The organism is Massilia aurea (assembly GCF_040790145.1).
Lineage (GTDB): Bacteria > Pseudomonadota > Gammaproteobacteria > Burkholderiales > Burkholderiaceae_D > Telluria > Telluria aurea_C.
In genome coordinates, this window is the sequence record NZ_JBFMMP010000019.1 from 1 (window position 1) to 56088 (window position 56088).

General features: G+C 64.3%; 56 protein-coding genes and 2 tRNA genes (1 of these 58 only partly in view). 32 read left to right on the forward strand and 26 right to left on the reverse strand.

What is annotated here, in order from left to right:
- Nucleotides 1-408: 408 nt before the first annotated feature.
- On the reverse strand, nt 409-1641 hold the full coding sequence (locus tag AB2N08_RS19920) for a phospholipase D family protein (protein WP_367612645.1): 1233 nt from the start codon (nt 1639-1641) through the stop codon (nt 409-411).
- A 30-nt stretch (nt 1642-1671) separates the two neighbouring features.
- Between AB2N08_RS19920 and AB2N08_RS19925 the strand changes: the two genes are divergently transcribed.
- On the forward strand, nt 1672-1890 hold the full coding sequence (locus AB2N08_RS19925; RefSeq protein WP_367612646.1) for a hypothetical protein: 219 nt from the start codon (nt 1672-1674) through the stop codon (nt 1888-1890).
- Between the two features lie 60 nt (nt 1891-1950).
- On the opposite strand, the gene AB2N08_RS19930 is transcribed toward AB2N08_RS19925, so the two are convergent.
- From AB2N08_RS19930 to apaG, 3 genes are all read right to left on the reverse strand, one after another.
- Nucleotides 1951-2727, reverse strand: coding sequence for an enoyl-CoA hydratase (locus tag AB2N08_RS19930; RefSeq protein ID WP_367612647.1), 777 nt, complete (start codon nt 2725-2727; stop codon nt 1951-1953).
- A 95-nt stretch (nt 2728-2822) separates the two neighbouring features.
- Complete coding sequence (mltA, locus tag AB2N08_RS19935) at nt 2823-4046, reverse strand: murein transglycosylase A (RefSeq protein WP_367612648.1); 1224 nt, start codon at nt 4044-4046, stop codon at nt 2823-2825.
- Between the two features lie 154 nt (nt 4047-4200).
- Entirely contained in the window at nt 4201-4575 is a 375-nt protein-coding gene (apaG, locus tag AB2N08_RS19940; RefSeq protein ID WP_367612649.1) for a Co2+/Mg2+ efflux protein ApaG, read from the reverse strand.
- Nucleotides 4576-4767: 192 nt separating this feature from the next.
- Here apaG and rpe point away from each other — a divergent pair, with 192 nt between their 5' ends.
- From rpe to trpC, 6 genes are all read left to right on the forward strand, one after another.
- Nucleotides 4768-5439, forward strand: coding sequence for a ribulose-phosphate 3-epimerase (gene rpe, locus AB2N08_RS19945; protein WP_367612650.1), 672 nt, complete (start codon nt 4768-4770; stop codon nt 5437-5439).
- Nucleotides 5439-6149, forward strand: a complete 711-nt coding sequence (locus AB2N08_RS19950; RefSeq protein ID WP_367612651.1) for a phosphoglycolate phosphatase — start codon at nt 5439-5441, stop codon at nt 6147-6149. Before rpe ends, AB2N08_RS19950 begins: the two co-directional genes overlap by 1 nt.
- 218 nt (nt 6150-6367) lie before the next feature.
- Nucleotides 6368-7864, forward strand: a complete 1497-nt coding sequence (gene trpE / locus AB2N08_RS19955; RefSeq protein WP_367612652.1) for an anthranilate synthase component I — start codon at nt 6368-6370, stop codon at nt 7862-7864.
- Nucleotide 7865: 1 nt separating this feature from the next.
- A complete protein-coding gene (locus tag AB2N08_RS19960; protein WP_367612653.1) occupies nt 7866-8429 on the forward strand; it encodes an anthranilate synthase component II in 564 nt (187 codons plus the stop codon).
- Nucleotides 8430-8587: 158 nt separating this feature from the next.
- Nucleotides 8588-9625: an anthranilate phosphoribosyltransferase gene (gene trpD / locus AB2N08_RS19965; protein WP_367612654.1), complete on the forward strand. Its 1038-nt coding sequence runs from the start codon at nt 8588-8590 to the stop codon at nt 9623-9625.
- Between the two features lie 16 nt (nt 9626-9641).
- Nucleotides 9642-10442, forward strand: coding sequence for an indole-3-glycerol phosphate synthase TrpC (gene trpC, locus AB2N08_RS19970; protein WP_367612655.1), 801 nt, complete (start codon nt 9642-9644; stop codon nt 10440-10442).
- A gap of 27 nt (nt 10443-10469) precedes the next feature.
- On the opposite strand, the gene AB2N08_RS19975 is transcribed toward trpC, so the two are convergent.
- Nucleotides 10470-10919, reverse strand: a complete 450-nt coding sequence (locus AB2N08_RS19975) for a MerC domain-containing protein (RefSeq protein WP_367612656.1) — start codon at nt 10917-10919, stop codon at nt 10470-10472.
- 346 nt (nt 10920-11265) lie between these two features.
- Complete coding sequence (locus AB2N08_RS19980; RefSeq protein WP_367612657.1) at nt 11266-13359, reverse strand: TonB-dependent receptor domain-containing protein; 2094 nt, start codon at nt 13357-13359, stop codon at nt 11266-11268.
- A 164-nt stretch (nt 13360-13523) separates the two neighbouring features.
- Between AB2N08_RS19980 and AB2N08_RS19985 the strand changes: the two genes are divergently transcribed.
- The gene (locus AB2N08_RS19985; protein ID WP_367612658.1) at nt 13524-13904 is read left to right on the forward strand and encodes a Fur family transcriptional regulator; all 381 of its coding nucleotides are present in this window, start codon (nt 13524-13526) and stop codon (nt 13902-13904) included.
- Between the two features lie 139 nt (nt 13905-14043).
- Here AB2N08_RS19985 and AB2N08_RS19990 read toward each other — a convergent pair whose 3' ends face one another.
- The 5 genes from AB2N08_RS19990 to AB2N08_RS20010 form a co-directional block, all read right to left on the reverse strand.
- Nucleotides 14044-15360 carry an amidohydrolase gene (locus tag AB2N08_RS19990; protein ID WP_367612659.1) on the reverse strand — a complete coding sequence of 439 codons (1317 nt, stop codon included), beginning with the start codon at nt 15358-15360 and terminating at the stop codon, nt 14044-14046.
- Between the two features lie 141 nt (nt 15361-15501).
- Nucleotides 15502-17322 (reverse strand): M61 family metallopeptidase, encoded by a 1821-nt coding sequence (locus AB2N08_RS19995; protein ID WP_367612660.1) that lies wholly within the window; start codon nt 17320-17322, stop codon nt 15502-15504.
- Between the two features lie 84 nt (nt 17323-17406).
- The gene (locus AB2N08_RS20000) at nt 17407-18009 is read right to left on the reverse strand and encodes a nucleotidyltransferase family protein (protein ID WP_367612661.1); all 603 of its coding nucleotides are present in this window, start codon (nt 18007-18009) and stop codon (nt 17407-17409) included.
- A gap of 6 nt (nt 18010-18015) precedes the next feature.
- The gene (locus tag AB2N08_RS20005; RefSeq protein ID WP_367612662.1) at nt 18016-18750 is read right to left on the reverse strand and encodes a DsbC family protein; all 735 of its coding nucleotides are present in this window, start codon (nt 18748-18750) and stop codon (nt 18016-18018) included.
- A 12-nt stretch (nt 18751-18762) separates the two neighbouring features.
- Nucleotides 18763-20010: an FAD-dependent monooxygenase gene (locus AB2N08_RS20010; RefSeq protein WP_367612663.1), complete on the reverse strand. Its 1248-nt coding sequence runs from the start codon at nt 20008-20010 to the stop codon at nt 18763-18765.
- A gap of 129 nt (nt 20011-20139) precedes the next feature.
- On the opposite strand from AB2N08_RS20010, the gene AB2N08_RS20015 reads away from it, so the two are divergent.
- From AB2N08_RS20015 to uvsE, 5 genes are all read left to right on the forward strand, one after another.
- Nucleotides 20140-20215, forward strand: a tRNA-Phe gene (locus AB2N08_RS20015).
- Between the two features lie 96 nt (nt 20216-20311).
- Complete coding sequence (locus tag AB2N08_RS20020) at nt 20312-20656, forward strand: zinc ribbon domain-containing protein YjdM (RefSeq protein ID WP_367612664.1); 345 nt, start codon at nt 20312-20314, stop codon at nt 20654-20656.
- Nucleotides 20657-20756: 100 nt separating this feature from the next.
- Nucleotides 20757-21341, forward strand: coding sequence for a lipocalin family protein (locus AB2N08_RS20025; protein WP_367612665.1), 585 nt, complete (start codon nt 20757-20759; stop codon nt 21339-21341).
- 15 nt (nt 21342-21356) lie between these two features.
- Complete coding sequence (locus AB2N08_RS20030; RefSeq protein ID WP_367612666.1) at nt 21357-22292, forward strand: CAP domain-containing protein; 936 nt, start codon at nt 21357-21359, stop codon at nt 22290-22292.
- A gap of 142 nt (nt 22293-22434) precedes the next feature.
- Nucleotides 22435-23376, forward strand: a complete 942-nt coding sequence (uvsE, locus tag AB2N08_RS20035) for a UV DNA damage repair endonuclease UvsE (protein WP_367612667.1) — start codon at nt 22435-22437, stop codon at nt 23374-23376.
- Between the two features lie 4 nt (nt 23377-23380).
- Here the strand turns inward: uvsE and AB2N08_RS20040 are convergent, their stop codons facing one another.
- The 3 genes from AB2N08_RS20040 to ssuE are packed head-to-tail and all read right to left on the reverse strand — an operon-like array spanning nt 23381 to nt 25854.
- On the reverse strand, nt 23381-24085 hold the full coding sequence (locus AB2N08_RS20040) for an alpha/beta fold hydrolase (protein ID WP_367612668.1): 705 nt from the start codon (nt 24083-24085) through the stop codon (nt 23381-23383).
- A 42-nt stretch (nt 24086-24127) separates the two neighbouring features.
- Nucleotides 24128-25279, reverse strand: a complete 1152-nt coding sequence (gene ssuD, locus AB2N08_RS20045) for an FMNH2-dependent alkanesulfonate monooxygenase (RefSeq protein WP_367612669.1) — start codon at nt 25277-25279, stop codon at nt 24128-24130.
- Nucleotides 25280-25296: 17 nt separating this feature from the next.
- Entirely contained in the window at nt 25297-25854 is a 558-nt protein-coding gene (gene ssuE, locus AB2N08_RS20050) for an NADPH-dependent FMN reductase (protein ID WP_367612670.1), read from the reverse strand.
- Nucleotides 25855-26058: 204 nt separating this feature from the next.
- Here ssuE and AB2N08_RS20055 point away from each other — a divergent pair, with 204 nt between their 5' ends.
- The 8 genes from AB2N08_RS20055 to AB2N08_RS20090 are packed head-to-tail and all read left to right on the forward strand — an operon-like array spanning nt 26059 to nt 33494.
- Complete coding sequence (locus AB2N08_RS20055) at nt 26059-27246, forward strand: acyl-CoA dehydrogenase family protein (protein ID WP_367612671.1); 1188 nt, start codon at nt 26059-26061, stop codon at nt 27244-27246.
- Nucleotide 27247: 1 nt separating this feature from the next.
- Nucleotides 27248-28057, forward strand: coding sequence for a methionine ABC transporter ATP-binding protein (locus AB2N08_RS20060; protein WP_367612672.1), 810 nt, complete (start codon nt 27248-27250; stop codon nt 28055-28057).
- The gene (locus AB2N08_RS20065; RefSeq protein WP_367612673.1) at nt 28050-28712 is read left to right on the forward strand and encodes a methionine ABC transporter permease; all 663 of its coding nucleotides are present in this window, start codon (nt 28050-28052) and stop codon (nt 28710-28712) included. Before AB2N08_RS20060 ends, AB2N08_RS20065 begins: the two co-directional genes overlap by 8 nt.
- Nucleotides 28713-28736: 24 nt before the next feature.
- Nucleotides 28737-29555, forward strand: coding sequence for a MetQ/NlpA family ABC transporter substrate-binding protein (locus AB2N08_RS20070; protein ID WP_367612674.1), 819 nt, complete (start codon nt 28737-28739; stop codon nt 29553-29555).
- Nucleotides 29555-30946, forward strand: coding sequence for an LLM class flavin-dependent oxidoreductase (locus AB2N08_RS20075; RefSeq protein WP_367612675.1), 1392 nt, complete (start codon nt 29555-29557; stop codon nt 30944-30946). The genes AB2N08_RS20070 and AB2N08_RS20075 overlap by 1 nt, the downstream gene beginning before the upstream one ends.
- Nucleotides 30947-30971: 25 nt before the next feature.
- A complete protein-coding gene (locus AB2N08_RS20080; protein WP_367612676.1) occupies nt 30972-31943 on the forward strand; it encodes an aliphatic sulfonate ABC transporter substrate-binding protein in 972 nt (323 codons plus the stop codon).
- 1 nt (nt 31944) lies between these two features.
- On the forward strand, nt 31945-32766 hold the full coding sequence (locus AB2N08_RS20085) for an ABC transporter permease (protein ID WP_367612677.1): 822 nt from the start codon (nt 31945-31947) through the stop codon (nt 32764-32766).
- On the forward strand, nt 32763-33494 hold the full coding sequence (locus AB2N08_RS20090) for an ABC transporter ATP-binding protein (protein WP_367612678.1): 732 nt from the start codon (nt 32763-32765) through the stop codon (nt 33492-33494). The genes AB2N08_RS20085 and AB2N08_RS20090 overlap by 4 nt, the downstream gene beginning before the upstream one ends.
- 9 nt (nt 33495-33503) lie before the next feature.
- On the opposite strand, the gene epsC is transcribed toward AB2N08_RS20090, so the two are convergent.
- Nucleotides 33504-34445: a serine O-acetyltransferase EpsC gene (gene epsC / locus AB2N08_RS20095; protein ID WP_367612679.1), complete on the reverse strand. Its 942-nt coding sequence runs from the start codon at nt 34443-34445 to the stop codon at nt 33504-33506.
- A gap of 167 nt (nt 34446-34612) precedes the next feature.
- Here epsC and AB2N08_RS20100 point away from each other — a divergent pair, with 167 nt between their 5' ends.
- From AB2N08_RS20100 to AB2N08_RS20130, 7 genes are all read left to right on the forward strand, one after another.
- Entirely contained in the window at nt 34613-35092 is a 480-nt protein-coding gene (locus AB2N08_RS20100; protein WP_367612680.1) for an acyl-CoA thioesterase, read from the forward strand.
- 59 nt (nt 35093-35151) lie between these two features.
- Nucleotides 35152-35227 (forward strand) — tRNA-Phe (locus AB2N08_RS20105).
- A gap of 184 nt (nt 35228-35411) precedes the next feature.
- Complete coding sequence (locus AB2N08_RS20110) at nt 35412-35684, forward strand: DUF4242 domain-containing protein (protein WP_281609923.1); 273 nt, start codon at nt 35412-35414, stop codon at nt 35682-35684.
- Between the two features lie 277 nt (nt 35685-35961).
- Nucleotides 35962-36324 carry a DUF3140 domain-containing protein gene (locus AB2N08_RS20115; protein ID WP_367612681.1) on the forward strand — a complete coding sequence of 121 codons (363 nt, stop codon included), beginning with the start codon at nt 35962-35964 and terminating at the stop codon, nt 36322-36324.
- A gap of 210 nt (nt 36325-36534) precedes the next feature.
- On the forward strand, nt 36535-37398 hold the full coding sequence (locus AB2N08_RS20120) for an alpha/beta fold hydrolase (protein WP_367612682.1): 864 nt from the start codon (nt 36535-36537) through the stop codon (nt 37396-37398).
- Between the two features lie 43 nt (nt 37399-37441).
- Nucleotides 37442-37957, forward strand: a complete 516-nt coding sequence (gene msrA, locus AB2N08_RS20125; RefSeq protein WP_367612683.1) for a peptide-methionine (S)-S-oxide reductase MsrA — start codon at nt 37442-37444, stop codon at nt 37955-37957.
- Nucleotides 37958-37975: 18 nt separating this feature from the next.
- Nucleotides 37976-38671, forward strand: a complete 696-nt coding sequence (locus AB2N08_RS20130) for an SDR family NAD(P)-dependent oxidoreductase (protein ID WP_367612707.1) — start codon at nt 37976-37978, stop codon at nt 38669-38671.
- A 33-nt stretch (nt 38672-38704) separates the two neighbouring features.
- Here the strand turns inward: AB2N08_RS20130 and AB2N08_RS20135 are convergent, their stop codons facing one another.
- From AB2N08_RS20135 to AB2N08_RS20150, 4 genes are all read right to left on the reverse strand, one after another.
- Complete coding sequence (locus tag AB2N08_RS20135; protein ID WP_367612684.1) at nt 38705-39277, reverse strand: histidine phosphatase family protein; 573 nt, start codon at nt 39275-39277, stop codon at nt 38705-38707.
- A gap of 54 nt (nt 39278-39331) precedes the next feature.
- On the reverse strand, nt 39332-39874 hold the full coding sequence (locus tag AB2N08_RS20140; protein ID WP_367612685.1) for a hypothetical protein: 543 nt from the start codon (nt 39872-39874) through the stop codon (nt 39332-39334).
- Nucleotides 39875-39942: 68 nt separating this feature from the next.
- Nucleotides 39943-40470 (reverse strand): hypothetical protein, encoded by a 528-nt coding sequence (locus tag AB2N08_RS20145; protein ID WP_367612686.1) that lies wholly within the window; start codon nt 40468-40470, stop codon nt 39943-39945.
- 44 nt (nt 40471-40514) lie between these two features.
- Complete coding sequence (locus tag AB2N08_RS20150) at nt 40515-41597, reverse strand: hypothetical protein (RefSeq protein ID WP_367612687.1); 1083 nt, start codon at nt 41595-41597, stop codon at nt 40515-40517.
- Between the two features lie 166 nt (nt 41598-41763).
- Here AB2N08_RS20150 and AB2N08_RS20155 point away from each other — a divergent pair, with 166 nt between their 5' ends.
- Nucleotides 41764-43545 (forward strand): DUF885 domain-containing protein, encoded by a 1782-nt coding sequence (locus AB2N08_RS20155; protein ID WP_367612688.1) that lies wholly within the window; start codon nt 41764-41766, stop codon nt 43543-43545.
- A gap of 7 nt (nt 43546-43552) precedes the next feature.
- Here the strand turns inward: AB2N08_RS20155 and AB2N08_RS20160 are convergent, their stop codons facing one another.
- Genes AB2N08_RS20160 through AB2N08_RS20170 form a run of 3 tightly spaced genes read right to left on the reverse strand, consistent with a single transcriptional unit; the run spans nt 43553 to nt 46263 of the window.
- Entirely contained in the window at nt 43553-44431 is an 879-nt protein-coding gene (locus AB2N08_RS20160; protein ID WP_367612689.1) for a hypothetical protein, read from the reverse strand.
- A 25-nt stretch (nt 44432-44456) separates the two neighbouring features.
- Nucleotides 44457-45044 carry a TerD family protein gene (locus tag AB2N08_RS20165; protein WP_367612690.1) on the reverse strand — a complete coding sequence of 196 codons (588 nt, stop codon included), beginning with the start codon at nt 45042-45044 and terminating at the stop codon, nt 44457-44459.
- A gap of 37 nt (nt 45045-45081) precedes the next feature.
- Entirely contained in the window at nt 45082-46263 is a 1182-nt protein-coding gene (locus AB2N08_RS20170) for a toxic anion resistance protein (protein WP_367612691.1), read from the reverse strand.
- Between the two features lie 135 nt (nt 46264-46398).
- On the opposite strand from AB2N08_RS20170, the gene AB2N08_RS20175 reads away from it, so the two are divergent.
- A complete protein-coding gene (locus tag AB2N08_RS20175) occupies nt 46399-46563 on the forward strand; it encodes a DUF2256 domain-containing protein (protein ID WP_367612708.1) in 165 nt (54 codons plus the stop codon).
- Here AB2N08_RS20175 and AB2N08_RS20180 read toward each other — a convergent pair.
- Nucleotides 46493-47935 (reverse strand): PKD domain-containing protein, encoded by a 1443-nt coding sequence (locus AB2N08_RS20180; protein WP_367612692.1) that lies wholly within the window; start codon nt 47933-47935, stop codon nt 46493-46495. The genes AB2N08_RS20175 and AB2N08_RS20180 overlap by 71 nt on opposite strands.
- A gap of 264 nt (nt 47936-48199) precedes the next feature.
- Between AB2N08_RS20180 and AB2N08_RS20185 the strand changes: the two genes are divergently transcribed.
- Nucleotides 48200-49348, forward strand: coding sequence for a zinc-binding metallopeptidase family protein (locus AB2N08_RS20185; protein WP_367612693.1), 1149 nt, complete (start codon nt 48200-48202; stop codon nt 49346-49348).
- A gap of 232 nt (nt 49349-49580) precedes the next feature.
- On the opposite strand, the gene AB2N08_RS20190 is transcribed toward AB2N08_RS20185, so the two are convergent.
- From AB2N08_RS20190 to AB2N08_RS20200, 3 genes are all read right to left on the reverse strand, one after another.
- A complete protein-coding gene (locus AB2N08_RS20190; RefSeq protein ID WP_367612694.1) occupies nt 49581-50378 on the reverse strand; it encodes a transglutaminase domain-containing protein in 798 nt (265 codons plus the stop codon).
- Nucleotides 50379-50481: 103 nt separating this feature from the next.
- The gene (locus AB2N08_RS20195) at nt 50482-51516 is read right to left on the reverse strand and encodes an alpha-E domain-containing protein (protein WP_367612695.1); all 1035 of its coding nucleotides are present in this window, start codon (nt 51514-51516) and stop codon (nt 50482-50484) included.
- A gap of 1 nt (nt 51517) precedes the next feature.
- A complete protein-coding gene (locus tag AB2N08_RS20200; protein ID WP_367612696.1) occupies nt 51518-52930 on the reverse strand; it encodes a circularly permuted type 2 ATP-grasp protein in 1413 nt (470 codons plus the stop codon).
- Nucleotides 52931-53119: 189 nt separating this feature from the next.
- Between AB2N08_RS20200 and AB2N08_RS20205 the strand changes: the two genes are divergently transcribed.
- Nucleotides 53120-56088, forward strand: the 5' portion of a protein-coding gene (locus AB2N08_RS20205) for a transglutaminase family protein (RefSeq protein ID WP_367612697.1). It continues 367 nt past the right edge of the window; 2969 of the gene's 3336 nt are visible here — the first part of the coding sequence; its start codon is at nt 53120-53122; the stop codon falls past the right edge of the window.

Below are 56088 nucleotides of genomic sequence, written 5' to 3' on the forward strand. Positions count from 1 at the left end.
TCAAAATACTGACCGTTATCTCATTGCTGAGACAACGTATTTCTTTTTTGTGAACATTTGATAATTTAAGTAATCAAGAACCGAAGTTCTTGGCACCTTCATCAAACGCCCACACTTATCGACTGTTAATTTTTAAAGAACTTTATTCGGTGCTGCATCTGCTGTTGACTACGAAGCGTTGTGTTCGTTAGCAGCAGAGGAGGAAGAGTATGAAGCATTCCTACAATCTCGTCAACCCCTTCATTTCGCTTCGACTCAGATTTCTCTGGAGACCTTGCTCTCATAACCACTTGATTACGTTAACATTTTCGGTCAGCACCGAAGCGGAGGCGAACTATAACAAACCTCGCCAGGGTTCCGCAAGAGGGGACGAAAGAAAGATTCAGTCCTACAACCGCAGAATCTGTCCTACAAAAGCCAGTCGATCGGCAGCCAGGACAATCCATTCACCGCAGCCCGCTTCAGCCAGGTCGTTCCCGGCTCCACGTCGTGTCGGACCAGCTTGCCGTCACGCCCTTCAACCCAATAGACATTCCCCTTTTCATCCAGCAACACCTCGTAGGCGCGCATTGGCAGGGTGCGGTCCAGCGTTTTACTCAGGCGATCGGCCAGTTCAACGCTGTCGATCACCATTCCCATTTCTGTATTCAGATGAATCGAACGCTGGTCGAAATTGAAAGAGCCGACAAAGATGCGGTTGCCATCCACGCCAAACGTCTTCGCATGCAGGCTCGCATCGGAACTGCCAAAGCCGGCGCCGCTGCGTTTCTTTTCGCGCGATGGCTCGTCGGTCGACGCGCGTCGCAATTCATACAGCTCCACGCCCGCCTCCAGCAGCGGCTTGCGCCATTTGGCATAGCCCGCATGGACGGCGGCGACGTCGGTCGCCTCGAGTGAATTGGTCAGGATACGGATTTTGGCGCCCTTCTTCGCTATCTCGAGCACAGCGGCCGCTCCATCCTCGCCCGGCACGAAATACGGCGAGACCAGATCCAGATTGCGTTCCGGCTGGCCGAACAACGCCTTGAGCCTGGTCGCGATATTTGCATCCGGCGTCGATTTGTCCAGCACCTTGGCCGGATCGTCGCTGAGGAAGCGGGCATGCGCCCATTCCAGCTGCAGCGTCCCGCCAAGCATCTGCTGCAAGAATGCCGACTGCTGGATCGCGTCCAGATACGCTTTTGCATCAGGATCGACCGCTGCCGGCGGCGCCGGCTCTGGATCGGTCACCATCAAGGCCAGCGGATACGCCGATGGGCTGTTCCAATACCGGTCAAAATCGTCGGATACCGCCTTGACCACCGGGCCTGCGGCAATCACATCGAGGTCGGCAAACGAGATATCGCCCGCCGCGCCGAAATACTCATCACCCACATTGCGTCCGCCGATGATCGTGACCTTGTTATCGGCAGTGAACGATTTATTGTGCATGCGCCGGTTCAGTCGCCAGAAATCGGCGACCAGGCCAAGCGTGCGCATCGAACGAATCCCGTTCGGATTAAACAGGCGCACTTCGATCTGCGGATGCGCGTCGAGCGTCGCCAGGATCGCGTCCAGACCGCCCGTATTGTTATCGTCCAGCAGCAGACGCACCCGCACACCGCGCTCGGCCGCCTTGCGCAGCGCGTTGAACATCAGCATGCCGGTCGTGTCGTTACGCCAGATATAGTATTGAACGTCCAGGCTGCGATCGGCCGCCTGGGCCAGCACGGCGCGCGCGGCAAACGCATCGCGCCCATCGGCCAGGCCATGAATGCCAACGAGGTCGGGATGCGCGCTCGTCAGCGGCAGGAGCGCCTTGCCAAGCCGGGTATTGTCGGTATCCGTCATCGCCGTACTGGCAACGCGGCCCTCCAGCGGCGGCAGCGACGAGCAGCTCGACAACGTTAATGCGCCCGCAAGCAACGCCGTTGGCAAGACCAGCCATAATTTGGCGCGCTTGTTCATGGTTCAATGTCCTTCGAAATCAGGTTTGCGCTTTTCAAGGAAAGCCGACATGCCTTCTTTCTGAGCAGGGGTGCCGAAACCGGCGTGGAAATAGCGGCGCTCATAGGCAACGCCCTGGCTCAGCGTCATCTCGTAGGCCTGGTTGACGCAATCCTTGATCTGCATGGCAACCGACACGGGCATCTCGGCAATGCCCTGCGCGATCTTGATCGCCTCATCCATCACGTCCGCCGCAGGGTACACGCGAGACACCAGCCCCGTACGCTCAGCCTCGGCGGCATCGATCATACGGGTGGTAAGCAGCATGTCCATCGCCTTCGACTTGGAAATCGCGCGCGGCAAGCGTTGCGTGCCGCCGGCGCCCGGGGTGACGCCGACCTTGATTTCAGGCTGGCCGAACTTGGCGCTATCGGCGGCGATCAGGAAATCGCACATCATCGCCAGCTCGCAGCCGCCACCCAGGCAATAGCCCGAGACCACGCCAATGACTGGCTTGCGGATAGCGAGGATATGTTCCCAGTTGCGGCCAATATAGTTATTGCCGTAGGTTTCCTGGTAATCGTACTGCGCCATGGCGGCAATGTCGGCCCCGGCCGCGAACGCCTTATCACTGCCCGTCAACACGATGACATTGACTGCCGCGTCCCGATCGAAGGCGCGCAGGGCAACGCCCAGCTCGTTCATCATATTGTCGTTCAGCGCGTTCATCGCCTTCGGCCGGTTCAGGCGTACCACGGCGACCTTGCCGTGGGTCTCGATCAACAGGTCAGCATATTCCATGGGACACCCTTATCTGGTTGGACATTACCGTCGCGATTGTAGCGCTTTCCGTGAACGTCAAGTGGGAGCCGGCACGCAACAGTGCCGACAGTCAATTATTTAGGCAACAGCACCCACATCGTCCCGCTTTGCTTCATGAGGCCGGCATTCTCCGTCGCTTCCCGCCCGAAGCCGAAAAAGAAATCAGCCCGCACCGCGCCGCGAATCGCGCCGCCCACATCCTGCCCCATCACCAGGCGCTGCAGAGGCGCGCCATCCTTCGGCAGCGTGGTCGACAGCCATACCGGCGCGCCCAGCGGCAGGATGGTGCGATCGATGGCGATCGAACGCCCGGGCGTGAGCGGCACATTGAGCGCCCCGCGCGGTCCGACGTTCGGATCGGCCACTTTCGACTCGGTGAAGAAGATATAGCTCGGATTCACATTGAATAGTTCCTGGCGCCGCGCCGGATTGGCCGCGATCCAGGCCCGGATCGACTGCGCCGACACCTGGTCTGGCGTCATGATCCCCTGCTCCACGAACCAGCGTCCGATGGCTTTATAGGGATGGCCGTTCTGGTCGGCATAGCCCACGCGCACCGTCTCGCCGGACCCGAGCTGCACCCGGCCCGAACCCTGCACCTCGAGGAAGAACGCATCCACCGGATCGCTCACCCACAGCAACTCTTTGCCGCTCAATGGCGCGCGGTCGATGTCGGCGCGGCTCTGGTACGGAATCACCGTCTTGCCGGACAGGCGGCCGCGCAGGCGCCGATTCTGCAGGTCGGGATAGATGCTGCCAAGGTCGACCGTAATCAGGTCATCCGGCACGCGGTACAGCGGCGTCTGGAACGCCCCGCCCCGCTTGCGCGCGCCATACAGCATCGCTTCGTAATAGCCGGTAATCAGCCCGGTATCGGTGCCATCCGGATTGCGCACCTGGTTCGGCGTGAAATAGGTCTCGAAGAAGCGGCGCACGGCCGCAACATCCCTGGCGTCGACGCTACCCGACGCCGCGCACGGCGCCTTCCATGGCGCCTGGCGCGAGGCCAGCACGCTGCACGATTGCAGGAAGGCCGGCCAGGCCTGGCGCACGTCGTCCTGCTGCCAGCCCGGCAGCGCGGCAAAGGTGGTCGGCGTGAGCGGCGCCACCGGCGCGGGCGGAGTGGCAGGCGCCTCTGGCGGTGGCACAGGCGGGGGCACCACTACCGGCCCGACCGGCGGCGGCATCGTCACCGGCGGCGGCGCGGAGGGGCTTGGTGGCTGCGGCTCGGTCGAACAGGCGCTCAGCAGGCTGACGAGCGCGATCAGGACAGGTACACTGCGGCGTATTGTATACATGGGAACCATGGGGACCGATATGTGGATCTTGCTGGTGGAAGCCGGCGTGGCGCTGTTCCTGCTCGTGTTCATTGTCTGGTGGACCATGTTCGCCGGCCGCAAGGACGACGACGGCGACGACAACCCTGCCCCGTAAATCAGTGCAGCGGGCGCGTCAGTGCAGCGAGCGCGGCGGCGACAACACGAATTCAGGGATGATCGCCTCGAACCGATGGCCATCCTCGGCCACGCAGAAGTATTCGCCGCGCATCGTGCCCTGCGCCGTCCCCAGATGGGTGCCGCTGGTGTACTCGAACTGCTCGCCCGGCGCCAGCAGCGGCTGGTGGCCAACGACGCCCAGGCCCTTGACTTCCTGCATCTGGTTATTGGCGTCGAGGATCACCCAATGACGCGAAATAAGCTGGGCCGGAATGCTGCCGGTGTTCTTGATCGTGATCGTGTAGCTGAACACGAACTGGCTCCGGTCCGGGTCGGACTGCTCCGCCAGGTATTGCGTTCTGACGGTGACAGCGAAATCGTAGGCGGGCATCGAGGTTCCTTGCGTGATCGTGGACTGGGCCGCTGCGCCATTCGCAGGGGCCGGCGCGCCATGTGGCGCAAATAACAATCATACCGCCTGTGGCCGCCAAGCGCCGACGCACCGTGGCGTGGCCGACTCTGGAGGCGGCGGCGCGACCGGCGTAGAATAGCGGATTCCCACCAAAACACGCACCGTCGCCCCATGACCACCTACCGCATCGCCCCCAGCATCCTGTCCGCCGATTTCGCCCGCCTCGGTGAAGAAGTGCGCAATGTCGTCGCCGCCGGCGCCGACATCATCCACTTCGACGTGATGGACAACCATTATGTCCCGAACCTGACCATCGGCCCGCTCGTATGCCAGGCGATCCGCCCGCACGTGGACGTACCGATCGACGTGCACCTGATGGTCAAGCCGGTCGACCGCATCATCCCCGATTTCGCCAAGGCCGGCGCCAACATCATCACCTTCCACCCGGAAGCATCGGAACACATCGACCGCACCCTGCAGCTGATCCGCGACAACGGCTGCAAGGCCGGCCTGGTGTTCAACCCGGGCACGCCGATGCACTACCTCGAGCACGTGATGGACAAGATCGACATGATCCTGATCATGTCGGTCAATCCGGGCTTCGGCGGCCAGTCGTTCATCCCCGAAGCCCTGAAAAAGATCGCCATCGCGCGCCGCCTGATCGATGAATCGGGCCGCGACATCCTGCTCGAAGTCGATGGCGGCATCAAGGCCGAGAACATCGCCGCCGCCGCCGCCGCGGGCGCCGACACCTTCGTCGCCGGCTCGGCCATCTTCGGCAAGCCTGACTACAAGGCCGTGATCGACGCCATGCGCGCCGAACTGGCCACGGTGTCACGCTGATGCGAGCCGGCGCAGCACTCATCCGGGCCGTCATCATCGACCTCGATGGCACCATGCTCGACACGGTGCCCGACTTCGAGGCGGCCCTGAACGGCATGCGCGCCGAGCTTGGCCTGGCGCCCATCAGCCAGGCCATCATCAAGCCGCTGGTCGGCAAGGGTTCAGAAAAACTGGTGCGCGACGCGCTGCTGCTCGACTGGGATGCGGCGCAGGTCGACGCCGCGTACGACCAGGCGATGGCCGGCTACCAGCGGCACTACCTGGCCATCAATGGCAATCGCAGCACGCTGTATGACGGTGTGCTCGATGGTCTGGTGGCGATGCAGGCGCTCGGCCTGCGCCTGGTGTGCGTGACCAACAAGCCGATCGCGTTCGCGCTGCCGCTGCTGGCCCAGAAAGGCCTGGCGCCGTATTTCGAGCACGTGTTCGGCGGCGACTCGTTCGCCAGAAAGAAGCCGGACGCCATGCCGATGCTGGGCGCGTGCGCCGCGCTGGACATCCCGCCATCCCAGGTGGTTGCCATCGGCGACTCGTCCAACGATGCCGAGAGCGCCCGCGCCGCCGGCTGTTTCGTGCTCACGGTCCCCTACGGGTACAACCACGGACGCCCTGTACAAGAAATTCAATCCGATGGTATAGTTGATTCGCTGCTGGCCGCGGCACGCGCAATCAGCGCGCACAATATGACGAACGACGCGACGGCACGCTAAATCAACCAACCATTCTCCACCATGTTTTTCACCAAAAAACACACTGTCAACCAAACCGGCGCCCTTGAGGCCTGGCTTTGGCGACGCTGGCAATCCTGGGCTGACTAAGCCGTACCGATTGCTGCCGGGTGTTCGTGCGATTGCGATTGCGCTGCACCACCGGCAGGTTTTTTGAAGCACACCACCGCCCCCTTCCCCCGTGGCGGTCCGGAGAAAACATGACCGAACTCGAATTCAAGTCGCTGGCCAACCAGGGCTACAACCGCATCCCACTGATCGCGGAAGCCTTCGCCGACCTCGAAACGCCGCTCACGCTGTACCTCAAGCTGGCCCAGTCGCACCACGCCGGCAAGAACACCTTCCTGCTCGAATCGGTGGTCGGCGGCGAACGCTTCGGGCGCTACTCGTTCATCGGCCTGCCCGCCCACACGCTGCTGCGCACGACCGGCAACCTGACCGACATCGTGAAGAACGGCGAAGTGATCGAGTCGCACGAAGGCAATCCGCTCGACTTCATCGAGGAGTATCAGGCGCGTTTCAAGGTTGCGCTGCGCCCTGGCCTGCCGCGCTTCTGTGGCGGCCTGGCCGGCTACTTCGGCTACGACACGGTGCGCCACATCGAGCACAAGCTGGTCAATACCGCGCCGCGCGATGAACTGGGCCTGCCCGACATCCAGCTGATGGTGACCGAAGAACTGGCCGTGATCGACAACCTGTCGGGCAAGTTGTACCTGATCGTGTACGCCGATCCGGGCCAGCCCGAAGCCTATTCGCGCGGCCGCCAGCGCCTGAAAGACCTGCGCATGATGCTGCGCCGGAGCGTCGACGCGCCCGTCACATCAGCTTCGGTGCGGACCGAATCGGTGCGCGACTTCAGCAAGGCCGATTACCTGAAGGCGGTCGCCAAGGCCCACGAATACGTGATGGCCGGTGACCTGATGCAGGTGCAGATCGGCCAGCGTATCCGCAAGCCGTATGTCGATTCGCCGCTGTCGCTGTATCGCTCGCTGCGCTCGCTGAATCCGTCGCCGTATATGTACTACTACAACTTCGGCGACATGCAGATCGTCGGCTCGTCGCCCGAGATCCTGGTGCGCAACGAGTCGCTGCCGGAAGGCGGCCGCAAGGTCACGCTGCGCCCGATCGCCGGCACGCGCGGGCGCGGCGCCACGCCGGAACGCGACGCCGAACTGGCCGCCGAACTGCTGGCTGACCCGAAGGAAGTGGCCGAACATGTGATGCTGATCGACCTGGCGCGCAACGACATCGGCCGCATCGCCGACATCGGCAGCGTCAAGGTCACCGACCGCATGGTCATCGAAAAATACTCGCACGTGCAGCACATCGTCTCGAACGTCGAGGGCAAGCTCAAAGATGGCATGTCGAACCTCGACGTGCTGCGCGCGACCTTCCCGGCCGGTACGCTCACCGGCGCGCCGAAGGTGCGGGCGATGGAAGTGATCGATGAGCTCGAGCCGGTCAAGCGCGGCATCTATGGCGGCGCCTGCGGCTACCTGAGTTTCGGCGGCGAGATGGATGTGGCCATTGCGATCCGCACCGGCGTGATCAAGGACGGCAACCTGTACGTACAGGCCGCCGCCGGCATCGTGGCTGACTCGATCCCCGAGATGGAATGGCAGGAAACCGAACACAAGGCGCGCGCCGTGCTGCGCGCGGCCGAGCAAGTGCAAGATGGCCTGGATGGAGAGTTCTGACATGCTGCTCATGATCGACAACTACGATTCGTTCACCTACAACATCGTCCAGTATTTCGGCGAACTGGGTGAAGACGTGCGCACGGTGCGCAACGACGAAATCACGCTCGAGCAGATCGCGGCCATGCAGCCCGACCGCATCTGCATCTCGCCGGGCCCGAAAGCCCCGAAGGATGCCGGCATTTCGCTGGCCGTGCTGCGCGAATTCGCGGGCAAGCTACCGATCCTGGGCGTGTGCCTCGGTCACCAGGCCATCGGCGAAGCGTTTGGCGGCAAGGTGATTCGGGCCAAGCAGGTCATGCACGGCAAGACGTCGAACATCGCGCACATCGGGCAAGGCGTGTTCAAGGATCTGCCGAGCCCCTTCACCGTGATCCGCTATCACTCGCTGGCGATCGAGCGCTCGTCGCTGCCGACCTGCCTTGAAGTGACCGCATGGACCGACGACGGCGAGATCATGGGCGTGCGCCACAAGGAATACGACATCGAGGGTGTGCAGTTTCACCCTGAGTCGATCCTGTCCGAACATGGGCATGCGCTGCTGAAGAATTTCCTGACGCGCTGATTAGACGCAACCGTCATTCCCACGAAGGTGGGAATCCAAGTCGGTTCCGCAGCTCGTACATCATCAGCACCGCAGGCACGCCAGCAAACTTGGGTTCCCGCCTCCGCGGGAACGACGTGCCAGCGATAGCGAATACTGAAACCATACTGGACCTCTCCATGCCGATCACCCCACAAGAAGCCCTGCTGCGCTGTATTGAACACCGCGAGATCTTCCACGACGAGATGCTGCATCTGTTCCGCCAGATCATGTCGGGCGAGATGTCGCCGACGATGGTCGCGGCCCTGACCGTCGGCCTGCGCGTGAAAAAAGAAACCATCGGCGAAATCACCGCCGCCGCCCAAGTGATGCGCGAGTTCTCGACCAAGGTGCCGATGGCCGACACCACGGGCCTGCTCGACATCGTCGGCACCGGCGGCGACGGCGCCAACACCTTCAATATCTCGAGCGCGGCGATGTTCGTCGCCGCCGCTGCCGGCGCGCGCGTGGCCAAGCACGGCGGGCGCAGCGTGTCGTCGTCATCCGGCAGCGCCGACCTGATCGAAGCCTTCGGCGCGCACATCGACCTGACGCCCGAGCAGATCGCGCAATCGATCGCGCAAACCGGAATCGGCTTCATGTTCGCCCCCAACCACCACACCGCGATGAAGCACGTGGCGCCGGTGCGGCGCGAGCTCGGTGTGCGCAGCATCTTCAACATCCTCGGCCCGCTGACCAATCCGGCCGGCGCCCCGAACATCCTGATGGGCGTGTTCCACCCCGACCTGGTGGGCATCCAGGTGCGCGTGCTACAGCGCCTCGGCGCACAGCACGCGGTGGTGGTGTGGGGCCGCGACAATATGGATGAAGTCTCGCTTGGCGCCGGCACCGTGGTCGGTGAACTGATCGACGGCCAGATCCGCGAATACGAAATCCATCCCGAAGATTTTGGCCTGCAGATGGTCTCGAGCCGCAACCTGAAAGTGGACAACGCCGAAGAATCCAAGACGCGCGTGCTCGAAGCGCTGCGCGGCGAGCCGGGACCGGCGCACGATATCGTCGCACTGAACGCCGGCACCGCGCTGTATGCGGCAGGCGTGGCCGACTCGATCGGCGCCGGCCTGGAGCAAGCGCGCGCCGCGATTGCGTCGGGCGCGGCGATCGCCAAGCTGGAACAGTTCGTCCAGGTCACGCGCCAGCTTGGCGCGGCCAACTAATATCGAAAGAATCTGCATGTCCGACATCCTCGACAAGATCCTGGCCGTGAAGGCCGACGAAGTGGCCAGCGCGCGCAAGCACCGCGATCTGTACAGCCTGCGCAATGAAGTCGAAAGCGATGGCGACGCGCGCCGCAGCCTGCGCGGCTTCGAGCACGGCTTGCGCGCGAAGATCGCCGCGGGCCGGGCCGGCGTGATCGCCGAAGTGAAAAAAGCCTCGCCATCGAAAGGCGTGCTGCGCGCCGATTTCCAGCCGGCTGCGATCGCACAAAGCTACGCCGAGCACGGCGCGGCGTGCCTGTCGGTGCTGACCGACGTGAATTTCTTTCAGGGTTGTGCCGATTATCTGCGCCAGGCGCGCGCCGCCTGCGAGCTACCAATCCTGCGCAAGGACTTCATGGTCGACCCGTACCAGGTGTATGAAGCGCGCGCGATGGGCGCCGATGCGATCCTGTTGATCGTGGCAGCGCTGGATCATGGCCTGATGGCCGAACTGGAAGCATGCGCGCTGGACCTGGGCATGGACGTGCTGGTCGAAGTGCACGACGGTGAAGAACTCGAGGCGGCGCTGAAACTGCGCACGCCCCTGGTGGGCATCAACAACCGCAACCTGCGCACGTTCGATGTCACGCTCGACACCACGCTCGGCCTGCTGCCGGGCATTCCGCCGGACCGCCTGGTGATCACCGAATCGGGCATCCTCGGACCGCAGGATGTGCAGCGCATGCGCGAGGCCAATGTGCACGCGTTCCTGGTGGGCGAAGCGTTCATGCGCGCCGAAAACCCGGGCCAGGAACTGGCGCGCCTGTTCGCCTGAAAATTAAAACCCTGGCCAAGCGCCGGATCAGCGCTGGTTGCAGGGCGCCGCGCCTACCTGGCTGGCGTCACCGTGCTCACGTGCGCTGCAACGCTTGCAGTGACGGCGATTGCGCAGGTGTGCGTACAGCAGCATGAAACCGCTGACCACGGCGACGGCCGCCTCGGCGTGTTCGCCCAGCACCGGGCTGACGATGAACACGGCAGCCAAAAACAGCGCCAGGCCGCCAATGCCGACCAAGAGCGTCGTCTTGTCGCGATGCTTCAGGTAGCCGGGCACCAGCGCCAGCAGCACCGGCAGCGTGATCGCCGCAATCAGCGTGTCGTGGAAGGTGTCGTGCACATGCGCCAGCCCGAGCATCGGAAACGCCAATATCACGAGCGGCATCGCCAGGCAGTGGATCAGGCACAGGATCGATGCCGTCATGCCGGCAACATCGCCGTATTTGATCAGGGCGTTCTTGGTCAGGGATTTCATCGCCCTGGTCCTTTCAGTTAAACCGGCCGGGCGCGCGTCAAGCATGTCCGGGCCAGTGGGTGGTATCGGCATCAGAACAGCACGCGCAGACCGGCCGTCAGGTTACGGCCCGTCAGTGGAATCTGGCCCTCGTGCAAGCGGCATGCGCCTGACAGAATCATTCATGGGAATCCGGGGGAGGGGGTGAAATGCGCTTTCGCTTCATTCGCGCAACGTGCCAACAACGATAGAATCTAATGATAACCCATTATCGTTAAGGCTTCAACGCACACGATGATTTGCCCCCAAATGACCACCGGCGCAGGGCAGGATCTGCCGTGCGCCGGTGCGGATGATGCGGACAGGCTTAGAAAATGACGCGGATCCCCGCCGTCACGTTGCGGCCAGTGAGCGGCGCCGCATTCTTGATGAACGACGTGTGGCTGAACGCCAGTTCGTCGGTGAGGTTGTTCAGGCGCGCATAGAACTGGGTCGGCACGCCGCCGATGCGGGTCGAGTAGTGGGTGCCGATATTGAGCATATTGTAGCCACCCGTTTCGGTCTCGTACTCGGCCACCTTGTCCTGCTTGCCGACGCGGTACAGCTCGACCATGCCATGCCACTGGTTCCAGTCGCCATCGAGCTTCACGCCAATGCGGCTGGCCGGGATGCGCGGCAGGTTGCGGCTGCCGTCACCGTTATCAAAGCGGGCGCGCACATAGTCCCCGAACACGGTCGCGTTCAGGTTGGACGACAGCTTCTGCCGCACTTCGCCTTCCAGGCCCGTAAACACCGCGTCGCGCTGCGTGTACTGCACCAGCTGGAACCCTTCATGGTTGTCCAGCGTGCGCGCATAGATGTAGTTGTCGACCTTGTTGTGGAACGCGCTCACCGAGAACGTGGTGTCGCCCTCGAACTTGCGCAGCGTGAGATCGATATTGTTCGAGGTTTCCTTTTCCAGGTCCTGGTTGCCGATCTCGTAGGTAGCCGTGGCCAGGTGGGCGCCATCCGCATACAGTTCTTCGGCGGTCGGCAGGCGATGGCTGCGCGACAGCGAGGTACCCAGCGAATAGCCTGGCGTGAGTTTCCACACGGCGCCGACCGATGCCGACGTACCGCGCGCATCGGTGTCGCGCAGGCCCGGCGCGTCGACCTCGATGTCTTGCCATTCGTGGCGCAGGCCGGCCTCGAAGCGCCAGTTGGCAAGCTTGTATTCCTCGGTCAGGAACGCAGCGTGCTTCTTGGTGAGGGTCGGCGGCACATACGCCTCTTCGCCCAGCGCCGAGAAATCGCGGCGCGTGGTCTGCAGGCCGAACACACCGCGCAGGCCGGCGATCGGGGCGTGCACGGCTTCGACGCGGGCGTCATGGCCCTTGTTGCGGAACGACGTCGAGACCACGTTCTCTTCCAGCTCGTCGTGCACGTAATCGGTGAACGAGGCGCGCATGCGCACGCGCTCGATGCCGGCCACCGGATTGCGGTACTCGCCGCACACGTCCCAGCGTTCGCTGTCGAGTTTCACGACTGGCACTTCGCTGTGCTCGTGCTCATGGTCGTGATCTTCTTCGCCGTGATCGTGGCCCTCTTCTTCTTCGTGGCTGCCGCAGTGCAGGTGGTCGCCATGCGGATGGCAGCCTTCGAAGTCGTGGTTGTGGCCAGGGATGCCGTACTCGGTGCGCTCTTTGGTATAAGCCGCGCCGAGATAGCCGTTCTGGCCGATCCACGACAGGCCGACCGTGCCGGTCTCGCCTTCCTTGTAGCTGCCCAGCACGCGCCGGCCATCTTCCCAGTCCTTGCCGACGCGGTAGTCGCCGGCATCGCGCTTGACGCCTTCCACGTGCAGCGCGACGTTGCTGCCCGCTGCGGTAGTGAATTCAAAGGCGCCCGTCTTTTCGCGCGCGGCCGAATTGGCGCGCACTTCGGCACTGCCTTCCAGGCCATTCTCGGGCATCGCGGTCGGCACCTTGCGGTCGATGATGTTCACGACACCGCCCACCGCGCCGCCGCCATAGGCCAGCGCCGACGGGCCGCGCAGCACTTCGATGCGCTCGGCCAATACAGGTTCGAATGCAACGGCGTGATCGGGGCTGATGGTCGAGGCATCCTGGATCTCGGCGCCATCCGACAGGATTTTCACGCGCGGGCCGTCCATGCCGCGGATCACCGGGCGGCTGGCGCCGGCGCCGAAGTGGCTCGACGTGATGCCCGGCTGGTGCGCCAGGGTTTCGCCCAGCGTCGATTCGCGGGCGCGCACCAGCTCACTGCCGCCGAGCGAGGTCACCGGCGTGATCATGTCATCGTGCACCACGCCCAGGGCGCTGGCCGACACCACCACGGTCGGCACGCTGTCCGGATCCGACGCGGTACGGCTGGTCGCCGTCTGGGCGTGAACGGCCAGCGGCGCGCCGAAGGCCAGCATCAGCGCCAGTGAAAGCGGCTTGCGCTTGGTGAATTGCGACATGGTGAAATCCTTGAAGTGGAGATGAACGGCAGGCGGCAAGTCACTGCGCGGCACGCACCGCTAGTGATAAGCCATTATCATTAACGTGGAAATGATAAGGCATTATCATTAAGCATTCAAGCCCCTTCTGGTCGAAAGGCGGCGCTTTAAGGTATTCTTCAGCCATGCAACGCAATACACGCCAAAAATCAGCCATCCTGCACGCCATCGAGCATGCGCGCCGCCCACTTTCGCCACAAGAAATCCTGACCGAAGCCAGCCAGGCGGTCAGCCAGCTCGGCATGGCCACGGTCTACCGCAACCTCAAGTCGCTGGTGGACGACGGCGCGCTCAAGGTCGTCACGCTGCCAGGCGACGGCGCCCGCTACGAAGCCACCAGCGTGGCCGAACACCACCATCACCACTTCCAGTGCACCAACTGCCAGCGCGTGTTCGATGTGCACGCGTGTCCGGGCGACATCGACCACATGGCCCCAAAGGGCTTCAGCGTCGAGCGCCATGAGCTGACGTTGTACGGCCGCTGCGCCGACTGCCTCAAGGGCTGACCGAGGCACGTCATTCCCGCGACGGCGGGAATCCAAGTTCGTTCGCGTCTCGATATGCCGGCAAAATGAGATTCCCGCCAAGGTGGCCGACGAGGCCGGGAATGACTTGTCGGGGACAACGAAGCTTTCGTTTCTTGCTTTACTTTCCCAGCACGTTCAGCACCGCCAGCGTCATCGCCTGGGCGCCCGTCTTGATCGACGGTTCCGGCACCGGCGCGTAGAACGGCGAGTGGTTGAACGCGATCGGCTTGCCGTCCGCCTTTTCTGCAGCGGCGACATCCTTCGGGTCATATACGCCGGTGAAGAAGAACATCGACGGCACGCCTTCGTTCGCGTACAGCGAAAAATCTTCGCTGGCGGTCATCGCCGGCATGCGCCTGGCCTTGTCGGCCCCGAACACTTCCCTGAACACCACTTCGGTCTTGTTCACCAGCTCAGTGCTGTTGACGATCGCCTGGCCACCGCCGCCGATCTGCATGTCGGGCTTCGGTGCGCCGGCCATCGCCGCCGATCCTTCCGCCACGCGGCGTACGCCTTCAAGCAACTTGGCCCGTACCTGCGGGCTGTACGAGCGGATGGTGCCACGCACCTGCACGCTGTCCGGGATGATATTGCCGACCGTGCCGCCCTGGATCGAGCCTACCGTGACCACGCCGAATTCCTTGGGATCCTTCTCGCGGCTCACCACCGTCTGCACATCGACCACGAAGCGCGCCGCAATCGCGATCGGATCGATCGTCTTGTCCGGCGCCGAACCATGGCCGCCACGGCCCTTGAAGGTGATCTCGAGCCAGTCCGAGTTCGACGACACCGGGCCGTCGTTGTAGCCGATGGTGCCATGCGCCAGCGGCCACGAATGCAGCGCGAACGCGTAATCGGGTTTCGGGAAGCGCTTGAACAGGCCATCGTCCAGCATCGCCTTGGCGCCAGCGACGATTTCCTCGGCCGGCTGGCCGATGAACACGAGGGTGCCCTTCCACTGCGCCTTCAGCTCGACCAGCGTACGCGCGGTGCCGAGCCAGCTGGCCATGTGGATGTCGTGGCCGCAGCTGTGCGTGACGAAGCTGTCGCGGCCTTCGCTGGTGGCGCGTGCGCGGCTGGCGTACGGCAGGCCGGTCTTTTCTTCCATCGGCAAGCCGTCCATATCGGTACGCACCAGGACAGTCGGACCGGCGCCGTTCTTGAGCACCGCGACGATGCCGGTCTTGCCGACCTTCTCGGTCACGGTGAAGCCCAGTTTACGCATCTCGGCCGCCAGCTTGCTGGCCGTGCGCACTTCCTGGAAGGCGATCTCGGGATGCGCGTGCAGGTCTTTATAGATCGTGTCGAGCCACGGATACATGGCGTCCACGCGCGTAACGACGTCGTTCTTGAGCGGCGCGGACTGCTGCGCCAGGGCGGAGGTTGCGGACAATACGAGGAGTGCGGCGGCGGCGATGCGGGTCAGGGTCGGCATGGGCTCTTGCGAATGTGATGGTCGATTCGCAAAGATAGCATGTTGCAGTGCAATGCAGAAGATGGGTTTCCGCATGAAGTGGCACGCCCCGGCAGGTTGACTGAACGCGTCGCATGAACATCTGCCTGCCCATAAAGCACATCAAACGGCGCTCGGCCGCTTGAGCAACGCTGACTTGCGCCCCGCCACCGCCTGCGACAAGGTAATCCCCGGCACCCGGTCGCCCTGCAACGTGACATCGAACGCCATCAATTCATCGCGCCGGAACGCATGCACCGGCACACGGTCGCCGACGCGGTAGCGCGCCAGCAGCGCGTCGACATTCGACGGATTGCCATTCACGCGCAGCCCGTCGATCGCGATTACCACGTCGAGCGCCGACAACCCGGCCAGGTGCGCGGCGCCGCCTTCATGCACTTGCGTGAGCTTGGCGCCAAGCGGGTCGCGCCCGATGCCGATGTCGAGCGAGACCTTGCTCCCCTTGCGCTCGTCGACCAGCTTGACGCCGAACGGCGCGTACAGCTTGGCCAGCGGCAGGTCCTCGACGCCGCGCACGTAACGGTCGAACAGGGGTTTGAGTTTCAGGCCGCTGACCTCATCGAACAGCGCTTCGACCTCTTGCTCGGTCACGCCGCGCCCGACGCTCGGATAGAAATCGCGGCCGTAACGGTCCCACAGCGCCAGCATCACGTCGTCGAGCGACTTCGCCCCGCCCGTCTTCGCGCGGATCGTCAGGTCGAACGCCAGCGCGATCAGCGAACCCTTGGTGTAGTAGCTGATGATCGCGTTGGGCGAATTCTCGTCCTGGCGGTAGTACTTGCTCCAGGCGTCGAAGCTCGAATCGGCCACGCTCTGCTTGGTGCGGCCGCTGCCGCGCAACACGCCGCCCACCGTCTTGGCCTGCAGCTTGAAATAAGTGGTCTCGCCGATGATCCCGGCACGCACCAGCATCAGGTCATCGTAGTAGCTGGTGAAACCCTCGAACAGCCACAGGAGCGGCGTGTAGTTCTCGACCTGCAGGTCGTACGGCGCGAACACGGCCGGCTTGATGCGCTTGACGTTCCAGGTATGGAAGTACTCGTGGCTGCACAGACCCAGGAACTGCAGGTAGCCGTCGCCCGGCTCGCCGCTTTTCTGGTTCGCCGTGGATGGCAGGTCGGCGCGCGCGCAGATCAGGGCGGTCGAGGCGCGGTGTTCCAGGCCGCCGTAGCCGTCGCCCACGGCCATCGTCATGAACACATAGCGCTCGAGCGGCGCGCGCCTGGTGAGCGGCTCGAAGAACGCGATCTGCGTTTCGCAGATGGCTTTCAGGTCGGCCTGCAGGCGGGCCATGTCGAGATTCGGCACGCGGCCCGTGATCACGATGTCGTGCGGGATCCCGTGCGCCTCGAAGGTGGCCAGTTGAAAGTCGCCCATCTCGACCGGATGATCGATCAGCTCATCGTAGTTGGCCGCGCCATACGTGCCGAAGCCGTAGCGCTTGGCGCCTACCTCTTTCATCGACGTCGCCACGCGCCACGTCTTGGCAGCGGCATTGCCGGGGCGTTGAATGTCGACGCTGTGCGCCGTCGCTTCCTGCCCCACCACGCGCAGGAACACGCTGGTGCCGTTGAAGAAGCCGTGGGTCTGATCCAGATGGGCGGCGCGCACCGACAGGTCCCAGGCATATACCTCGTAGTGCAGCACCAGCGAGCCGGCGCCGGGCGCCGCGCGCCAGGTGTGCTTGTCGAGCTTTGTCAGCGCCACGGCGCTCCCCGCGCTCTCGGCACGGATGCGCACGATATTGCGCGCGAACTCGCGGATCATGTAGCTGCCCGGGATCCAGGCCGGCAGCGCGAACGTCTGCCCGTCAGGATCGGGGTTGGCGACCGTCAGCGTGACGCTGAACAGGTGACCGGCCAGGTCGCTGGGAACGATGGTGTACTGGATTGCGCTCTGCTTTTTCTGCGATGGCTTTTTCATGATCTTGGAATAGTCTCTCGGGACGCGCCGAATGACCGCTAGTGTAAGCCAAAGTACGCCCGTAGATACAGGCGATGTGCAGGATCACGCCGGCAGGTCCTGGCGTGTATCGATATCGCGCAGGATGCCCGGATCCAAGACGGCAATCGCCGTCACCGTGTGCGTGCCCAGCAGGCGCCGCGCGCCCTGATCGCCATCCAGCGCCAGCAAGGCGGCGCGGTGCCGGGCGCCGAACGCCACCGGATTGCCACGACGGCCCTCGAACACCGGCGCCGCGATGTCGGCGCCTTCCAGAACGGCGCGGGCCAGCGCGTCCAGCGTGGACGTGGCAACAAACGGCATGTCGCCCAGCGCCACGAGCCAGCCACCGACGGCCGGCGTGTGTTGCAGCGAATACCCGATCGCATGCGCCAGCGACAGGCCCATGCCGCTATCGGCATCCGGACAGACGGTGACGTCGCAGCCAAGCGCGCGCAGCGCATCGGCCACGCCGCCATCATCAGGCGGGACCACCGCCACCACGCGCGGCACGCTTGAGAGCAGCTTGCGCGCGCTGGCCACGACGACCAGGTCGCCATCCGGCAGCCGCTGGAGCAGCTTGTTGCGTCCGCCGGCCGGATCGAAACGCCGACCGCGCCCTGCGGCAAGCAGGATGCCGGTGAGCGTCAAGTCGTTTAGCGGCGTCACGCCGGCTTACTTCGCGGCCTTGCCTTCGAGCGAATCGAACTTGCCCTCGAGGGCTTTCAGGTCGATCGCGCCCGGAATGCGCGAGCCGTCGGCGAAGAAGATCGCCGGCGTGCCGGTGATGCGCATCTTCTGGCCCAGTGCAACCACCTTGTCGTTCGGCGTTTCGCACGCGGCCGGCGCGGCCGGCGGCACTTTACCGGCGATCATCCAGTCGTCCCAGGCCTTGTTGCGGTCGGGCGCGCACCAGACGTTCTTCGATTTGACGAACGAATCCTCGGACAGGATGTTGTACATGAAGGTGTAGATGGTGACGTTGTCGATCTCCTTGAGCGTGGTCTGGCGCAGGCGCTTGCAGTAGCCGCAGTTCGGATCTTCGAACACCGCTATCACGCGCTTGCCGTTGCCCTTGACCTGCTTGAGCGCCATCTCGAGCGGCAAGTCGGAGAACTTGATCTTGTTGACTTCATCGATGCGTTCGCGCGTCAGGTTGCGCGAGCTTTTCACGTCGTACACCTGGCCGATGACGAGGTACTCGCCCTTCTTGTCGGTGTACAGGATGTCGCCCGCGACCCGCACTTCGTACAGGCCCGAATACGGCGTTTCTTTCACCGACTCGATCTTCGCGCCGCTCAGGCGCGGCTCGAGCGCCTTCTTGATGGTGGCCTCGACGTTGGTCTGCGCATCGACGCACGATGCGAGCAGGCCGGTCGCCAGCAGGACGGCGATCTTCATTTTAATCATGCTTCGTTTTCCTCAGATTGATGACTTGCCCATGGCATGGGCCATCAGGCGCCGCTTCAGTGCCGGCATTTTATCGAGCAGGTTCAGGCCGAGATTCCGGGCCACGCGCAGTGGTTCCAGGTTCGCGCCGAACAGGCGTTCGAGTCCGTCGGTGGCCAATTGCATCAGCAGCACCTCTTCCTTGCGTTTGCGGGCATAGCGCGCCAGTACCCGCTCGTCGCCGATGGCGCGTCGCTCTTCGCGGTCACGAATCGTGGCAAGCAGGTCGACGATGTCGCTGAAACCCAGGTTCATGCCGTGGCCGGCCAGCGGGTGCACGGCATGCGCCGCATCGCCCACCAGCGCCACGTGCGGCGCCACCATCGCGTGCGGCTTGACCAGCGCCAGCGGGACCGCGGCCACGGCTTCGGGCTGCAACGGGCGCAGCGTACCCAGTTTCTCGTCGGCGTATTCGCCCAGCCGGATCGCCAGCTCGCCGAGCGACTCTTCCATCAGCGTGGCGGCCAGCGTTTCCGGCGCCGACCACACCAGCGAGACGCGGTTGCCCGGCAGCGGCAGCAGCGCGACGATGCCATCCTCGCAGGTGAACCACTGGTGCGCCACACCGTGGTGCGGCTTGTCGCAGGCGAAGTTGGTGACGATGGCGCTCTGGTGGTACATGCGGTAGTCGACGCCGATATCGCACTGGCCGCGCACCCACGATTCGCGCCCGTCGGCGCCGACCAGCAGCGCGCACTCGACGCGGCGACCGTCTTCCAGGCGCACGGCCGCGCCGCTGTCGCTGCAGGTCAGTTCACAGGCGCGGCCTTCGACGCGCTGCACGTTGTGCGCGAACTTGAGCGCCGCATCGAGCGCCCCGTTCAGGTTCTGGTCTTCGACGATCCATGCCAGCGTGCCGACGCGGGCGCCGAAGGCATCGAAGCCCAGGTTGCCGCCACCGGCGCCGTCGCCATGCACGTCCATCGCATCGACGGCCGCAACGCGTGCAAGGTCGAGGGCGCCCCAGACTTTCAACGACGCCAGCAGATCGTGGGCCGTGTGGTTGAGCGCATACACGCGCACGTCCCACGGCCGCTCGGCTGCCGAAGCGGTCGGCGCACCGCTCGCACCCGACGCATCGGGCGACTGCCGGGCCGGCGGCGCCAGCAACGTCACACTGTGCCCCGCCTGGGCGAAGCCGAGGGCGGCCGTCTTGGCGATGGCGCCATTGCCGACGATGCAGACGTCGGTCCGGATGGTAGAGGTCGTGGGCGTGGTCATGGGGGCATTATAGCGATATGCCGGTGCCGGGGCGGGGCTGGAGGACGGGCCCGCGGGGCTGCCGGCTAGCAATGGCGCGCACAGGGACTTGCGCAACTGAAAATCGCTGGCTATAATCGTGCCTCTCTTGGCCTGGTAGCTCAGTTGGTAGAGCAGAGGATTGAAAATCCTTGTGTCGGTGGTTCGATTCCGCCCCGGGCCACCAAGAATTCAGTAGTTAATTCAGCAGCAAATTCGCTGTAAATGCAGCTGCAAACAAAAACGCCACCACCGAGTGGCGTTTTTGCATTCCAAGGCCCTCATGCATACCCTTCCGCCCTGCCCCCTCTGCCAATCGGCCTACACCTACGACGACGGCGCCGGCCAATACGTCTGCCCGGAATGCGCGCACGAGTGGCCGATCTCGAGCGCCGCTGGCGCCGCCGAGACCGCACGCGTCTACAAGGATGCGTCCGGCAATATCCTCCAGGACGGCGACACTGTCACCGTGATCAAGGACCTCAAGCCAAAAGGCTCGGGCGGCGTGATCAAGCAGGGCACCAAGGTCAAGAATATCCGCCTGGTCGATGCCGACCACGACATCGACTGCAAGATCGACGGTTTCGGCGCCATGAGCCTGAAGACGGAATTCGTGCGCAAGGTCTGAACCAGCGGCGAGCAACGGCCGGCGCGTGACGGCCAGCCATGCGACACTGTCAAGGCATTGTCATTTATCCTAGGAACCCTGATTGACACAAGAGGTTCCCATGTTTGCCAAGCCATCGTTCCATGCCGCGTGCGCCGTGCTGGCCCTGTCTGGTCTGTGCGCCGGCCCGGCGCTGGCTGCAGATGCCGTCAATCCGTTGCAGCCGATCGAATCGCTCGCGGTGCCGCGCTATATGGGCGTCTGGTATGAAATCGCCAAGTTCCCGAATGAATTTCAAAAGAAATGCGTGGGCGACACCAGCGCGACCTACAACCTGGACAAGGACGGCCGGGTCCAGGTCATCAACCGGTGCCGCACTGCGGATGGCAAGGTCGACACCGCCGAAGGCATCGCACGCCAGCCGGGCGCGGCCACATCGCCCAAGCTCGAGGTGCGCTTCGCACCGGCGGTCCTGTCCTTTATCCCGATGGTGTGGGGTGATTACTGGGTGATCGATCTGGACGACAAGTACCAGTTATCCGCCGTCAGCGAACCGAAGCGTGAATATCTGTGGATCCTGTCGCGTACCCCGCAAGTCGCGCCTGCCGAATACGATGCATTGCTGGCACGCCTGACGGCCCAGGGACTGGACGTCTCGAAACTCGTGCGCACCCCACACACTCGCTCGCCGCAGCCTGGGCAGTAACCGGCCGCGCAAGCTATGGGTCAGCAACGCACCGCCGAATCGATGACCTGCCCACGCCGCGCCATTGCGCAGCCCCCATCACCGTGGACGCCCGTTGCCGCGATCGTCGCAGGCAGCCTGCTGACGCCGCTCTCGCAAGCCCAGCCGCCGCCCGCCGCCGGCAGCGATCTGCTCGCCCCACTGATCAACGCCTTCCGCGCCAACCCGGTTGCCTGCGACGGCGCTCCGGTCGGGCCCGCAACGCATCTGGTCGCCCAACCGGCCCTGGCCCGGGTGCGCATCGGCGCCGGCACCTTCATCGAACCGGCCCTGGAACGCGCAGGCTACGCCGCCGAGAGCGCGCAGGCGGTCTACGTCACCGGTCCCGACGATGCCGTGTCCGCCATGAATGTGCTGCAACAGAAATACTGCAAGGTACTGCTCAGCGAACAATTCACGGCGGTGGGCAGTTACCGCGAAGGGCTGACCTGGACCGTTGTGCTGGCCCGGCCGGCGCCGCCACTGCCATCGACAACATATCCGGACTGGCGCGACGCTGGCCACATCATCCTCGACGCTGTCAATCTTGCACGTGCCAGCGCGCGGGTGTGCGGCGAGCGCCGGTTTCCCCCGGCGCCGCCCTTGCAATGGAATGCGGCGCTGGGCGAGGCCGCGCTGGCCCACAGCCGCGACATGGCCACCCGCCGCTACTTCAATCACCGCGCGAAGGACGGCAGCGGCGCACCCGAGCGTGCCACGCGCGCCGGTTACCTGTGGCGCCGGGTGGGCGAGAACATCGCGTTCGGCCAACGCTCGCCGCAGGACGCGGTGGCCAGCTGGCTCGACAGCCCGGGCCACTGCGCCAACATCATGAACGCCGACTTCACCGAGATGGGCGCGGGCTACGGCGTCACCGCCGAGCGGCACGCCGGCATCATTTACTGGACCCAGGTGTTCGCTACACCACGCTAAGCAGCGGACGGCAGGCAGCCCGATCGGCGGCAGACCAGGCGTGCACCGCTTTCGTCCCTGGTTCCGAACGCACGCGTGCTCTTCGTCAAAGCCGCTTCGGATAGACTTTCCAGCACCATCCACCTACTCACCGGGTCGTGCCATGCCGTCCACGCACGCCCCAACCGCCATGACCCTGATCGCCACGCAACCAAACCTCGGCCTCGTCTGTATTACCGTCTCGAAGGACGTGCGTTACCGCGCGCTCACGCGCAAGCGCCTGCTCGAACAATCCGAAGAAGGCCAGCAACGCATGCTGGAAGACATCTACCGCGACAATATCCAGACGCTGGACAATGCACTGCGCTACTGTGAGGCCGAAGGCATCAAGCTGTACCGTATGCCATCGTCGATCTTCCCGTTCGCCGACGAGCCATTCGGCCTGGCGATCCTGGAAAAGTTCAAGCAAACGCTGGGCCGCTCGGGCCGGCGTGCCACTGAGCGCGGCATCCGGCTCGTGATGCACCCCGACCAGTTCGTCGTGCTCAGTTCTGACTCGGACAGCGTCGTCGCCAACAGCGTCAAGATCCTGCAGATGCACGCCGACATCATGGACTTGCTTGACCAGCCACGCTCGCCCTGGGCGCTGCTCGAAATCCACGGTGGCAAATCCGACCGCGAAGACAAGCTGGTGGCGCGCATCGCCGCACTGCCCGAAGCGATCCGCAGCCGCATCGGCCTGGAAAACGACGAATACGCCTACAGCGCCGACGAGATCCACGCCGTGTGCGTGCGCGCCGGCGTGCCGATGGTGTTCGACGCCCACCACCACATCGTCCACGAAAAACTCGACAGCTACGAACACCCGAGCGTAGCCGCTACCTTCCTCAAGGCGCGCGCCACCTGGGCCGATCCTGCGCACCAGCTGGTGCACATCTCGAACGGGCGCGAAGGCTTCAACGACCGCCAGCACGCCGACCTGATTTCGGTGATGCCGTCAGCCTACCTGCAAGCGCCATGGATCGAGATCGAGGCCAAGCACAAGGAAGACGCGATCCGCGGCCTGCACGGCTGGTGCGAGAAGCTGGCGCCGGCAACGGCGTAATGCGTCAGTCGGCGCGCGCACCCGCCACGCGCGCCAGCCATGGCGCCAGCACATCCGACAACGCCTGCGGCGCCTCGATCGGAATCATATGGCCGCTGTCTTCGATGACGGCAAATGCCGACCCGGCGATCCCCGCATGCAGCTCCTGAGACTCTTCCATGCTGCGCAAGCGATCGTGTCCGGCCGCGACGATGAGCGTTGGGCAGCGAATGGCGTCCAGCAGATGCAGGTCGCCGGGCCGCTCGACCATCGACTGATTGCGAAATGCCCCGGGCCCCAGGCGCACCCCCATCTGGCGCACGCGCTCGATCAACGCTTCATCGGCGGCACGCGCCGGATGCAGTGAGCTCGCGATTGCCGTGCGGCTAAGCCCCGCAAACGATACGGACGGCGCCGAGCGCGCCACCGCGCGCTTGCCCTGCTTGATTGCCTCGGTATCGGGCCGGGTCGAGGTGGCGATCAGCACCAGCGCCTCCACCCGCTCGGGCGCCAGGCGCACGATCTCGCGCGCGACGTAGCCGCCCATCGAAAAGCCGATCAGGATGAACGACGGCGGTGCATCGCGCAACGCGCTCGCCGCCATATCGGCCAGCGACGCATCGTGGCGCAAATCGGCATGCAATAGTGGGCCAAACGGGGCGAGCGGCTCGCGCAAATCGGCCCACAACGTCTCATCGGCCATATAGCCGGGTACCAGCAAGATAGTCATCGCGCCATGATAGCAAAGGCCGCGATGACGACAACGCGTGTGTCAGGCCGCCTTCTTTGGCAGGATATCGCTGGCCATCATCTCGCCGAACGGCCCGGTAATCGACTGCTCGCCGGCCGCCTTTCCCTTGCCCAGCAGCGGGAACACCAGTTCGGCGAAGCGGTACGATTCTTCCAGGTGCGGATAACCCGACAGGATGAACGTCTCGATCCCCAGGTCGGCATATTCGCGCAGGCGCGCCGCCACTGTCTCGGGGTCGCCCACCAACGCCGTACCCGCCCCGCCGCGCACCAGGCCCACACCGGCCCACAGATTGGGCGAGACCTCCAGCGCGTCGCGCCGCCCCCCATGTAGCGCCGCCATCCGGCGCTGGCCGACCGAATCCATCTTCGCGAACGCCGCCTGCGCCTTGGCAATGGTCTCGTCGTCGAGATGGCTGATCAGCGCCTCTGCCGCGCGCCAGGCTTCGTCATTCGTCTCGCGTACGATCACATGCAGGCGGATCCCGAACTTCAGGGTGCGCCCATGCTTCGCGGCGCGCGCGCGGATGTCGGCCAGCTTCTCGGCCACTGCTGCCGGTGGCTCGCCCCAGGTCAGGTACACATCCATCTGTTCGGCCGCCAGCTCGTGCGCCGGCTCGGAAGAACCACCGAAGTACAGTGGCGGATACGGTTTCTGCACCGGTGGATACAAGGTCTTGGCACCCTTGACCTGGATATGCTTGCCCTCGAAGTCAAACCCCGCCGCGCCACCCTCGCCCGCCATGCTGGCGCGCCAGACGCGGAAGAATTCATCCGAGATCTCGTAGCGTTTGCTGTGATCGGCGTACAAGCCGTCGGCTTCAAGTTCGCCCTGGTCGCCGCCAGTGACGACATTGACCAGCAGCCGCCCGCCCGATAGCCGGTCGAAGGTCGAGGCCATGCGCACTGCGAGTCCCGGAGTCGACAAGCCCGGCCGGATCGCCACCAGAAATTTCAATCTGGTCGTGGCATGGATCAGCGACGAGGCCACGATCCATGCGTCTTCGCACGAGCGGCCGGTCGGCAGCAGCACGCCGTCGTAGCCGAGCGTGTCGGCGGCCACCGCCACCTGCTTCAGGTAATCGGCATCGACCGCGCGCGCACCCTTGCTGGTGCCAAGGTAGCGGCTGTCGCCATGGGTAGGGATGAACCAGAAAATATTCGGCGTCGACATGGGGTTCCTTGGATGTTTTATGCAGCGGCGGCACGCGCGAACCGCGAGCGCGCCTGCAGTTCGGCGCTCAGTTGATCCACGCCCTGCGCGACGCGCTCGGCGATGGATGGCGCCAGGCGCGTGCCATGTTCGCTGTCCCACGCGATCTGGTCGGACGTCGCATAGATACTCGGCAAGATCGTGCGCGCCGCCATCGATGCCAGCACGGGCCGCAGCGCGTAGTCGAGCGCCAGCATGTGCGACTGGCTGCCGCCGGTTGCCAGCGGCAGCACGGCCTTGCCGCGCAAGCCATCTTGCGGCAGCAGATCGAGAAACAGCTTGAGCATGCCGGTATAGGCCGCCTTGTAGATCGGCGTGGCCACCACCAGCGCATCGGCATTGGCCACCAGCGCCAACGCGCGCGCCAGGTCGGGATCGGTCGCGTCCATGCCGAGCAGCGCCGCACCGGGCAACTCGCGCACCTCGAGGTGCGCCGTGCGCCAGCCATGCACGACAAGCTTGTCGCCGATGTGCTGCAGCAGCCGGCTCGATGACGAATGGGATGACGGGCTTCCGCCCAACAGAATAACGCTCATGGTGTGTTCCTGACATAGGCCAGCAATGGCAACGGTCGACACAGACTAGAACGCGCCGACGGCAATCCCAACGAATGCTTTCACCCATCGATATACGCGCTTCGTTTTATCTTTTTGCGCATATCGACGGCTGGATTTCTTCGTTCACGCGGCCATACCGACGGATGCAAGATGACGCTCTACCACTTAACCGGCGTCGCTTCCATGGCCTCCATCCTGCAGCAACTGCACTTGCCCGATCCCCTGGCCATAGCCACCGCACTGGCCGAGCGCCTGGCCGCCACCGCTGTCGAACGTGACCGTGCCGGCGGCCATCCGGCGCACGAACGCGCGCTGATGCGCGAGTCGGGCCTGCTCACGCTGTCGATCCCGGCCGAGTTTGGCGGCCAGGGCGCCGACTGGGCCACCGTGATGGCCGTGGTACGCCTGCTGGCCAAGGCCGACAGCGCGCTGGCTCACCTGTTCGGCTTTCACCACCTGCAGCTGGCAGGCATCCAGTTGTATGGCACCAAACTGCAGCAACGCAGCCTGCTCACCGCCGCCGTGCGCCAGAACCAATTCTGGGGCAACGCCCTGAACCCGCTCGACAAGCGCACCCGCGCCGTCGCCTCTCCCGCCGGTTTCACGCTCGATGGCGTCAAGAGCTTTTCATCGGGCTCGGTGGGTTCCGACTGGCTGACCGTCTCGGCCTGGGACGAACAGGCCAACGCCGCCCTGATCGCCGTGCTGCCCACCAGCCAGGCAGGCGTGCACGTGGAAGCCGACTGGGACGCGTTCGGCCAGCGCCAGACCGACAGCGGCAATGTCCACTTCGATCGCGTCCACCTGCCCAACGCCCTGGTGCTGCAGGCGCCCGGCCAGGCGCCTACAGCGCGGTCCACGCTGCGCTCGCAAGTCGCGCAGCTGATCATGACCAATCTGTATCTGGGTATCGCGCAAGGCGCCTTCGAGGCCGCGCGCGACTACACACTGGAGCAGGCGCGCCCGTGGTTCGCCGCCGGCGTCGACGACGCCATCGACGATCCCTTCACCCAGCACCGCTACGGCCAGCTGTGGCTGACGCTCCGCCCGACCGTGCTGCTGGCCGACGAAGCGGGCCGCCAGCTCGATGCGGCTCTGGGCCGGGGCGATGCGCTCAGCGCACGCGAACGTGGCGAAGTGGCAGTGGCAGTGGCCGAAGCCAAGGTGCTGGCGCACCGCGCCGCGATCGAGATCAGCAACACGATGTTCGAGCTGCTCGGCGCGCGCGCCACGTCGGCGCGCTTCGGCTTCGACCGCTTCTGGCGCAACGCCCGCGTACACACGCTGCACGACCCGATCGACTACAAGCTGCGCGACCTGGGGCGCTACGCGCTCAGTGGCCGCGTGCCTGACCCAACCCCGTATTCCTGACATGAGCACCACCATCGCCCCCGCGCCGCTGATCCGGCTCGCCCACGCCAGCAAAGCCTTCCCGCTGCCTGAAGGTGGCCGGTTCGACGCCGTGCGCGACATCTCGTTCGACATCCTGCCAGGCGAAATTTTCGGCCTGGTCGGCCGCAGCGGCGCCGGTAAATCGACCCTGCTGCGGATGATGAATCTGCTCGAGCGGCCAGATACCGGCACCGTCACCGTCTCCGGCCAGGAACTGACTCGCCTGAACCCGCGCGACCTGCGCGAGGCGCGGCGGCGCATCGGCATGATCTACCAGCACTTCAACCTGCTCGCCAACGCCACCGTGTTCGAGAACGTGGCCTTCCCGCTGCGCATCCACGGCGCCATGAATGCGCCGCGCCTGACGGCGCGCGTGAACGAATGCCTGGCCCTGGTCGGGCTGCAGGATAAAGCCGGCAGCTATCCGTCGCGCCTGTCGGGCGGCCAGAAGCAGCGCGTGGCGATCGCGCGCGCACTGGCCAGCTATCCGGCGGTGCTGCTGTGCGACGAGCCGACGTCGGCGCTCGACCCGGACACCACGCGCAGCCTGCTCGCCACACTGCGCGACATCAACGCGCGCCTGGGCGTGACAATCGTCATCGTCAGCCACGAACTGCAGGCGCTGGGCAGCCTGTGCCACCGCGCGGCCGTGGTCGAAGATGGGCGGCTTGCCGAACTGTTCGACCTGGGCGACCACAGCGTGCCGCGCACGACGTCGCTCGGCCGCGAGCTGCTGTTCTACAGCGCCGAAGCGCGCGCCGACGCGCCACCGGGAGCACTCCATGCTTGAAAAACTGCTGCTGGTGGCGCCCGAACTCTGGCGCGCACTTGGTGAAACCCTGCTCATGCTGGGCATCGGTCTGACGGCTGCGGTGCTGCTGGGCGGGCCGCTTGGCGTGGCGCTGTTCCTGAGCAGCGCGGGCGAGTCCACGCGCGGCCAGCGCGCCGGCCGCGCGCTGGGCTGGCTGGTGAATACGGTGCGCTCGTTCCCCTTCATCATCCTGATGGTGGCGCTGGTGCCGTTCACGCGCATCGTCGCCGGCACCTCGATCGGGCCGCTGGCCGCAGCCGTGCCGCTGTCGTTCGCTGCCATCCCCTACTTTGCGCGCCTGGTCGAGCAGCAGCTGCACGAGGTGCCGCGCGGTGTGATCGAGGCAGCCGAGGCGATGGGCGCCACGCGCCTGCAGATCGTCACGCGCGTGCTGCTGCTCGAGGCCCGATCCGGCCTGGTGCTGGCGCTGACTGTGTTGGCGATCAGCTTCCTGTCGTATTCCGCCGTGGCCGGCGTGGTTGGCGGCGGCGGCATCGGCGACCTCGCCATCCGCTACGGCTACTACCGCTTCGAGACCGACGTCATGGTCGTCACCGTCGCGATCCTGATCGCCATCGTGCAGCTGATCCAGTTTGGCGGCGGACGCATCGCGCGCCGTCTCGACAAGCGCTGACCCGTTCACAAAAAGGAAACCACCATGCGTTTGTCCCGCCGTATCCTGTTCATCAGCACCCTGGCACTGGCATTGACCGCCGGCGCCCAAGCGAAAGACCCGAAAGAGATCGTCATCGGCACCAGCGCCGGCCCGTATGCCGACCAGGTCAGGCTGGGCATCAAACCCATCCTGGAAAAACAGGGCTACAAGGTGCGCATCGTCGAGTTCAACGACTACATCCAGCCCAACTTCGCGCTGGCCGAAGGTGCGCTCGACGCCAACGTGTTCCAGCACATCACGTACCTGACGCGCTTCGCGACCCAGCACAAACTGGCGCTGACCGAACTGGTAAAAGTGCCGACTGCGCCGATCGCGATCTACAGCCAGCGCCACAAAGGCCTGAACGCGGTCAGGCAAGGCACGACGGTCGCGCTGCCGAACGACCCGACCAACCAGGCGCGCGCCCTCGTCATGCTCGACCAACTGGGCTGGATCAAGCTGCGCCCGGGATTCGACCCGATCCGCGCGTCCGAGCGCGACGTGGCGGCCAACCTGAAAGGCATCCGGCTGCTGCCGCTCGAAGCGGCGCAGCTGCCGCGCGCGCTGCAGGACGCCGATTACGCTTTCGTGAACGGCAACTACGCGCTGGCGTCCGGCCTGAAACTGCGCGACGCACTGCGCGCCGAGAAGATCTCGCCGGCCTACGCCAATCTGGTGGCGGTAAAAACGGCCGACCGCGACAAACCGTTCGCGCGCGACCTGGCGGCAGCGTACAAGTCGCGCGCCTTTCTCGCCGTGACCAACCAGCATTTCGCCGACTACGCCAAGACCGACTACCAGCTCGCCCTCGGAGCACAATGATGGCGCGCCCGATCCGCTTCAACGCCTTCCAGATGAACACCCCGAGCCACCAGTCGCCGGGCCTGTGGACGCATCCGCGCAGCAGCAGCGAGCGGTACCTGACGCCCGGCTACTGGATCGAACTGGCGCAGCTGCTCGAACGGGGCGGCTTCGACGCCATCTTCCTGGCCGACGTGCTGGGCGTGTATGACGTGTACCGCAAGGGGCCGGACGCCGCACTGCGCCACGCAGTGCAGGTGCCGCTGAACGATCCGCTGGCGCTGGTGCCGCTGATCGCGCACGCCACCACGCGCCTGGGCATCGGCGTGACGGCCGCCCTCACCTACGAACATCCCTACACGTTCGCCCGGCGCATCTCGACGCTCGACCACCTGAGCGGCGGGCGCATTGGCTGGAATATCGTCACCGGTTACCTCGACAGCGCCGCACGCAACCTGGGCCTGGACCGGCAACTCGGCCACGACGAACGCTATGACCTGGCCGACGAATACATGGACGTCGTCTACAAACTGTGGGAGCGTAGCTGGGACGACGATGCCGTCGTGCGCGACAAGGACCGCGGCGTGTACACCGACCCGGATCGCGTACACCCCATCAACCACCACGGCCGCTACTACGACGTACCGGGTTTTCACCTGAGCGAGCCGTCGCCGCAGCGCACGCCGTTCCTGTACCAGGCCGGCGCCTCGCCGCGCGGCGCCCGCTTCGCGGCGAAACACGCCGAGGCGACCTTCATCAGCGGCCCGAGCAAGCAGGTGATCAAGCAGGGCGTCGACGCCGTGCGTGCCGCCGCCACCGCCGAAGGGCGCGATCCCGATGCGTTGCTGGTGTACGCGCAGGCCCTGATCGTCACCGGCGCCACCGAGCAAGCGGCGCAAGCACGGCTTGAAGAGTACCGCCTGCACGTCGACGTGCAGGCGGCGTTGACCTTGCTGTCCGGCTGGACGGGCGTGGATTTTTCGCGCCACCATCTGGACGACACCATCGAATACATCGATACCGACGCCGGCCGCTCGGCGCTGGCCTCGCTCAGCGCCGCCGACCCGCGCCGCGACTGGACTGTGCGTGAAGCCGCCGAGTTCATTGGCCTGGGCGGGCGCGGTCCGATCATCGTGGGCGACGCGCACCAGGTGGCCGACCAGCTGGAAGCGTGGCTCGACGAGACGGGCATCGACGGCTTCAATCTCGCGTTTGCGCTGCCGCTGGAAGACATGGGCGCGGTCGTCGAGCACATCGTGCCCGAACTCGTGCGGCGCGGCCGCTACCGCGCCGATCCTCCAGGTGGCACGCTGCGCGCACAACTCCTGAGCCAGGGCCCGCGCCTGGCGCCCGGCCATCCGGGCAGCCAGGTCGACATCGCATCCCCGTTGCCCGCTGTCCGGGCGGCCTGACAACGCCGTATCTACCAGGAAGACCATGAAACGAAGAAGCCTGTTGCAACTGGCCGCCAGCGGCGCCGCCCTCGCCACTTTCCCTGCCCGCGCGGCGCCGCTCGACGAGCTGCGCCTGGACTACGCCCACTACTCGCCCACCAGCCTGGTGCTGCGCCACTTTGGCTGGCTGGAAGAAGAGTTCAAGGGCGACGGCACCCGCATCAAATGGGTGTTCAGCGCCGGCAGCAATCGCGCGCTGGAATACCTGAACGCGAGCAGCATCGACATCGGCTCGTCGGCCGGCCTGGCGGCGCTGCTGGCCAGGGCCAACGGCAACCCGATCCGCGCGCCTTACCTGTTCTCGCGCCCGGAGTGGACGGCGCTCGTGGTGCCAAAGAATTCGCCGATCCGCACGCTGGCCGACCTCAAAGGCCGCAAGGTCGCTGCCACCAAGGGCACCGACCCATATCTGTTCCTGCTGCGCGCGCTGCACACGGTGGGCCTCAAGCGCAGCGATATCGAGCACGTGAGCCTGCAGCATGCGGACGGCCGCGCCGCGCTGGAACAGGGCCGCGTCGATGCCTGGGCAGGACTCGACCCGCACATGGCGGCGGCCGAACTGGAAGGCGGCGCGCGGCTCCTGTACCGCAACGTGGCGTTCAACACCTACGGCTTCCTGAACGTGCGCGAAGAATTCCTCGCCACCCGCGCGAATGAAACCGCACGCGTGATCAAGGCCTATGAACGGGCACGCGCCTGGACCCGCGCCAATCCGTCCGAAGCGGCGAAGATCCTGTCGAACGAAGCGAAGGTGCCGCTGCCGGTCGCGCTGCTGCAAGTGAAGCTGCGCTCGGACTTCAGCAACGCCCAGCCCACCGCCGAACACCTGCGCGCGCTGCAACTGGCCGCGCCGATCCTGCGCGAAGAAGCGCTGGTGCGGCCGGGAACGGACCTGGACAAGGCCATCCCGGGCCTGGTCGACACCGGGTTCGCGCGTCAGCTGATCAAGGTGTGACATGGAGCGCCAGGCCATCATCACTGCGGCGCCGCCGTCATTGCGGGCGAGACGCCGGCTTCCTGGCCTGCCACTCGGGCTGCTGCTGCCGGCACTGGCGCTGATCGGCTTTGAGGTCGGCGTGCGCGCCGGCCTGGTGCCGGCCAACCTGCTGCCGCCGCCGAGCGCCGTCCTCGAATCCCTGTCCTGGTTGCTCGAGAACGGCCTGGCCGGTCACATCGGCGCCAGCACATTGCGCGTGGCGGCGGGCTTCACCGCCGGCGCCCTGCTCGCCTTGCCGCTGGGCGCACTGGTGGCGCTCAATCGCCGCGCCGAAGCCATGTTGGATCCGACCTTCCAGGCGCTGCGCGCGATCCCGTCGCTGGCCTGGGTGCCGTTGCTGCTGCTCTGGTTCGGTATCGACGAGGCGCCAAAGATCATCCTGATCGCCATCGGCGCTTTCTTCCCGGTGTATATGGGCGTGGTTGCCGGCATTCGCGGCGTCGATCGCGGCTTGACCGAAGTGGGGCTGCTGTATCGCCTGTCGCCATTCGCATTGGCGCGCCGGGTGCTGTTGCCGGCTGCCCTGCCGTCGATCCTGACGGGCCTGCGCAATGGCTTGAGCCTGGCCTGGATGTTCATGGTGGCGGCCGAACTGATCGCCGCCAGCCGCGGCCTGGGTTACCTGTTGACGGACGGCCGCGAATCGAGCCGCGCCGACATCATGCTGGCTGCCATCGTGCTGCTGGCGGTGCTGGGCAAGATCAGCGACAGCGCGATGCAAACGCTTGAACGACGCTGGCTGGCCTGGCGCGACAGCTACGCGACGAGAGACGCACGATGAGCGCATTCCTCGAGATCGTCATCAACGAAAAAAATCATGGAACACGCGCCGTGCTGCGCGGCTTTCGCCTGGGCGTGGCGCAGGGAGAAATCGTCAGCCTGGTGGGCGCGAGCGGTTGCGGCAAAAGCACGCTGCTGTCGATTGTGGCGGGGCTCGATCGCGCCTATCGCGGCGCGGTGCGCCTCGATGGCCGCCCGTTGGCGGGGCCAGATGCCGACGTCGGCCTGGTATTCCAGGCGCCGCGCCTGTTTCCGTGGCTGAGCGTCTCGCAGAACGTGGTGTTCGGCGCCGGCACGCAGCCCGACCTGGCCCGCGCCGATGCGCTGCTGGGTGAAGTGGGTCTACAGGGCTACGGCGCGGCGCTGCCAAAGCAGCTCTCTGGTGGCCAGGCCCAGCGCGCCGCGATCGCGCGCGGGCTGTTTCTGGAACCGCGCGTGCTGCTGCTGGATGAGCCGTTTTCGGCCGTCGACGCCTTCACTCGCATGCGCCTGCAAGACCTGCTGGCGCAGGCGGCCCGCCAGCGCGGGCTGACTGTTTTACTGGTAACGCACGATATCGACGAGGCACTGTACCTGAGCGACCGCGTGATCCTGATGGACAGCGTGCCCGGCCCGGCGCGCGCCGAATTTGCGGTCGCTGCGCCGTGGCCGCGCGAGCGCCGCGCGATGGCCGGATCGCTGCTCAAGCCTGCAATCCTGGACAGCCTGCACGCGGCGCATGCGATCTAGCGTTTGCGCTTACGTATTGCGCATCTGCGCCTGCGACACATTGCTGCCCGGCGGGACGCTCTGCGTGAGCCACACATTACCGCCGATGGTCGAGCCGGCGCCGATGGTGATCCGGCCCAGGATGGTGGCGCCGGCGTAGATGACGACGTCGTCCTCGACGATCGGGTGCCGTGGGATGCCCTTGACGAGGGCGCCGCTGTCGTCGGTCGGGAAGCGCTTGGCGCCAAGGGTGACGGCCTGGTACAAGCGCACGCGCTCGCCGAGGATCGCGGTCTCGCCGATCACGACACCGGTGCCATGGTCGATGAAGAAGCTGCCGCCGATCTGCGCACCCGGGTGGATGTCGATGCCGGTGAGCGAGTGGCCGATATCGGCCACCACGCGCGCCAGGAACGGCACGCCCAGGCGGGTCAGGCAGTGCGCGATGCGGTGGTAAAGGATCGCGATGGTGCCCGGATAGCACAGCATGATCTCGGCCACCGAGGTTGCGGCCGGATCGCCCGCGAGCGCGGCCTGCACATCCGACACCAGCAGCGCGCGCACGGCCGGCAGGCTGGCCGCGAATTCACGCGTGATCGTGCGGGCGCGCTCGGCCAGCACGACATCTTCACGCTGCGCATCGCCGGCGGCCGATTCCGCGGCCGACGCCGGCGAAAAACGCAGCGCACGCCGCACCTGCTCGACCAGGCGGTCGAGCGCCACGTTGAGCGTATCGGCGACGTAGTAGTCGATACTCTCTTCGTTCAGGTCGGGGCGCCCGTAATGCGTGGGGAACAAGGCGGCCGAGACGCCATCGACGATCTGGCGCAGCACGTCGCGCGACGGCAGCTCGCGCACGCGGCCCTGGTGCCGGATATTGTGGGTCGATTCGCGCGAGGTGCGCAACGCATCGATGACGGGACCGAGGTGCCACTGCACCGATCCACCGTGATATGGGAGTTCGCTGTTCATTTGCCGAGCCTAGCGGGTTTGGATAGTGATGCCCACGATTTTATTTGTATTTCGATATGCGCGTTTTGACGGCCCGCTTTTCGGTGGGTGGCTACCGCCGACCTTGCCGCGCGGCAGTTTCTAAGGCAACATCAGCGCTCGCCTATTGACTTGTATTGACCACGACCATGAACCTGCCTTCCCACCAGCTCAGCATGACGGTGCTGATGACGCCCGACACGGCCAATTTCTCCGGCAATGTGCACGGCGGCACCATCCTGAAACTGCTCGACCAGGCAGCCTATGCCTGCGCCAGCCGCTACGCCGGGCGCTACGTGGTGACGATGAGCGTCGACCAGGTGACCTTCCGCCAGCCGATCCACGTCGGCGAACTGGTGACCTTCCTGGCGGCAGTCAATTTCACCGGCCGCAGCTCGATGGAAATCGGGATCAAGGTGATTGCCGAGGACATCCGCAGCAAGGTCGTGCGCCATGTGAACAGCTGCTTCTTCACGATGGTGGCGGTGGGCGACGACAAGAAGCCGGCCTCGATTCCGCCTTTGGCGCCGTCGACACCGGACGAAGTGCGCCGCTTCGAAGAAGCCAAAGGCCGGCGCGACCTGCGCCTGGCGCTCGAGCGCGATCACGCGCAACGCATCAAGGGTTGATGAGCGAAGCGGGCAGGATTGTCTGCTTGCCGCAAACGCTGCTATAATTGCGCGCTCTTGGCCTGGTAGCTCAGTTGGTAGAGCAGAGGATTGAAAATCCTTGTGTCGGTGGTTCGATTCCGCCCCGGGCCACCAAGAATTTTGCAGTAACGTAAAACGCCACCCCACCGGGTGGCGTTTTTTTGTTTACTAGACGTTCGACCATCTCATACGGCATTGCACAGCAAAGCGATTGCCCTACGTTTGGTTTTACGCTACTTTATCTGGGCAGTCTCATAAGGTGTAATCGCTAGTCCTTCATAACAGCAAGGAGACAGATATGCCGCGCTATATGGTAGAACGCAGTTTCCCCGATGGTCTCAACATTCCCGTCAACGCCGCTGGCGCAGATGCCCTGAGTAAAGTTGTCCAGACCAACAGCGAGCAAGGCGTTACCTGGGTCCATTCCTACGTGAGTACCGATAAGACCCACACGTTCTGCATCTACGATGCACCAACGCCCGAGGCAATCCGGCAGGTCGCCGAGCGCAATGGATTGCCGGTCGATAATATTACTGAAGTCGCGGTGCTGGCCCCGTATTTCTATCATTGAAGGCCAGGCAAAGGATTGAAAATCTTTGTGTCGGTGGTTCGATGCCTCCCCGGGCCACCAAGAATTCGGCACTGCGAAAGTAGTGCAAGCAAAAACGCCACCTTCGGGTGGCGTTTTTGCTTTCTGCATGACGTTGACACCGGCATCAAGTGATTTCTAATGCGCCAGGAAAAACAGAGTTCGTGATATTTTAAAAATGGAATGGCCGGTCGCAATTCAGTTGCATCTGGCTGCGATTGCTGTACGACGATACCAATTAATGTTTACTGGAGTACGCATGTCAAAACAAACAGGCACTGCCGATGAGGACGCAGCCAGGCGCCAAACGGTCGCGGAATTCAAGCAAGCGGTGAATATGACGCCAACGCAACTGGAGAAGTGGCTCGACACTGACGATTCCAGGCGTGTCGGCCAGAAGCACGGCAATGCCGAATCGACCGGACACCAGTCCGGACGCCGCATCGTCGAACTGCTGCACCGGCATGTTCAGGAGTTGAGTGCTGCAGACATCGCGCACATGCGAAAGGTGGTGGGCTACGTCCACCGACACCTGGCGCAGGGGCCTACCAAGAGCGATCCGGCATCGAGCGATTGGCGCTATTCCCTGATGAACTGGGGCCACGACCCCGAGAAAAAATGAGCCTGCCGGCGTCGCAGCCCAACGCTACCTTCCGCTGCTTTTCGCGCTCTTTAGCCGCGGCAGGGGATTGAAAATCCTTGTCTCGGTGGTTCGATTCCGCCCACCTTCCCACCACATCATCCCCTGCAAGAATTCCTAACGGACGCAGTCGTTCTGCCCTCTGCGGTACGCTGGCACAATCCGCACGCCCGTGCGATGAGAGGATCGATCATGCATCACATTCGTTGCGGCGCCGGAAAACCCTTGCTCCTGATTCACGGTCTTGGCGGCCATTGGCAGAGCTGGCATCCCATTCTGGCCGATCTCGCGGCAACGCGCGAAGTCATTGCGGTGGACCTGCCCGGCTTTGGCCAGACGCCGAAGCTGGCCGGCGAAACCTCGATCCGCACCCTGGCAGATGAGACCGCGGCCTTTCTCCATGCCCATGGTCTGGACGGCATCGATGCCGTCGGCAGCTCGATGGGGGCGCGGCTGGTGCTGGAACTGGCGCGGCGGGGTGGAAGCGTCGGTGGCGTGGTCGCCCTCAATCCAGGCGGTTTCTGGCAGGGATGGGAACGTCACGCATTCTTCAGCTCGATCTATCTGTCGATCCGGCTGCTGCGGCTACTGCGCCCGGTGTTGCCGGCGGTCTGCGCCAGTCCGCTTGGTCGCGCTTTGTTGCTGGCACAATTTTCCGCGCGGCCGACCAAGCTGGCGCCGGACATCGTGACCGATGAATTGTGCAGCTATGTGGCCTCGCCGGCCTTCGATGAACTGCTGGCCCAGCTCGCGTACGGCGAGGAGCAGCAAGGGGCGCCGCGCAACAGTATCGCGCATCCGCTTGTCATCGGTTGGGGGCGACGCGACCGGGTCTGCTTTCCGCGCCAGGCCAGGCGCGCGCTGGCCTTGTTCCCGGATGCGCAACTGCACTGGTTCGATCGCTGTGGCCATTTCCCCCACTGGGATGCGCCGGCGGAAACCGCACAGCTGATACTGAGCGCACTTGCCGGCGCGCGCGGGCTTTCACGCGCGCGCCATGAAGATCGTCCTGAACGATCCCTCGGCCTGCATCTGCCACAATCCACCAGCCGGTAGTCACGCACTGTCGGCCCATTACTTATTCGAACAAAGGAAACCAATGACATCGCAAACTGACACCGCCATTCTGGCCGGGGGCTGCTTCTGGGGCATGGAAGATTTGCTGCGCCGTATTCCCGGCGTGCTGTCCACGCGCGTCGGCTACACCGGCGGCGACGTGCCAAACGCCACCTATCGCAATCATGGCACCCATGCGGAAGCGCTCGAGCTGGTATTCGATCCGGCCCAGATCAGCTATCGCCAGATCCTTGAATTTTTCTTCCAGATCCACGATCCGACCACCGAGAACCGTCAGGGCAATGACCGGGGCATGAGCTACCGCTCCGCTATTTATTATCTCGACGACGCGCAAAAGCGCATGGCCGAGCAGACCATCGCCGACGTCGACGCATCCGGCCTCTGGCCCGGCAAGGCAGTCACCGAAATCGCCGCGGCGGGGCCTTTCTGGGAAGCCGAGCCGGAACATCAGGATTACCTGGAACGCAATCCAAACGGGTACACCTGCCATTTCATCCGGCCGGGCTGGAAACTGCCTGTGCGCCAGGAATCGGCGTAAGCCGGGCGCAACATGACGATGAGCAGCCTGCCGGATCAATTCCATGCGCTGGTCATCGGCGCTTCGGGGACGATTGGCACCGCCTTTGTCGACCTGCTCGAACGTTCGCCGCGCTGTGCATCGGTGCGGGGCCTGCATCGCCACTCGAGCCCGGCGATCGACTTTGCCGACGAGAGTAGCATCGCAGCAGCGGCACAGGCCCTTGCTGCCGGTCCACGCTATCACCTGATCGTGAATGCGACCGGCGTGCTGCACGATGGCGCATCGATGCCCGAGAAGCGCCTGGCCGATCTGAACTACTCGCACATGCAGGCCATCTTTCAGGCGAACACCTTCGGCCCAGCACTGGTTATCCGCCATTTCGTTCGCTTGCTGGCGAGCGAACGGGCCATCATGGCCCTGCTGTCGGCGAAGGTCGGCAGCATTGGCGATAACCGGCTGGGGGGCTGGTACAGCTACCGCGCATCCAAGGCTGCCCTGAACATGGTGGTAAAAACGGCTGCCATCGAAGTCGCGCGTACCCAGAAGAACAGCGTGCTGGTTGCCCTGCACCCGGGCACCGTCAACTCGCGCCTGTCGCAACCGTTCAAGGGCGAGATCATCGGCCGGCCGGCCCATGACGCTGTGACTGACATGCTGCAGGTGATCGATGCGCTGACGCCTGCCGACAGTGGCTCGTTCAGGTCGTACAACGGGGCAGAGTTGCCCTGGTAGGGTGAGCGCAGGGCGGAAGATCGCCCGTTTCCGTCAGCTCGCCAGTTGCGCCACCGGGACGACGGCCTCGATGCGCAAGGCGCCGTCACGGCTGCGCGAGGCAATGACCACATCGCCCTGCTCCACGTACTTGCCGACCAGCGCGCGGATATTCACATCATGGGTCACCAGAACCAGGTTGCCAGGATCGTTGTACGCGGCCAGATACGTGCGCAACTGTGCCAGCTTGCGCTCGCGCGCTGCGTCGTCGTCCTCGAACATCGAGTCGATCATGGGATTGGGTTCGACCCGGCCGAACGCCAGCCGTGCGGTATCCAGGCAGCGGCACCAGCGGCTCGACAGCACCGGGCCAACCGGCACTGCGTGCTTGCGAAATGCCGCACCGATTCGGGCGGCATCGTCGCGGCCGGCCTGCGACAGATTGCGCTGAGTGGAGCACGCTGCGAGTTTGAAACCTGGCGGATCGCCAATGCCCGGCACCGTCGCGGCGTGCCGCATCAGGATGACGTAGCCGCCGCGCTTGAGCAGCAGCCATGGCGATTGGGCAGCTGTGGCGACAGGCGCTGCGCATGCCGCCAAGGCGGCCAGAAAGTGACGTCGATACATGGATGGTCGCAATCGTGGAAACGGTCGGATGAACCGATTGTACGACCAACCACGTTACTTGCCGGGCGCGTCCAGGAAAAAGATGGCGTAGACCTTGGCGCCGTTTTTTTCCGTCGGCTTGTCGATCTGGATCTGCGCGCAATCCTGCGCCACCAGGCTGCGCCAATTGACGACGCCTGCGTTGACGAACACCGAATTGACCTTGCACGCCAGGCTCATGTCGAGCGCCAGGCGGGCGTTGCGTGGTTCAGCCTTGGCGTAGTTGACGCCGCGGATCTCGATCCCAAAGGCGCTCATCCACGGCTCCCACAGGCCCAGTTCGATACCCTGCGCCATGCGGTCCAGCATGGTGTCCAGCGACTGGCCTTTCTTGACAACGGCACGCAGCAATTGCAGTGACGGCGCTTCGCGGATATCGGTGCTTTGCTTGCCAGCGCCACTCTCGCCGATTGCCTTGGCTTCTTTCGAAAAGGCGGCATCGCGCTCGGTGTAGTCACGCATCCGGTTATAGAACTCGGCGTCCAGGAAGGGATTGACCACCCGCCCGGTGGGCGTCTCGGCTGACTGATTGGCAGGAGGCTGTTTTTTGTTGGTCATGGCAGTGGCTTTGAAATGTAAGGGCGCAGCATATCACCGCGCGCACTGCAGCGCAGAGCGATCAATGCTCACTCTTTCTTCTCTTTGAATTCGCCTTCGATCACCATGTCGTCGGCGGGTTTGGGCGGGCGCCGGCCAGGGACGAATTTGAAGACCGAGGCCAGTGCACGATCGAACAATGTTCTGCGCAGCCATGGGAAACCAAGCAGGAACACTGTCACGAAACCTGTAAACAGTGCGGGCACATTGTCGCCGTGCCATACAAAGTGCACCAGGCACAAAGCGACCAGGCTCACCATGAGTGGGCGACGGACTGGTTTGGGGAGCAAACCGACAAGGCGCAGCCTGCGCTCGCGTATCAACGGGAACCTGGCGAATACCACGCCAAGAAGCAGGCCGGCCAGAACCCGCCCTGTGCCGAGATACTCGGCCACTACCCCGATGACAAGATAACCGGTATAGGTGATCGTTCCGGCCAACGCCGCCAACGCCGCTACGACAAGGACGAGCACCAGCTTTGGCTTGGCGATCGCCGTTCTGACCAGAAAACCTAAGATTTGTGTACTCCTGAAAATGGGAATGGAAGGCTGCGCCAAATTCTAACAGGACTCTCCGTGTCACAACCTCTTGGGTTGTGAGCCTAGTTCGGCATCGACTTCAACCACACCTTCAGTATGCTCACATCACGCTGCACCTGCAGATCGTCATCGATCACCATGAGCTTGACGTGCATCTCGGCGATGTCGGCGTCGACCGTGCGCAGTACCGACACCGGCGTGACCACGTCGAACATACCGGCATCGATTTCCATCGCTGCCACTTCGACGAAGCCGGCGACCTCGCTCTCGAGTTCGCTCAATTGCTCCTTCAGCACCTTGTTGTACTGCTTGACGCGCTCATCGCTCAATGTCGCCAGGCTGGCCTGGTCGATCTGCTCGACTTCGAGCTGCAGCTCCAGCAAACCAAGCATGTCATTGGCGGCATAGGCCACGTTTACGCGCTGCATCAGCGCGGTCTTGCGCTGGCGTTCCACGGCATCGGTTTCGCGATCGGGATGCAACTGGCTCGCCAGCTTGCGAAAGATCCCGCGCAGCGATTGCTGCATCCGCTCTGCCTCGGCAGCCTGGCGACGCTCGCGCGCAAGGTCTGCCGGGCGCTTCGACGCGGGGGCGCCGCGATGCTGATGCTGATCCGGTTCGGATGCGGCGTCCTGCTCTTCGAGCTGCGCCTGAAACGCCATGAGCATCGCTTCCGGCGAACGCACATCGATGTCCCCCTTGAATTCGGCGCCCAGCATCGACTCCATCATCTGCCTGATCTCGTCCTTGCTCCTGGCTTCGTCAGCATCGAAGTCGGCGCCGCTATGGCGGTTGTAGACAGACTTGAGCGCATCGTCATCACCGCCGGACATCAGCTGGAACGCTGTATCCGAAATAAATCTGCTCAGCTTCTGGCGCTCGCGCTTGCCCAGCTGTTTTTCACCGTGCACCTCGTCGAGCAGTACGACCAGTTGCTTGAGACGTTCCTCATAGGCTTCTGCCAGCGGCACATACTCGTGGTTTATTTTCGCCACCAACACAGGCAGCGTGTCGTTCCACTGCACCAGCAGCGCGCGGGCCGCTTCCAGCTTTTTAATGAGCGTATTGAACTGCTTGTGCGCGCGTGATACGGGACCGGCGGCGGGAGGGACGATACGCAGGGTTTGCTGGGGAGTTGATTTCATGGGGGATATTGCCGAGCGGTGTACGTGGGCTGAAGCATTGGCGGAGAACGAATCCGTCAGCTTAGCAAACTATCCCCTGCAAGCCCAAGTTCCATGTCAGGCCAGCCCCCGGATATCCCGGCAACCCCATGTTATTCTTGCATCGCCTCGACCACCAAGAAACCACATGACCCGTTCGCTTCCCTTGCTCCTGTGCACCCTGCTGTGCGCCGCCCTCCCCGCCATTGCCCAGGTCAAAACGCCGGCCACGCCGGAAAAAATGAACCAGCTGTACGCCGACTACTGGGAAGACTACCTGCGCGAAAATCCGATCGCCGCGACCTTCAACGGCGACCAGCGCTACAACGACCGCTTCGGCCCCGTCTCGTCGGCCGAGGATCGCAAGCAGAGCCGCGCGCTGTCCGAGAAATATCTCGCCGCCAGCGACAAGTTCGATCCGGCCCCGCTGCCATCCGAAGACCGCATCAGCTATGACCTGCTGCGCTATCGCTTGCAGCAGGTGCTCGACGGCTTGCGCTTCCCGTCCGACCTGGTGCCGGTGGACCAGTTCTCGGGCCTGCATTTGCTGATGGCGCAACTGGGTTCCGGCGCCTCGACGCAGCCGTTCCAGACCGTCCAGGATTACGATAACTGGCTGGCGCGCGCCGCCGGCTATGCCCCGGCCGTCGACAACGTGATTGCCGACATGCGCCTCGGTATCAAACAGGGCGTCGTGATGCCGAAGGCGCTGATCGACCGCGTCTTGCCGCAGCTCGAGAATGTCGGCAGCGATGATCTGGCGACCAGCACCTATATGGGCCCGACCAGGAAGTTTCCGGCCTCGTTCAGCGCCGCCGACAAGGCGCGCCTGACCGACGCCTACGGCAAACTCGTGCGCGAACAGCTCGCGCCGGCCAACCGCAAGCTGCTCGCCTTCATGCGCGACACCTATCTGCCGGCCGGCCGCGACACGGCGGGTATCGGTGCCCTGCCCGGGGGCAAGGAGTGGTACGCCTTCCTCGCGCGCCGGTCGACCACGACCGACCTGACACCAAGCCAGATCCACGACATCGGCCTGAGTGAAGTTGCCCGCATCCGCGCCCAGTTCGAAGAAGCCAAGGTGCGCGTCGGCTTCAAGGGCACGCTCAAGCAATTCTTCGATCACCTCAACAACGCACCCGAGCTGCGCTTCAAGTCGCGCGACGAAATCCAGGCGGCGTATGAAGGCGTGCGGCCGCAAGTCGAGGCCAAGGTGGGCCAACTGTTCGCCAACGTGCCGAAGGCGCCGTTCGAGATCCGCCCGGTCGAAGCGTTCCGCGAAGTGAGCGCGGCGCCGGCGTCATATCAGCGCGGCTCGGTCGACGGCAAGCGGCCCGGCATCTTCTACTACAACGCCTACAAGCCCGAGACGCGCACGCGCTTCACGACCAATGCGTTCTTCCTGCACGAAGCGATTCCAGGCCACCACTTCGAGCGCAGCCTGGCGCAGGAAACGACCGGCCTGCCGGCGTTTCGCCGCTTCGGCGGCAGCACCGCGTTCTCGGAAGGCTGGGGCCTGTACAGTGAAATGCTGGGCCAGGAAATCGGCATGTACGACGATCCGTGGCAGTGGGTCGGTCGCTTGACGGCCGAGATCTGGCGCGGCGTGCGCCTGGTGGTCGATACCGGCATCCACGAGAAAGGCTGGACGCGCGAGCAGGCGATCGCCTACTTCATGGACAACGTGCCACAAAATGAAGTGACGGCGGTCCAGGAAGTCGAGCGCTATATCGCGGTGCCAGGCCAGGCGCTGAGCTACAAGATCGGCGAACTCAAGCTGCGCGAGCTGCGCGCCCGTGCCGAAAAGACGCTGGGCAAGGACTTCGACCTGCGCGCCTTCCACAACGAGGTGTTGTCGCACGGCGCGGTGCCGCTCGACGTGCTGGAAGCAGCGTTAGATCGCTGGATTGCGGCGCAGAAGAAACGCTGAGCCGGTCCTAGGGTTTGCCCTGCGCCTGCGCCATCTCGATCGCAGGCAAGGTCACCGTCAGGAATGACGACACTTGACCAATGAGTTCGGCAGCTTGCTGCCGGACTTGCCCCATCTGCAGGATCGACAGCTCGGCCTGGCGCACGGCCTGCTGGAGCAGCGTGCGGCGCTGCACGAGCGCGTCGAGCAAGGCGACATCCGGCGAGTCGCCGGCCAGGGTCGAGACCACCGCCAGCACGGCCGCATGCAGGCTCAGGGTGTGCGCCGATGCTGCCAGGTTGCGGGTGGCGACGTCGCTGTCGGCCATCAGCTGCACCAGCTGCGCGCGCGCTGTCGTCAGCGCCGGCTTGAATTCCACGGGCGAGGTTGCGCGGCGAAACAGCTTGCCGAACATGCCCGCCGGCGCGCGGGTGCTCTCAAGCGCCGCCTCGAGCTGCGCCGGCACGGCCATCTGCGTAAACGTCAGCACCAGCTCGGTAATGGGCCGCAGCAACGAGGCCTGCTCCATCAATGCCCCTTCGCCCCAGTCCGTCACCAGCGCCAGTTTGACCGGCAGGATGCGGCGAAATAACGCGGCCATGCGTTGCTCGGCGTGGCCGTACAGTACCGGATAATCAGCCCTGGCCAGCGCCAGCGCGTCGCGCACCGCCGGGTGATCTTCGCTGTCGAACAACGCCCTGGGCGCCGTCTTCACTGTCGCGTTTGACAGCGCTGGCACGGCGGGCAAGTCGTCGAAGGATAACGGCTTGGGCGGGCTATCGCGGACAATCGGCGCCGATTCCGCATGCGGGTCGCCAAAATCCAGCGCGCGCGGCGCCGCCGCCCCCTTGACCGGATCGGCAGGCGCCTCGGGCGCCTCGCCGAAATCAAATGGCCTGGGCGTCATCGGCTACCTGGGCGCGCGATCGGCCTCAGACCGTGCCGCCCAGCTTGCGGATGAAGGTGGCGAGATTGAGCTTGAAGCCGGCGCCGACGGCCTGGAAGCGCCATTCGCCATCCCTGCGGTACAGCGACCCGAACTGCAGCGCGGTCTTGTCCGAGTAGTCTTCGTTCAAGTCGTATTGCGCGATCGTCTCGCCGGTGTCATCGTTGTAGACCTTCACGTAGGCGCCACTGACGCGGCCAAAGTTCTGCTTGCGCACTTCGGCGTCGTGGATCGTGACGACGATCGGCATCTCCACCACGGCCGCTTCAACCCTGGCCAGGTCGACAATGATGACTTCGTCGTCGCCATCCTTGTCACCCGTGCGGTTGTCGCCCGAGTGCACCACCGCACCATCGGGCGACGTGGTGTGGTTGTAGTAGACGAAGTGGGCGTTGCTGATCATGACCGGGTGGTCGTCCGCGTCCTTCTTGCACAGGAAGACGGATGAATCGAGGTCGAACGCCTGGCCTTCGGCTGCATTGACCTTCCAGCCAAGGCCAATCCGAACGCGCTTCAGGCCCGGCGCCGTCTTTTCGAGGTTGATGCGATGGCCGGTTTCGAGCGTGGTCGACATGGATGTTCCTTCTTGAATGTGATTGGTTTGGTCTTGACTACAGCGCGCCTGGCGTCGACGCCGACGAGGCCGACGAAAATCGCGTGATCAGTTCGCGCTCGAGTTCCTGCAGCTTCGGCAGCTCGTCCTTGCGGCGTTGCTGGCCTTCGTTCGAGATTTGCTCGAGCTTGTCGAACGCGGTCATCAGCTGCGTCTGCACGTGCTGCGCGGTTTCGAGGCTGACAATCGAACGCTGCTTGACGCGGGCCACGGTCTCGGTATTTTCCAGCAGCATGTCCGCCTGGGCGCGAAACGCCGCGTCGGTGGCGTCGTAGGCAGAATTGGCGACCGCAGCGCTCTGCTTGGCTTCTAACTGAAGCAAGTACAGCGAGAACACGTTGCGCCAGGCCGGGATCGAGACGTTGACGATATCGGTGAAGGTGTCGGTCAGCGCACGCGCATTGTCTTGCGACAGGCGGATCTGCGGCACCATCTGCGTGGCCATCAGCATGGCGCGGCGCAGGTCGTCGATGCGTTTTTCAAGACGCTCGAGACGCCGCCGCAACTCGGTCGCCTGCTGCGCCTCGAACGCGTTGGCCGGCGCGGCCTGCTGCGCGACGGCTTGCTGCAGTTTGGCGGCCCACACTTCGCCCTTTTTGACGTCGGCATCCAGTCCCTGGTAATAGATTTCCAGGCCCTTGTACATCTCGTCGAAATCGTTGATGCGGCCGCGGTGCACGTTCGCGTGGCGCGTCATTTCGGACACCAGGGTGTCCATGCGCGACTCGACCACCTGGTACTGCGACAGCATCTTTTCCTTGACCGAGCCGAACATGCCTGTCACGCGCGAGATCAGGCCGCCAGAGCGCAGCTTGGCTGGATCGAGCCCCTTGGCGGTGGCAATCAATTCGTTCAGTTGCGTGCCGAAGACATCGGCGTCGGATGCGCGCACCGTCCCGAGCAACTTGGCCGACACCTTCGCCACGCTCGCGCCGGTGGCCCCACCCAGTGACTCGATGGCCTTGTCATCGATGCCGGAAATATCCACACGGACGGTTGGCGCAGGATTCGCCTCGGGACGCGCTGCCGGCAGCATGTCCGTCGCGCCGGCAGCGTTGAACAGCGGCGGCAACGAAGGCGCCGCCGCTGTTGTCACAGCGGCTGGCACTGCGGCTGGCGTGACGGCTGGCGCTGCGGATGCTGCGTTCGCTTCTTCTTCGGCGGAGAACAGCGGCTTCATGGCATTCCTTCAGGTGTGAGGTGACAATATTGATAGCTTACCACCGGTCAAACCCGCTGAGCGAGTGTCACCTGCCTGCCACGCCGCTGCCGTGTGTCGGACCGCATCCGCACCCGATACAATCCCTTCATGAAGATGCGCAAGAAATCCGAGCTGCCCACCAAGACCTGCGCCCACTGCGCGCTGCCGTTCGCCTGGCGCAAGAAGTGGGCGCGCGACTGGGAGCAGGTCAGATACTGCTCGGAACGCTGCCGCCGTGCGACGCCGCCGTCGAACCGGTCACCACCACAGTCTGGCTGACGGCCGTCCGGCGCCCGTCGCGCCCGACTACCGTCGCCGTCACCACATACACGCCTGGCGCCGAGAAGCTGTGACTGGCGCTCGCGCTGCCGACGCCGCCGTTCTCCACGATCCTGCGCGCCGCCCCCCCACTGCCATCGCCCCAGGCCCACTCGACGCCCCGCGTGCCCGTCCGGTCGCCATCGACGAAGCTCACCGATGCCTGCAACGGCGCGCCAACTGCGACTTCGCGTGCCACCGCCAGCGGCCCCAGCGTGTGCCCGCACACGCATCCTTGGCCCGGCCGCAACAGCACCAACCCCGCATTCGAGCTGGCCACGATCGCCCCGTTGTCGCCGATCGCCAGCGCATGGTCGAGCACCAGGCCTGGGGGCGCATGGCGCAGGGCCCGGTTCAGGTCGAGCATGCCACCCTGGGCGTTCCAGACAACGGCGCGCATGGCGCCAAGCCAGTTCTCGGCAAAGCCGACGATCTGGCCTTTTGCATTGACGGCGCGCGCAACCGACGTTCGGCCGCCCAGCGTGCCGAGCTCGCGCATGCCGCCCTGCCGCGTCCACGACATTGCCCGTTGGCGCCCATCCGGATACCCGATGCCCCCGGCGATGTGCAGGCCGGGCGTCATCGCATTGATCCAGGCCGTGGAACCGCGGCCGATGCCCAGGTCGACCATGCCGGTGGCGCGCGTCCACAGGAACGGGCGATCGCCGCCATCGTCCAATGACGCCAGCCGGTTGCCCGCCACCTCGCCCCCGGCCCCGACGGCTACCGGCGACGATTCGACACTGCCCAGCGTATCGATGTCGACCAGCCCACCCGAGCGTGTCCAGGCGAAGACCCGGGTGACTTCGTCGTTGACTGTCGTCACGCCGGCGATCAGGCCGGCGTCGTTGAGTACCCGGCCCGTGGCAGGCGCGGGAATGGCGGGCGTGACGCCCAGGTCTTCGAGGCCGCTGGCAACGTTCCAGCGAAATGGATGCCCGGTTTCGCCCATCGCGCCGGTAACGACGCCACGGTTGTTGATGGCCCAGCCATATGATCGGCCCCGACCGGCTTCAGCACGCAAGTCGAGCATGCCGCCGCCCGCGCTCCAGACGAAGGCGTTCTCGATGCCGTGCTCATTGAGCGCCGTGCCGGCAACCTGCCCGGCATCGTTCACGTCGTTCGCGTACACGATCCGGCCACCGAGCGAGCCGATATTGCGTATGGCAGCGCCATCGTAGAAGTAGCCGGTGGTACGGTCGCCATTGATCAGCGAAAAAGCCACTTGCCCGGAGGAATTGATGTCCGGGTACCCGGCGAGCATGCCCACCCCGAGATGCAGCACGCGGTACGTCGGCGTCGGTTGCGCGAGCGCGACACTACTGAACAACATAAATATAAATACGGCAAATCGCATGCTTGTCTCCAGTGATGAATGAATGATTCGATCATGCGATTCCGATGGCGCGCACGGTACAAGACGGCCCCCAATCACGCTGTCGTCTGCGCCGGACCAAGGTCGTACGTCGTATGGATCGCACACCCATGCTGCATGCGCACACGATATGAGGCGTTGTCTTACACGGTCAAACGGCAATCGAATTTGCTGTTAGATTGTTAATACACATCCACTCCAACCTCCCCTACCAGCGCCGCCATGAAAACCTTCCACTGCGACAAATGCTCGCAACAGATCTTTTTTGAAAACACCCTGTGCTTCAATTGCGAAAGCACCCTGGGCTATCAGCCCGCGCAGCGCACCATCAATAGCTTCGAGCAGACCGATGACGGTCTGTGGCGTAGCCTGAACCGCAAGGATGAAGGCAAGCTGTACAAGCAGTGCAGCAATTACATGCAGCACAATGTGTGCAATTGGATGTTGCCGGCGGACGATCCGCATGAGTTGTGCGAGTCATGCCAGCTGACCGTCGTGATCCCGGCGCTGACATCGGAAAAGAACCGCGTGCTGTGGTCGCGCCTGGAAACCGCCAAGCGCCGCCTGCTGTTCTCACTGGCCCAACTGAACCTCACGCCGGCCTCGAAAGAAACCCAGCCCGACACCGGCCTGGCATTCCAGTTCCTGGAAGACGGCGTCACCGACCAGTGTGTGATGACCGGCCACGACAATGGCCTGATCACGCTGAACATCGCTGAAGCCGACCCGGCAGAACGCGAGCGCACGCGCGAGCAGATGCACGAACGCTACCGCACGCTGCTGGGCCACTTCCGCCACGAAAGCGGTCACTATTACTTTGACCGTCTGGTGGCCGACACGCCATGGATCGACAGCTACCGGGAACTGTTCGGCGACGAGCGCCAGGATTATGGCGAAGCGCTCAAGCGGCACTACGAGAATGGCCCCGTCGCCGACTGGGAAGAGCGCTTCGTGAGCAGCTATGCCAGCTCGCACCCATGGGAAGACTGGGCCGAGACCTGGGCCCACTACCTGCACATGATCGACACGCTGGAAACAGCCCATTCGTGCGGCCTGTCGCTCAAGCCGGCCAAGGCCGACGAGCCGGAGCTGGACAAGATCACGCTGCCGATGAAATCGGGCGCGTTCGAAGAAACGCTGAGCGACTGGTTCGCGCTGACCTACGTGCTCAATAGCCTGAACCGCAGCATCGGCATGCCGGATTCGTACCCGTTCAAGCTCAGTACGCCCGTGCTGGAAAAGCTGGAATTCGTGCACAAGGTCGTGCGTGAGCAGATGGGCAAGCCGTCGCTCGCCGCGCAGGCCGCACAGGTACCGGCACCGGCAGCCGCTCCGGCGCCAGCGCCAGCGCCAGCGCCGACGGCAGCGTAGCACCTGCCATTGCCACGTCGTTCCAGCGAAGGCGCACTGCGGTACGGGATAGCATCGTTGACCTTGAAACGTCGTTCCAGCGAAGGCTGGAACCTAAGTTATTTCGCAGGCCGATACCGATTTTGTGGCTGAGATGCTGAACTTGGGTTCCCGCCTCCGCGGGAAGTCGTAGCCGCCAGTGGCGGGTACGACGGCACTAACTGAGCGGTCTATCTGCGCTACGGTTCAGCAATCACACCGGCGCCCCCTCCAGCAACGCCACCGTCACCTGCATCTCATGCAGCGCCAGCGCCGGTCCGAATTGCGTAAAGATCGCCACATCGGCCGCATCGCGCCCATACCCCACCGTTACACGCCCGCCGCGCGGCCTGTCCTGGGTTGCATCGAACGTGTACCAGCGCCCGCCCACATACGCCTCGAACCACGCATGCAAGTCCATCGGCTCGAGCCCATGCAGGTAACCGGCCACGATGCGCGCCGGAATGCTCAGCGCGCGGCACAGCGCGATGCCCAGATGCGCCAGGTCGCGGCAGACGCCTTCGCGCTGCTCGTTGACCTCGGTTGCCGCCATCTGGACGTGGGGCGATGCCGGATTGAAGCGCACCTCGCGCCGGATCCAGTCATTGATGCACGCCACCTGGTCGTAGCCCGGCTCGACGCCGGCCACGATCTCGCTGGCCATGTCCGAAAACCGTTCGGATTCGCAGTAGCGGCTCGGTAACAGATAGATCAGCACGTCGGTTGGCAAGGTCTGCACCTCGTCGTACGGCGCGCCGGGCTTGACGCTAATGATCTGGTCGGTCAGCACGTCGGCCGATGTCTGGATGGAAAATTCACCGGGCGGCGCGGTCAGGCGCTGGCACAGGTTGCCGTAGGCATCGGTGTATTCCTGCACCTGCACGCTCGGGGTGAGCGTGTAGGATTCGCGCGCCACCCATTGCTGCGCACCGCTGCGCGGCCGCAGCATCAGGATGAAGGGCGTGGGACTATCGATGGTAAAACTGAGCTTGCAACCGGTTCGAAGCCACATTGCAGGCTCGCCTTCCATCGTCAAGTGGTTGCACTGTCATGACGCACGCGCGACCGTTCTGCCCATCACGGTGCGCCATGCCATTATCTGGTGCGCGGGTTGCTCAACGCGTCTGCGTCTGCGTTTGTGATTGCGACCCGTTCATGGTCTGTGTCTGCGTCTGCGACTGCACCGGCGCAACCTCCGGCACCTCCGGCGCCACCGGCAGCAGGAAGTCGCGGCCGATGCCGTTGCCCAGTTCGCCAATACACGCCAGGAACTTGGTCAGGAACTCGTGCAAGCCTTCATCCAGGATCTCATTGATCTCGGCCGATTTCAGGGACGCATGCAGCTTTTCGGCCAGCCGCTCGGTGTCGTGCGACAACTCGTTGCGCACATCCTGCAGCACGGCGACGACCGCGGCCATGCACGCCACCAGCGAACGCGGCATTTTCGCCTGCAGGATCAACAGCTCGGCGACCCGCGTCGGCGTGATCGCGTGGCGGTACACCTTGCGATACGTCTCGAACGCGGATACCGAACGCAGCAGCGCTGCCAGGTAATAATATTCGCCCTGCGCGCCTTCCTGGATCGTGTCGGACGCCAAAAACTTGAACTTCACGTCGAGAATGCGCGCTGTGTTGTCGGCCCGTTCCAAAAACGTGCCCAGGCGGATGAAGTTGAACGCCTCATCCTGGAACATCGTACCCAGCGTGACGCCGCGCGACAGGTGCGAACGGTACTTGACCCATTCCAGGAACTGGCCCGGATCGCGCTCGAACATGCGCTCGCTCAGGTGCTTTTGCAGCACGAGCCAGGTAGTGTTCTCGGTTTCCCACACTTCGGTGGTCAGGGTGCCGCGCACGGCGCGCGCATTTTCGCGCGCGGCGCGCAGGCAGCTGGCGATCGACGACGGGTTGTCCGGGTCGCGCACCATGAAATCGAGCACGTTCTTTTGCGTCAGCGCGTCGTATTTGGCGTCGAACTGCGCTTCGAGTTCGGACACGCTCAGCATCGTGCGCCAGCCCTGCTGCTCGGCCTGGGCCGATTGCGGCATCAGCGAATACTGGACGCGCACGTCAAGCATGCGGGCCGTGTTTTCTGCCCGCTCGGTGTAGCGGGCCATCCAGAACAAATGATCTGCGGTGCGGCTCAACATGCTAGTTCTCCAGTATCCAGGTGTCCTTGGTGCCGCCGCCCTGCGACGAATTGACCACCAGGGAACCTTCTTGCAACGCCACGCGGGTCAACCCGCCCGGCACCATCGACACGTTCTTGCCCGACAACACGAACGGGCGCAGGTCGATGTGGCGCGGCGCGATGCCCGATTCGACATACGTCGGGCAGGCCGACAGCGCCAGCGTCGGTTGGGCGATGTAACCGTCCGGATTGGCGAGCAGGCGGCGGCGGAAATCCTCGATCTCGGCCGTCGTCGAGGCCGGCCCGACCAGCATGCCGTAGCCGCCCGCGCCGTGCACCTCCTTGACCACCAGCTGCGGCAGGTTCGCCAGCGTGTAGGCCAGGTCGTCCTTCTTCCTGCACTGGTACGTCGGCACGTTGTTCAAGATCGGTTCTTCGCCGAGATAAAACTCGATCATGTCTGGCACGAACGGGTAGATCGACTTGTCGTCGGCGACGCCTGTGCCGATGGCATTGGCCAGGCCGACGCGGCCGGCGCGCACGGCGTCGAGCAGACCCGGCACGCCCAGCGTCGATTCAGGGCGGAACGCGCGCGGATCGAGATAATCGTCGTCGATGCGGCGATAGATGACGTCGACCTGTTTCGGGCCGCGCGTCGTGCGCATGTAGACGGTGTCGTTGCTGACGTACAGGTCTTGCCCCTGCACCAGCGCCACGCCCATTTGCTGGGCCAGGAACGCGTGTTCGAAGTAGGCCGAATTGTGCATGCCCGGCGTGAGCACGACGACGGTCGGATCGTCCCCGCCGTGCGGCGCCACGGTACGCAGATTGTCGAGCAACAGGTCGGGATAATGGTCGACGGGCGCCACGCGGTTCTTCGCGAACAGCGCCGGGAACAGCCGCATCATCATCTTACGGTTTTCCAGCATGTACGACACGCCGGACGGCACGCGCAGATTGTCTTCCAGCACATAGAACTCGCCCTCGCCGGCGCGCACGATGTCGACCCCGGCAATGTGGGCGTAGATGTCCAGCGGCACCTTGACGCCCTGCATGGCCGGGCGGTACTGCGCGTTGTTCAGGATCTGTTCTGCCGGGATGACGCCGGCCTTCAGGATGTTCTGGTCGTGGTACACATCATGCAGGAAGCGGTTCAGTGCGGTCACGCGCTGCACCAGGCCGGCCTGCAGCCTGGCCCACTCGGCGGCGTTGATCACGCGTGGAATGATGTCGAATGGGATCAACCGCTCTTTGCCGGCATTGTCGCCGTACACAGCGAAGGTGATCCCCACGCGTTGGAAATTGAGCTCGGCTTCGGCCCGCTTCTGATCGATCAGATGCGGGGGTTGCTGTTCGAGCCATTCGGCGAACGCATTGTAATGAGGCCGTACGGTTGCTGCAGTGGAATACATTTCATCGTAAAAGTTCGACATCAGTGCCTCCTGTGCCAGAATACTAACAAGAAACGTGCCAGCTTAGCTGTCTGATATGCAAACAAGCGAACGCAGGTATGAATCATGCTTAAATGCTTCTACATTGCGCCCACGTCGTTGCGCGCAAATCATGACGAATGAATTTATTGCGCTAGCATAAAACGCGCGCCCAACGAAAGGCACCACCGCATGGCTATCCGCATCGCGCTTCATCACAAGACCAGCTACCGCTACGACCGCCTGATCAATCTGTCACCGCATGAAGTGCGCCTGCGTCCCGCGCCACATGCGCGTACGCCGATCCTGTCGTATTCGTTGACGGTACTGCCTAAAGAACATTTCATCAACTGGCAACAAGACCCGTACGGCAATTACATCGGCCGTTTCGTGTTCCCGGAAAAGACCGACGTGCTCGAGTTCACGGTCGACCTGGTGGCCGACATGACGGTGATTAACCCGTTCGACTTCTTCGTCGAAAAATATGCCGAGGCTTTCCCGTTCGCGTACCCGGAACAGCTGCAATCCGAACTGAGCCCGTACACCAAATCGCAGGAACCCGGCCCGCTGCTGGCCGAATGGGTCGCCAGCGCGCGGCGTGACTTGCTGGCTAAGCCAATGGCGACGAACGACTTTTTGGTGGCCATCAACCAGCGTTTGCAGCGCGATATCGCGTACCTGCTGCGGATGGAGCCGGGCGTGCAGGAGCCGGAAGACACGCTGCAAAAGCGCTCCGGCTCATGCCGCGACAGCGGCTGGCTGCTGGTCCAGATCCTGCGCGAACTGGGCCTGGCGGCGCGGTTTGTTTCCGGTTACCTGATCCAGCTGACCGCCGACCAGGAAGCCCTTGACGGCCCGAGCGGCACCACCGTCGACTTCACCGACCTGCACGCCTGGACCGAAGTCTATGTGCCGGGCGCCGGCTGGATCGGCCTGGATCCCACCTCGGGCATGCTGGCCAGCGAAGGCCATATTCCGCTGGCCTGCACGGCGATGCCGTCGTCGGCCGCGCCGGTGACGGGCTTTACCGACAAGGCAGAAGTCACGTTCGTCCACGAAATGTCGATCACGCGCATCCACGAAGACCCGCGCGTGACCAAGCCGTATTCGGAAGATGACTGGCACAGGATCGACCGCCTGGGCCAGCAGGTCGATGCCGACCTGGTCAACCAGGACGTGCGCCTGACGCAAGGCGGCGAGCCGACTTTTGTCTCGATCGACGACATGGACGGCGCCGAATGGAACACGCTGGCGCACGGCGACAAGAAACGCGAACTGGCGGGCAACCTGATGCACCGCCTGAAGAACCATTTCGCACCGGGCGGCATGCTGCATTACGGCCAGGGCAAATGGTATCCGGGCGAGCCGCTGCCGCGCTGGGCGCTGAACATCTTCTGGCGCGTCGATGGCCAGCCGATGTGGTTCGATCCGACGCTGTTCTCGGATGAACACATCGCCGACGGCTACGGCAGCGAAGAAGCCGGCCGTTTCGCCGCCGAACTGGTGAAGTCGCTCGGCCTGCCGGCCGGCAGCGCCATCCCGGCGTACGAAGACGTGCTGCTGCAAGCCCAGCGCGAGCAGGCGCTGCCGCGCAACCTGAATCCGCTGGACGCCGACCTGAAAGCGCCGGAAGAGCGCCGCCGCCTGGCACGTCTGCTCGAACGGGGCCTGGGCACGGTGGCCGGCTATGTGCTGCCGCTTAAACCCCGCGAACACGATCCATCGGTCATGCTCGGCACCAGCTGGCGCACGTCGCCGTGGCCGATCCAGCGCGAAAACCTGTACCTGATCGAGGGCGACTCGCCGATCGGCCTGCGCCTGCCGCTGGCCACGCTGCCGTGGGTGCTGCCCGAGGAGCGCGATCCCGAGTTCGATGTCGACCCGTTCGCACCGCGCGGCCCGCTGCCGGTGGGCAAGAAGGACCGCCGCCCGGTCTTGAGCGTGGCGCCCGGCAAATCGACCAACAAGGTAGCGCCTGCGCCGACTGACCCGGACGCGCGCGAAGTGATCCACACCGCGCTGTGCCTCGAAGTGCGCGCCGGGCGCCTGTACATCTTCATGCCGCCGGTCAAGCGCATCGAGGATTACCTGGCGCTCGTCACGGCGGTGGAAAGCACGGCCGCCAAACTGAAAATGAAGCTGCGCATCGAAGGTTATGCGCCGCCGCGCGACCCGCGCGTCAAGCTGCTGAGCGTGACGCCCGACCCGGGCGTCATCGAAGTGAACATCCATCCGGCCTCGAGCTGGAATGAGCTCGTCCAGAATATGACGACGCTGTACCAGGAGGCGCGCCTGACCCGCCTGGGCACCGAGAAATTCATGCTCGACGGCCGCCACACCGGCACCGGCGGCGGCAACCACGCGACGCTGGGCGGCGCCACGGTCGAAGACAGCCCGATGCTGCGCCGGCCCGATCTGCTGAAAAGCCTGATCACCTACTGGCAGATCCACCCTGCCCTGTCGTACCTGTTCTCGGGCACCTTCATCGGGCCGACGAGCCAGGCGCCGCGCGTGGATGAAGCGCGCGACGATAACCTGTATGAACTGGCGATCGCGTTCCAGCAAATGGACCAGGTGCTGCCCACCATGCACCCCGGCGACAAGCCGTGGATGGTCGACCGCCTGCTGCGCAATATGCTGGTCGACCTCACCGGCAACACGCACCGCTCCGAGTTTTCGATCGACAAGCTGTACTCCCCGGATGGCCCGACCGGCCGCCTGGGTCTGGTAGAATTTCGCGCCTTCGAAATGCCGCCGCATGAGCGCATGAGCTTGCTGCAGATGCTGCTCTTGCGCGCCCTGGTCGCGCGCTTCTGGCGCCAGCCGCTGCAGGCCAAGCTGGTGCACTGGGGCACGGCGCTGCATGACCGCTGGATGCTGCCGCACTTCGTGGCGCAGGATATCCGCGACGTGGCGAAAGATTTGCGCGCGGCCGGCTATGCGTTCGAGGATCACTGGTTCGAGCCGTTCATCGAGTTCCGCTTCCCGCGCTTTGGCACCGTCGTCTACGAAGGCGTCGAGATGGAGCTGCGCCAGGCGATCGAGCCATGGAACGTGCTGGGCGAAGAAGTCAGCGCCGGCGGCACCGCACGTTATGTCGATTCGTCGGTCGAACGCATGCAGCTGCTCGTGCGCGGCCTGACCGATGGCCGTCACGTGGT

Coding starts and splice junctions, on each gene's coding strand:
- AB2N08_RS19920 (WP_367612645.1), bottom strand. CDS start 1,641: ATGCTGATGTTCAACGCGCTGCGCAAGGCGGCCGAGCGCGGTGTGCGG.
- AB2N08_RS19930 (WP_367612647.1), bottom strand. CDS start 2,727: ATGGAATATGCTGACCTGTTGATCGAGACCCACGGCAAGGTCGCCGTG.
- mltA (WP_367612648.1), bottom strand. CDS start 4,046: ATGTATACAATACGCCGCAGTGTACCTGTCCTGATCGCGCTCGTCAGC.
- apaG (WP_367612649.1), bottom strand. CDS start 4,575: ATGCCCGCCTACGATTTCGCTGTCACCGTCAGAACGCAATACCTGGCG.
- rpe (WP_367612650.1), top strand. CDS start 4,768: ATGACCACCTACCGCATCGCCCCCAGCATCCTGTCCGCCGATTTCGCC.
- AB2N08_RS19950 (WP_367612651.1), top strand. CDS start 5,439: ATGCGAGCCGGCGCAGCACTCATCCGGGCCGTCATCATCGACCTCGAT.
- trpE (WP_367612652.1), top strand. CDS start 6,368: ATGACCGAACTCGAATTCAAGTCGCTGGCCAACCAGGGCTACAACCGC.
- AB2N08_RS19960 (WP_367612653.1), top strand. CDS start 7,866: ATGCTGCTCATGATCGACAACTACGATTCGTTCACCTACAACATCGTC.
- trpD (WP_367612654.1), top strand. CDS start 8,588: ATGCCGATCACCCCACAAGAAGCCCTGCTGCGCTGTATTGAACACCGC.
- trpC (WP_367612655.1), top strand. CDS start 9,642: ATGTCCGACATCCTCGACAAGATCCTGGCCGTGAAGGCCGACGAAGTG.
- AB2N08_RS19975 (WP_367612656.1), bottom strand. CDS start 10,919: ATGAAATCCCTGACCAAGAACGCCCTGATCAAATACGGCGATGTTGCC.
- AB2N08_RS19980 (WP_367612657.1), bottom strand. CDS start 13,359: ATGTCGCAATTCACCAAGCGCAAGCCGCTTTCACTGGCGCTGATGCTG.
- AB2N08_RS19985 (WP_367612658.1), top strand. CDS start 13,524: ATGCAACGCAATACACGCCAAAAATCAGCCATCCTGCACGCCATCGAG.
- AB2N08_RS19990 (WP_367612659.1), bottom strand. CDS start 15,360: ATGCCGACCCTGACCCGCATCGCCGCCGCCGCACTCCTCGTATTGTCC.
- AB2N08_RS19995 (WP_367612660.1), bottom strand. CDS start 17,322: ATGAAAAAGCCATCGCAGAAAAAGCAGAGCGCAATCCAGTACACCATC.
- AB2N08_RS20005 (WP_367612662.1), bottom strand. CDS start 18,750: ATGATTAAAATGAAGATCGCCGTCCTGCTGGCGACCGGCCTGCTCGCA.
- AB2N08_RS20010 (WP_367612663.1), bottom strand. CDS start 20,010: ATGACCACGCCCACGACCTCTACCATCCGGACCGACGTCTGCATCGTC.
- AB2N08_RS20020 (WP_367612664.1), top strand. CDS start 20,312: ATGCATACCCTTCCGCCCTGCCCCCTCTGCCAATCGGCCTACACCTAC.
- AB2N08_RS20025 (WP_367612665.1), top strand. CDS start 20,757: ATGTTTGCCAAGCCATCGTTCCATGCCGCGTGCGCCGTGCTGGCCCTG.
- AB2N08_RS20030 (WP_367612666.1), top strand. CDS start 21,357: ATGGGTCAGCAACGCACCGCCGAATCGATGACCTGCCCACGCCGCGCC.
- uvsE (WP_367612667.1), top strand. CDS start 22,435: ATGCCGTCCACGCACGCCCCAACCGCCATGACCCTGATCGCCACGCAA.
- AB2N08_RS20040 (WP_367612668.1), bottom strand. CDS start 24,085: ATGACTATCTTGCTGGTACCCGGCTATATGGCCGATGAGACGTTGTGG.
- ssuD (WP_367612669.1), bottom strand. CDS start 25,279: ATGTCGACGCCGAATATTTTCTGGTTCATCCCTACCCATGGCGACAGC.
- ssuE (WP_367612670.1), bottom strand. CDS start 25,854: ATGAGCGTTATTCTGTTGGGCGGAAGCCCGTCATCCCATTCGTCATCG.
- AB2N08_RS20055 (WP_367612671.1), top strand. CDS start 26,059: ATGGCCTCCATCCTGCAGCAACTGCACTTGCCCGATCCCCTGGCCATA.
- AB2N08_RS20060 (WP_367612672.1), top strand. CDS start 27,248: ATGAGCACCACCATCGCCCCCGCGCCGCTGATCCGGCTCGCCCACGCC.
- AB2N08_RS20065 (WP_367612673.1), top strand. CDS start 28,050: ATGCTTGAAAAACTGCTGCTGGTGGCGCCCGAACTCTGGCGCGCACTT.
- AB2N08_RS20070 (WP_367612674.1), top strand. CDS start 28,737: ATGCGTTTGTCCCGCCGTATCCTGTTCATCAGCACCCTGGCACTGGCA.
- AB2N08_RS20075 (WP_367612675.1), top strand. CDS start 29,555: ATGGCGCGCCCGATCCGCTTCAACGCCTTCCAGATGAACACCCCGAGC.
- AB2N08_RS20080 (WP_367612676.1), top strand. CDS start 30,972: ATGAAACGAAGAAGCCTGTTGCAACTGGCCGCCAGCGGCGCCGCCCTC.
- AB2N08_RS20085 (WP_367612677.1), top strand. CDS start 31,945: ATGGAGCGCCAGGCCATCATCACTGCGGCGCCGCCGTCATTGCGGGCG.
- AB2N08_RS20090 (WP_367612678.1), top strand. CDS start 32,763: ATGAGCGCATTCCTCGAGATCGTCATCAACGAAAAAAATCATGGAACA.
- epsC (WP_367612679.1), bottom strand. CDS start 34,445: ATGAACAGCGAACTCCCATATCACGGTGGATCGGTGCAGTGGCACCTC.
- AB2N08_RS20100 (WP_367612680.1), top strand. CDS start 34,613: ATGAACCTGCCTTCCCACCAGCTCAGCATGACGGTGCTGATGACGCCC.
- AB2N08_RS20110 (WP_281609923.1), top strand. CDS start 35,412: ATGCCGCGCTATATGGTAGAACGCAGTTTCCCCGATGGTCTCAACATT.
- AB2N08_RS20115 (WP_367612681.1), top strand. CDS start 35,962: ATGTCAAAACAAACAGGCACTGCCGATGAGGACGCAGCCAGGCGCCAA.
- AB2N08_RS20120 (WP_367612682.1), top strand. CDS start 36,535: ATGCATCACATTCGTTGCGGCGCCGGAAAACCCTTGCTCCTGATTCAC.
- msrA (WP_367612683.1), top strand. CDS start 37,442: ATGACATCGCAAACTGACACCGCCATTCTGGCCGGGGGCTGCTTCTGG.
- AB2N08_RS20130 (WP_367612707.1), top strand. CDS start 37,976: ATGAGCAGCCTGCCGGATCAATTCCATGCGCTGGTCATCGGCGCTTCG.
- AB2N08_RS20135 (WP_367612684.1), bottom strand. CDS start 39,277: ATGTATCGACGTCACTTTCTGGCCGCCTTGGCGGCATGCGCAGCGCCT.
- AB2N08_RS20140 (WP_367612685.1), bottom strand. CDS start 39,874: ATGACCAACAAAAAACAGCCTCCTGCCAATCAGTCAGCCGAGACGCCC.
- AB2N08_RS20150 (WP_367612687.1), bottom strand. CDS start 41,597: ATGAAATCAACTCCCCAGCAAACCCTGCGTATCGTCCCTCCCGCCGCC.
- AB2N08_RS20155 (WP_367612688.1), top strand. CDS start 41,764: ATGACCCGTTCGCTTCCCTTGCTCCTGTGCACCCTGCTGTGCGCCGCC.
- AB2N08_RS20160 (WP_367612689.1), bottom strand. CDS start 44,431: ATGACGCCCAGGCCATTTGATTTCGGCGAGGCGCCCGAGGCGCCTGCC.
- AB2N08_RS20165 (WP_367612690.1), bottom strand. CDS start 45,044: ATGTCGACCACGCTCGAAACCGGCCATCGCATCAACCTCGAAAAGACG.
- AB2N08_RS20170 (WP_367612691.1), bottom strand. CDS start 46,263: ATGAAGCCGCTGTTCTCCGCCGAAGAAGAAGCGAACGCAGCATCCGCA.
- AB2N08_RS20175 (WP_367612708.1), top strand. CDS start 46,399: ATGCGCAAGAAATCCGAGCTGCCCACCAAGACCTGCGCCCACTGCGCG.
- AB2N08_RS20180 (WP_367612692.1), bottom strand. CDS start 47,935: ATGTTGTTCAGTAGTGTCGCGCTCGCGCAACCGACGCCGACGTACCGC.
- AB2N08_RS20185 (WP_367612693.1), top strand. CDS start 48,200: ATGAAAACCTTCCACTGCGACAAATGCTCGCAACAGATCTTTTTTGAA.
- AB2N08_RS20190 (WP_367612694.1), bottom strand. CDS start 50,378: ATGTGGCTTCGAACCGGTTGCAAGCTCAGTTTTACCATCGATAGTCCC.
- AB2N08_RS20195 (WP_367612695.1), bottom strand. CDS start 51,516: ATGTTGAGCCGCACCGCAGATCATTTGTTCTGGATGGCCCGCTACACC.
- AB2N08_RS20200 (WP_367612696.1), bottom strand. CDS start 52,930: ATGTCGAACTTTTACGATGAAATGTATTCCACTGCAGCAACCGTACGG.